Here is a 57,671-nt window from a genome sequence, read left to right as displayed (position 1 = left end):
GCGCGAGACGTTGGGCCAATTCGCGCAGGCCAAGAACTTCGGCTCGCTGATCGTGCCGAAACTGCGCGACCCGGCAGAGACCCTACGGGTGGTCGAAGCGCGGGATTTCGGCTCCGACCTGCTGCTGAAGGACGTGCAGGCGCGCGTTGTGGCCGTGCTGCGCATGGCCGAGGCGCTGTCGCCGAACTATCATGTGGTGGTGGCTAACCCGCCGTATATGGGCAAGAAGGGGATGAACGGCGAACTTCAAAGCTTTGTAAATGAACAATTCCCCAACGAAAAAGGGGATCTCTTTGCGGCGTTTACTCAGCGTTCCGCCTTGCTTTCGCTATCTGATGGCCGGGTTGGCATCATGTGCCCCAGCGTGTGGATGTACCTTTCTTCCTACGAACACCTACGGAACCGTATGGTCTCAGAGTATTCGCTCCGAACGCTGGTCGAACTGCCTCTGTCTGCGTTCAAGGGCGCAACAGTACAAATTTGCGCATTTGTTTTCTTGAAGTGTCGATCACAGGACGCAGAGGCTAAGTTTGTGAAGCTTACAGACTTCCGTGGAGGCGACCCTGAAATGTCCGCACTCACATGCAAGGTAGCAAAAAGGAAAGACACGTCCTACCTTTACTCGAAAAAGCTCTCTGACTTCCTCGTAATTCCTGGCGCTCCATTCGCTTATTGGCTTAGTGCCGGAATACAAGAAATTTATCGTCAAGAACATCCTATCGGTGAGAAAGTTGTGGCCCGTCAGGGGCTGCGCACGGGTGATAATGATCGCTTTATTCGTAGTCATTGGGAAGTTGCAGAACAAGATTTAGCCCTGAATTCCCCATCGGTTGACGAACTATGGCAAACAAGTCTCAAGTGGGTGCCGATGAACCGGGGCGGAGCATTCCGCAGGTGGTATGGAAATGTAGAGGATGTGATTAGGTTTGACCGTAACACGCGAAATGTTCTGAAAGGCATGGGAAACAAACTTCCCTCTGAGCCTTTGTATTTCAAAGAAATGGTGTCTTGGTCAGACATTACCTCTGCTACAAATTCTTTTCGCTTGTATCCAACGGGCTTTATCTTTGATGGAAACGGACATGCGGCGTTTCCAGAGAACCGGCAAGAAGCACAGGTTCTAATTTCCTACCTGAACTCAAATTTAGTGAACAAGATTACGAAGCTCCTCTCTCCGGGGCTCCATTTTGACGTCGGCTACTTTCGACAGATGCCTTATCCCACAGATGTTTTTGAAAGCAAGCACAGCGACAGGTTGGGTTCTTTGGGACACGATCTAATTTGCATCGCTCGCTCAGACTGGGACGCCTACGAAACCTCTTGGGACTTCACCACGTTCCCGCTGCTCTCGCCGGACCATCGCGGCGAGACGCTGGCGGAGAGCTATGCAACGCTCCGCGCCCATTGGCAGTCCATGACGGACGAAATGAAGGCCCTCGAGGAAGAGAACAACCGCATCTTCATCGACGCTTACGGTTTGCAAGACGAGCTGACCCCCGAGGTGCCGCTCAATGAGATCACCCTGACCTGCAACCCCGCCTATCGCTATGGCATCAAGAACGACGCCGAGGCCAACGAGACCCGCCTGCGCGCCGACACAATGGCCGAGTTCCTTAGCTACGCTGTGGGCTGCATGTTCGGCCGCTACAGCCTTGACGCCCCCGGCCTGATCCTCGCCAATCAGGGCGAGACGCTGGAAGACTACCTTGGACGCGTTCCAAACCCGAGCTTCATTCCAGATGACGACAACGTTATCCCCGTGCTGGATGCTGACTGGTTCACCGACGATATCGTAGCGCGATTCCGCAAGTTCCTGCGGGTGACATTTGGTGATGAGTGCTTCCAGGACAATCTGCGCTATGTCGAAGACAGCCTTGGCAAGGATCTTCGGAAATACTTCACCAAGGATTTCTACACCGACCACGTCAAACGCTACAAAAAACGTCCGATCTACTGGATGTTCTCCAGCCCCAAAGGCACGTTCAACGCCCTGATCTACATGCACCGCTATCGCAGCGATACGGTGTCGGTTGTGCTGAATGACTACTTGCGGGAATTCATCAGCAAGCTTGAAGCTGAACGCTCCCGTTTGGAGAAACTCTCCGATGATCCAACCGCTACTCAAGGGCAACGGTCAAAGGCGCTTAAAGACGTCGCCAAGATCGCCAAGCAGATCGACGAGTTGACGGACTGGGAACGTGATGTTGTCTTCCCACTTGCTCAACAGCAGATCCAGATCGATCTGGATGATGGCGTAAAGGCGAACTATCCGAAGTTTGGCCCGGCTCTAAAAAAGATCCCAGGGTTGTCATGAGAGGGCTGAGCTGATGAGTGATCGGGTTGCCGCATCTCTGTCCCGCATGTTCGAGGAGGAACGGCTGGTCTTCTGGTATGACGCGGATCGTGACATGCGAGAGACCTTTGAGGCGCTGGTTCTGGAAGGCGTAGAGAAGGTTGAGATCGACAACAATGAATTCGGTCTCAAATACCGCATTCTGCGCCAAGAGCCGGATCAAAAATTCCTGATCTATAAACATGGTCCAGAGCCAAAGATGCAAGACAACTGGTTGTTGGATGTGCAGCTGGCGACCGCTGTGTTCAAAGCGGATCAGGCAGCCATCTGGGTGCAGGAGCTTGGGATCCCCACGCAATATGATGCGGCAGTGCGCGATCATATGGAATTCTATCGCTCGCAAAAACGATTGGACCGCCTGAAGAAATTTGAAGCAGACAAACCTTCGGCGGGTGTGTCAGAAATTCGTCGCAAGATGTTGGCTGTGTGTGTTGGCGCCGATGGAGATCTCGATACTGTCGTCGAGGCGTTGCTGGAGGATCTTGCGCAAGGAAAAGACGCACATCTGCGTCTAATCGAGCGCTCTGGCTTGACTGAGTTCCTTTGGAAACAGATTGCAAATGCATATGGCTATCAGGCGGATGATCCGGATTTTGAGGATTTCGCCATCGCCTTGTTCCAGTCTGCCTATCATCGCGCACTTGGTGATGCCGGGCAGCTCAATGCTGAAGCACTCCTGACATTCCGGCGCTGGAAGAACAGCCGTCACAATGGAGAGGCGTTTGAAGTCTTGTCGGCGCGTTATCAAGACATCCTGAACGTCCCCGAAGATCTGGAGGAGCGAGACGCCAGAACAGTCGTTGCAATCGATCATTTTGAGGAGATTGATCGCCATGTGATCCGCTCACTTGTGACCGCGATGTCAGAACAAACTGTCAGCAGTGCAGATGTCCTGAATTGGGTGCGTGAACGCCGTCAAAGCCACTGGTATCCGCGGTACAAGCATATCTATCAAGCCATTGCCTGTGCTACAGAATTCCAACAAGCGCTATCAAGCGCAAACCTTGGCATGACCAGCGCAGCCGATGGTCTGAAGCGCTATATCGGCAGTTGGTACAAGTTGGACCAGTTCTACCGCAAGTTCATCTACCACATGCAAGCGAGTGCGCAGCCGTCTCTGCTCTCAAGCCTCTACGACAATATTGAAAACCGCTACAGCAACAGCTTCGTTCTGAAGGTCAATGACCTCTGGCAGGATCAGATCGCCGGACTCGCAGAGTGGCAATTCCCAGGTTACGAGCGGCAGCAGGACTTTTATCTCAATCAGGCCGCTGAGTATCGCCGGCGGGATCAAAAGGTCGTTGTGATCATCTCTGACGCGTTGCGCTATGAAGTGGCTGAGGAATGCTTGCGGGAAATTCGCAAACTGAACCGGTTTGACGCGGACCTCAAACCAATGATCAGCGCCTTGCCCAGCTATACACAGCTCGGAATGGCGTCACTCCTGCCCAACAAGTCTCTCGAAATTCTTGAAAAAGGCAGCGAAGTCACTTCGTTTGGTCAGTCGACCGCAGGAACGGCGAACCGTGCCAAAATCTTGGCCAACGGGCGTGACGGAGACCACACCAAGGCAATGAAAGCCGAAGACTTCATGAATTTAAAGGGAGCTGAAGGGAAAGAGCTCTTCCGGGACAATCATGTCGTTTACATCTACCACAATCGGATTGATGCCGTTGGGGACAAGCTGCAAACAGAAGACCGCCTGCCTGAAGCGACTGAAGATGCCGTCGCCGATCTAATCAAGATGGTCCAAAAACTGACGTCAGCGAATTTCTCAAACATCATGATCACCGCAGACCATGGTTTCCTGTATCAGCACAGGCCGCTGGATGAGAGCAGCTTCTCAGTTGCAGAACCAGCTGGGGAAGAGGTTCTCGTTAAGAACCGCAGGTTTGTCGTTGGGCGCGGCCTTAAAGAAGCGGCCGGTCTGAAGCTTTGGAAAGCAGATCAGCTGGGGCTGCGTGGAAATCTGGATGTTTCCATTCCAAACTCAGTCAATCGACTTCGTGTTAAAGGATCAGGGGCACGCTTTGTGCATGGAGGCGCCAGCTTGCAAGAGATCGTTGTGCCGGTGTTACGGGTTGGCAAACAGCGTGAGGCAGATGTCAGCAAAGTCGATGTTCAGATTGTTGTGGCCGGTAAAAGCCTGATTTCCTCAGGCCAAACAGCGGTCATGCTTTACCAGATCCAACCTGTTTCTGAGAAACAACACGCCCGTCAGTTGACGGCTGGTATTTATGCTTCCGATGAAGAGTTGATTTCAGATTTGCATGACGTGACATTTGACTTCAGCTCTGAGAACGCACGGGAGCGGGAAATGCCTTTGAAATTCCTGCTGTCTCGCGCAGCGGATGAATATAATAATCAGGACGTCTTCCTGAAACTTAAAGAACAGATTGGCAAAACCAGCCACTCTGAAGAAATTGCCAGCCATCGGTTCCAACTGAAACGTGGCATCAAAACTGACTTTGACTTCTAAAGGGCGAACACATGACTGCGCTTGATGACAAGATTAATGAAAAGTTCGCTGGCTTTGTGGTTCGCAAGGACCTCGTCAAGGCGGTCAAAGGCAACGCCATTGTGCCTGGGTATGTGCTTGAATATCTTCTTGGCCAGTATTGCGCGACCGATGATGAAGCCTCTATTGCCACCGGAATTGAAACGGTCAAGGAGATCTTGCGGAAGCACTACGTGCACCGCAATCAGGCAGGCCTGGTGCAATCAGAAATCAAGGAGCGCGGGCGCTTCAAAGTGATTGATCGGGTGATGGTGTCACTCAATGAGAAAACCGATGCTTATGAAGCCGTCTTCGAAAACCTCTCGATCAAGAATGTCGCCATCGATTCAGGCACGATTAAAGCACACCCCAAACTGTTGGTAACCGGTGTTTGGTGCATCAGCGATGTTAGCTACGAGTTTGCCGAAAAGGCAGGCGTGTCTCCCTGGACCGTAGATACCTTAAAGCCTATCCAGGTCGCGGGCGTTGACTTTGAAATGTTCAAAGAGGCGAGGGGCGAGTTCACCACGGATGAGTGGATAGACGTCTTGATGCAAAGCGTCGGCTTCAATCCCGAAGAATTTGGAACCCGCAGCAAACTGCTCCAACTCATGCGCCTCATTCCATTCGTCGAGCGTAACTACAATCTGATTGAGCTTGGCCCCAAGGGGACGGGCAAATCCCACATTTACTCGGAGTTCTCACCGCATGGCCAACTGATTTCAGGGGGTGAGGTGACGGTTCCCAAGCTCTTTGTGAATAACAGCAACGGCAAGATCGGGCTTGTGGGCTACTGGGACGTGGTCGCCTTTGATGAATTCGCCGGTCGCACCAAGAAGCCCCAAAAGGCATTGGTCGACATTATGAAAAACTATATGGCGAACAAAAGCTTCTCCCGCGGTGTATCGACGATGGGAGCTGAGGCCAGTTTCGCGTTTGTGGGTAACACGGCCCACAACGTCCCATATATGCTCAAGAACTCTGACCTCTTTGAAGAGTTGCCGGCAGAGTTCCATGACTCAGCCTTTATTGACCGGATCCATTCCTACCTTCCCGGCTGGGAAGTGGAAGTTATTCGCTCAGAACTCTTCTCCGACGGGTATGGGTTTATCGTCGACTATATCGCCGAAATCCTACGCCATTTGCGCAACGATGACTTTGCATTGGTTTATCAAGACGCGGGCTTCAAACTCGGCAGCCAAATCTCGACACGTGACAGGGACGCGATAAACAAGACCATGTCCGGCTATCTCAAGCTCTTGTTTCCCAATGGGGGTGCGACAGAAGTAGAGATCGAAGGGTTACTCACTCTGGCAATTGAAAGCCGTAAGCGCGTCAAAGATCAGTTGAAGCGTATCGACAGCACGTACCCGGCAACGGATTTTCATTTTGTACGGCCGAACGGAGAGAAGCGCAGCGTTACGACACTGGAAGAAGATCAGTATCCGAAATTCTACAACCGCAATCTTATTCACGATGATGCTGCCGAAGAAGACGAGCCGCTGATTGATATGGAGGACGCAGCTGGCACAGTCGCGACGACGTCAGGCGAAACGTCTGCATCTGAAAAACCTGCCAAAGAACCTACCGAAATGCAGGCGCGCGAAGGGCACATTGTCGTGAAGGAGAATCGGAAAGGGGTGTCTTTCGAAAAAATATTCGGTCCCTGGATTAATGGTGCGAGCAAAATCACTATCACAGATCCCTATATCCGTAAGTTCCACCAGGCACGAATTCTGATGGAGTTCCTCGAACTGGTGATCCGCCAAAAGAACCCGGAGGATCATGTCAGCGTCGAGTTGATCACAGCCCCAAATGAAGGGGAGATTTCCAAGCAACGTGAGTTTCTGGACGAAATTTCTGGATCCTGCGCAGAAGGTGGCATCGATTTCACCTGGAGATTTGATGAAGCTGGCACAGCGCATGCCCGCCACATTATCACAGATACGGGCTGGAAAATTTCACTCGATCGTGGCTTGGATATATTCCAGTATTATGGAAACAGCGCGTTCAGTCTTGCAGGAAGGTTTCAGGAGCATAGAGCGGTGAAGCAGTTCGAAGTGACGTATTTGAGGCTGGATTCTCTTTAGAGATAAGCGTTTATATTCGTGATTTGATTTATTCGGGACGGTGGCGGAATTCTCTAATCATCGACAATGAAGCCGCAGCAAAACGCCCATGTTAGGTGCTACAATTGCACTGTTCGCGTAGAATTGTTGGGGTTGCATACATTGAAACTATAGAGGAGGCGCAGAACCAAGCGAACGCAGGGCTCTGGACTTACAATAACGAACCACCAAGCATGTGCATTGGCGGCATGACACCCGCGACGAATTTGAAAACAGCCGCGCGAATTCTGCGGATGGATCCCGCCAAAATGGGGGATTACCCAATGTTCAGGGGCATGAGTAAGTGACATCAAGCTCTTTAAAGCTGGAACTTGTGACAATCGAGAAACTCCACCCAGGGTACTTGGGCACGATAGGTCCGAGCATACGGATTGTTCTTTAGTTTCTCTTAATACTCGCGCCTTCGACCATTCGGCGGCAACAGTTTGAGACACAAGTTTTCGAATACATAAGCGGCTTCTGTTCGTCGTCTATCTCGTTAGTTGGAAAGCAGGGAAAATCTAAACGATGAAAAATCAGGGAGCAGTTCAGCCGCAAAAGAACTTCTGCAAGAGCTGACAGGTTTCAAGCTTCAGATTCCTCTAATAAGGCTTTTTCGAGCTTAGAAAGAATGACTGAGGAGTATTCCACGGAGAAAATGTCATCTTCTAATAGGCGAAATGGTCCATCCAGAACTGGTGCCAGAGGCAACTCACTTTCGGGCGCAAGTGAAACGAGTGCATAAGCCAGCATCTGTGCGGTTCCATCAGAAAACTTTGCCGGATCGATTTCAGTCAACCGTCTTCCACGATCCGACAGAGTTAGCAACTCAATACCGTCAACAATGGTCCACCGGAACACGTCATTCTTTAGCCCAAGCTCGCTGCATTTTTTGGACGCCCAACCGTACAAACGAAGCTGGAATGCCTCGTGCCAACCGTTTTCCTGCCACCTCGAATCCACCCATGTAAATTCCGTCTCACTCACCATTTCACTCCCGTTTTGGGAGTGAGTGAGTAACTGACTTATGCAGTCATGTCTATACCTTACAAGAAAAGCGCAGGATGGCAGGCACATTACATTCAGTAGAGTACAAACGCTTGGTTGAAGCGCTGGTTGAGGCCAGAAGGTCGATAGGAATTTCTCAGGCGTCACTTGCCGAACGCATTGGCCGTCATCCATCGTTCGTTGCAAAGGTCGAACTGATTGAGCGTCGCATTGATGTGGTTGAGTACTTGATTTGGGCTTCAGCGGTCTCGTCTGATCCGATTGCTCTTCTGAAGGATCACCTCCCTCTATTGCCAACAAAAATACCGCGTTAGCTCACTGCGCAGCATCAGACTGTCTATCATTTGTGAGGAACGCTCCACCTGATTTGGCCAATGTCGCAACTCATAGTATTTATTGGAAGGAACACGATGCCCCTTGATACAAAAAAACGTATCGCGTGAAACCCTTGGATCAGTCCACAGATGTGTTTCTATCACAACGTGTTTGTCGTCGATGATAATTGTGGCGTTTGAGAAGGGAGTGATCCTTGAAAAGGTATTGTGGTAGCAAGGGTTTTCGAACTGACATCTCGCAGTAAGCGAAGAAAATGTTTCCACAGATTCGAGGAATGTGCTTAGCAATTTGCACCCAATTGGATTTGTCGCCAAGTTGCAATGCACCGGATACTATCTCGGCGCTACGATATCAATTGCCGAAAAACTATAATTGATGCGGCGATTTTTTAGTCCATTTAGGGTCGCTTGCGTTTTTATTGCTACAAAACATTGGGTTGCATGGCTTCTATCTACCAATGCGGCGAAAATATATCGTGTAACGACCAAAGCGTTATGAGCGCTCTGCTCTAACCGTTGAGCTACAGGCCCACTGTGCTCTCTCTTACGGGCCCTTGCTAGCAAACTGGTGCGCGGCGTCAAGCGGGGCGTGGACTCTTTGCGGTCCTTAATGTAACCGAAGCGCAGATTTCTTTGGCGCCATTCGGGGGACAGACATGAGCGACGGCAAGAACGGTATCACCTATGCGGATGCGGGCGTTGATATCGACGCGGGCAACGAACTTGTCGAGCGGATCAAGCCTGCCGCCAAACGGACCAACCGTCCCGGTGTTATGGCGGGTCTTGGCGGATTTGGCGCGCTGTTTGACCTGAAAGGGGCGGGCTTCAACGACCCGGTTCTGGTGTCAGCCACCGATGGTGTTGGCACCAAACTGCGGATCGCGATTGATACGGGCAACGTGGACACGATCGGGATTGATCTGGTGGCCATGTGCGTCAATGACCTTGTCTGCCAAGGTGCTGAGCCACTGTTTTTCCTGGACTATTTTGCAACAGGCCACCTGGAAATGGACAAAGCCGCCCGCATCATCGAAGGCATCGCCAAGGGCTGCGAGCTGTCGGGCTGCGCGCTGATCGGGGGCGAAACTGCGGAAATGCCGGGCATGTACGAAGACGGTGATTTCGACCTCGCGGGTTTTTCGGTCGGCGCGATGGAGCGCGGCACCGACTTACCGAAGGGCGTGCAGGAAGGCGACGTGTTGCTGGGGCTCGCGTCAGACGGGGTTCATTCCAACGGCTATTCGCTGGTGCGAAAACTGGTCGAGGTTTCGGGTCTTGGCTGGGACGCGGATTGCCCATGGGACGACAAGATCACATTGGGTGAGGCTTTGTTAGCCCCCACACGCCTTTACGTTCGTCAGGCGCTTGAGGCCGTGCGGGCAGGGGGCGTGAACGCTCTGGCGCACATTACCGGCGGCGGTCTGACCGAAAACCTGCCGCGCGTGCTGCCCGACGGGCTGGGCGCGCTGGTTGATCTGGATGAATGGGACCTGCCACCGGTCTTCAAATGGCTCGCGGCCACGGGTGGAATGGATCAAGCCGAGATGCTGAAGACCTTCAACTCGGGTCAAGGCATGGTGCTTGTCGTAAGCGCGACCGAGGCTGCGGCGATCACCGATCTGTTGACCAAGGCCGGCGAGCGCGTCACTCAGTTGGGCCGTGTTCAAACGGGCGAAGGCGTGCGCTATCTGGGATCACTTCTGTGACATCTACCGGCGGGACGCATAAGCGGGTCGCCGTTCTGATCTCGGGCGGTGGGTCCAACATGGTCACGCTGGTAAACTCAATGACGGGCGATCACCCGGCGCGACCTTGTTTGGTCCTTTCAAACCGCCCGGATGCCGGGGGGCTTAAGAAAGCCGCCGACCTCGGCGTGGCGACTGCCGTGGTGGATCACCGCGATTTTCAGGGCGACCGTGCAGGGTTCGAAGCTGCATTGAACGCCGCACTGAACGGCGCCAATCCCGATATTGTCTGTCTGGCCGGGTTCATGCGGATTTTGACCGAGGGCTTTACAAGCCAATGGGCGGGGCGTTGTCTGAACATTCATCCATCTTTGCTGCCCAAGTATAAAGGTTTGCACACCCATCAACGGGCCATCGATGCAGGCGACACGGACGCGGGCTGTTCAGTCCACGAAGTCACCGCGGAATTGGACGGTGGTCCGATCCTTGGTCAAGCGCGCGTGCCTGTCCATCCCAATGATACCGCAGATAGTCTGGCCGCGCGCGTTCTTGTTCAGGAACATCGCCTTTATCCTGCGGTCCTCAGGCGTTTTGCGGCCGGAGATCGCACTCCGTTACACCTGTCTTGAGGCGCTCAAAAGGCCCAAGGCTTTCCTTTCCACCGCTTTCACCGTAAACCCGATGAAAGGCCCAAAAGCCGCAAGACACGAGCAGGACGATTACATGATCACGATCACGACGACTGAGGCGCTGGAAGAATTCTGTACCCGGGCCGCTTCGCACCCATATGTCACGGTCGATACTGAGTTTCTGCGCGAACGCACCTACTACTCTAAGCTTTGTCTGGTGCAGCTTGCCGTTCCCGGCGATGCAGAAGAAGACGCCGTTTTGGTGGACCCGCTGGTCGATAATCTATCGTTGGACCCGCTTTATGATCTGTTTCGCAACGAAAACGTGGTGAAGGTCTTTCATGCAGCCCGTCAGGACCTTGAGATCTTTTTTGTCGAGGCCAAAGTCTTTCCAAAACCGCTCTTTGACACACAGGTCGCGGCGATGGTCTGTGGCTTTGGCGATCAGGTCGGGTACGAAACCCTGGTGCGCAAAATCACCAAGGCACAAATGGACAAATCCAGCCGCTTTACCGATTGGTCACGGCGCCCGCTGACCGATGCCCAAAAGAACTATGCGATTGGGGACGTGACCCACTTGCGTCAGATTTACGAATATCTTGCAGCAGATCTTAAGTCGTCTGGCCGTGGCGATTGGGTTGAAGAAGAATTGGCGATCCTCACTGATCCTGCCACCTATACAATCCACCCCGAAGACGCTTGGAAGCGTCTGAAAACACGGACTAATTCCTCGCGGTTCCTCGGAATCGCAAAAGAGCTCGCACGGTTTCGCGAAGCCTATGCCCAGTCGCGTAACGTCCCCCGCAATCGGGTTATGAAAGATGATGCGTTGATGGAACTTGCATCGACCAAACCGCGTTCGGTCCAAGACCTTGGCCGTGCGCGGCTCTTGCTGCGCGAAGCCCGCAAAGGCGAGATCGCCGAAGGTATTCTTAAAGCAGTGACCGCTGGGGTCGAGATGCCGCAGGAGGACCTGCCACGGGCCGTCGACAAATCTCGCGACAAGCTGCAAGTAAACCCGGCATTGGCGGATTTGTTGCGCGTGCTTTTGAAAGCGCGTTGCGAGCAAGAGAAGGTGGCGCAAAAGCTCATCGCTTCAGCCGCTGATCTGGACGCGCTTGCGGCAGGTCGGCGCGACGTGCCCGCGCTTAAGGGATGGCGGGCAGACGTGTTTGGCGCTGATGCCGTACGTTTGTGTGACGGTAAACTTGCGCTTGCAGCCAAAGGGCAGCGCGTCGAGGTGTTCGAGGTTTAGAATGCGTTCTAAGTTATTGGAAAGTAACTATTAACGGCTGGATGATCTGCTGTTGTTTGCACCCACCACGCGGATGCTGCGCACGCCTTGCAGCCTCGTGTTTGAGATGAACTGACCCACCAAAACCTCACGTTGTTTTGGACGTCCACTATTGGTGGGATAGGGCGGTTCACTTATGCGGAACATATATGTCAGAACGCCATTTTCCGGGCGCTCAAAGTTCTCTGGCACCAGTTCGGCATCCCAATACCCCAAACGCGGCGGCAGGCCTTTTGCGCGGATGATCGCGCCACCCGGGCTGCGCAGCACCTGCAACTCAACCACTTGCGACACCAGACCGCGATATTCCTGATCCTCAAGAAACCCGCCTTCAGGAATCACCGCCACCTCTTTCACCCCGTCTGAGCGAAACCAGTTGAATGGGTTCAATGTGGTGGTGCCACCACACGCGCTCAGCCCGATTACGAGACCGGTCATCAAGGCGGGCAATGCAAAACGGCGCAGGGTCATGGTCGCTCCTTCTTCTTCCCTCAAAGGGTTAGCCCATGTGAACCGCTTTGAAAAGAGAACACTGTACCCGACAAGGGCTGGACCTTTGTGCCGGTAGATCATAACTGACAAGTGACATGGAAAAAGGGTGATCAGATGGCCAGCACCGCCTTTGAAGAGATCGTCGAGGACTTCGAGTTTCTGGACAATTGGGAAGATCGCTATGCGACAGTGATCGACATGGGCAAAGCTCTGCCAGAGCTTGAGGATGCGCTGAAAGTTCCAGCTACTAAGGTTGAGGGTTGCGCAAGCCAGGTCTGGTTGCACCCCGAAATTGAGGGTCAGACCTTCCATTTCCGTGGCGATAGTGACGCGATGATTGTCAAAGGACTGATCGCGGTTCTGGCGGCGCTTTACAACGGTGTGGATCTGTCAGACGTCGTTCAGATCGACGCGCCCGCCCAGCTGGCCCGGCTTGGCCTGAACGAACACCTGTCCGCCCAACGGTCAAACGGTGTGCGCGCGATGGTCGAACGCATCCGCCAACATGCGGCAGATGCAATCTGATCCCTTATTTTCTTTCTGAAAGTATCCCGGGGTAGGGGCAAACCGCAGGTTTGACCCGCAGGGGCAGCGCCCCTGTGTGGCCACATACCGCCACACTTAGGCCAATGGGGCCAAAGCTGCTGCCAGGTCGCCAAACCCGGTAAATTTCCGTTCGTATTTCAACCCAATTCGTGCAGCGGCCGCTTCGGCCATCCGGTCCAATTCAGGATTGTCCGTCTGCGCCAAGTAAATCAAGCGCGTGTAGTGCCCAAAATACATGTCGCGAAGTTCGGGATGGCGATCCAACCCCAGTGGCTTGATCACAAAGTTCTCAAATCCGCGGGCCAGAAAATCCGTCAGATAAAAGACATCAATCTCGTCTTCTGTTCGCGCGGCAAACGCATCATTGCCCTCAAAAAAACTATAGCAATGTGGCCCGCGAACCATCTCGATCCCCAGCTCTTCGCACAGCGCAGTCAGCTGTCCGCTGGTTCCACAATCAGCATAGGCCAGAAAAATCTGATCGAAGTCTTCCTTGTGCTTCTCGACGACACTCCGCACTGCGCCGGGAATCTTTTCTGGCGTGTTGTGATAAATTGCGGGCAGGCAGGTCAGGCTCATGTGATCCCATTTGTTCAATCGGATCAGCGCCAATATCTCGTTGGCTAAAGCGCCACAGGCAAGGATCAATACCTTGGCCGAGGCGTTGGTTGGCGCCAGCCCGTTTTCCGTTAAGGCCGCATCGCTGAGTTTCATTGGTCGTTCTTTCCCGTCAATCCACGTATCGCGATCGATGCCAGCATCACCAAAGGTAAAATGGCCATTGCCACTTGGCCATCCAGCTTGCCTGACACCGCCGCCAAACCTGCAACCAAAACGGTCAAGCCGCCTGCCAAAATCACCAGTGTGATCAAAAGGACGAATTTTGTTTTACTCATAAGTGCAATTTGGGGGCGCGGGTCTGAAAAGAAAAGGCCCTGCGCCAGAAGAACCGTGGCAGGGCCTTGGATTGTCATGTCAATGGACCTTAACCGGCTGCAAGCTGGTTGTGTTTGCGGGCCATGAAATCTTTGGCCGTCTCGACCGCAACAGCGGCGTCGCGGCAATACCCATCAGCACCGATGGCTTTGCCAAACTCCTCGTTCAGCGGGGCGCCACCGACCAGAACGGTGTAATCGTCGCGGATGCCTTTCTCGACCATCGTGTCGATCACGACCTTCATGTACGGCATGGTCGTCGTCAGCAGGGCGGACATGCCCAGAATGTCGGGTTCTTCTTTCTCCAGCGCTTCCAGATACGCCTCGACTGCATTGTTGATGCCAAGATCAACCACTTCAAAACCTGCGCCTTCCATCATCATCGACACAAGGTTTTTGCCGATGTCATGAATGTCGCCCTTCACGGTGCCGATGACCATCTTGCCCATGCGCGGTGCGCCGGTTTCCGCCAAAAGCGGTTTCAAGATCGCCATGCCGGATTTCATCGCGTTGGCGGCCAGAAGAACTTCAGGCACGAACAGGATGCCATCGCGGAAGTCGTGGCCCACAATGGTCATACCAGCAACAAGTGCTTTGGTCAGAACATCATACGGTTGCCAGCCGCGTTCCAGCAGGATGTTCACACCTTCTACGATCTCTTCTGCGAGGCCGTCATACAGGTCGTCATGCATCTGCTGCACAAGCTCTTCGTCGTTAAGCTCGCTCAGGATGATATCGTCTTCTTGATCGGACATGGCTGTCTTTCCCTAGCTGGAAGTCTTTCTATTATCCCCTCATGCGACGAAATCGCCGGTCGGGTCTGGACCGATTGCGACATTGATTGCTCTGTGACCGACCTAAATGCAAATGAATATTTTGCCATGAGATTGTGAATTTGCTTCATTTGTTCCCTAAATGTTCCTATTGTGTTGTATGGAGTCTGAGCTGGATCGAAAACTACGGGCCGAAGCGCGCCGCGGGCGAGGGGCCATAAGCAACGAAGCTGGCCGGTTCGAGCCTTATCAGCGCGCGGAGGTAGACGATGGCTGGGTTCAAGACCCGCCCGAGGTGTTGCGCACCCATGTCACCATTGAAAACGCTAGGACAATAATCACCCGAAACAAGTCCCCCGATATCTCGTTTGATCGGTCGATCAATCCGTATCGCGGCTGCGAGCACGGGTGTATCTACTGTTTTGCGCGCCCGTCACATGCGTATCTGGGATATTCTGCCGGTTTGGATTTTGAGACCAAGTTGATCGCCCGTCCAAACGCGGCAGAACGATTGGTGCAGGAGCTTTCGCGCAAAAGCTATGCCGCCCGCCCGCTTGCGATTGGGACCAACACCGATCCCTATCAGCCGATCGAGGCGAAGTACCTGATTATGCGGCGTGTTTTGAAGGTTCTGGCGCGGTTTCAGCATCCCGTCACGATCGTTACCAAGGGCACGTTGATTGAGCGTGATATCGACATATTGTCGGACATGGCGGCAGCCGGGTTGGCGCGGGTTGGCATCTCGATCACGACGCTGGACGCGCAAGTATCGCGTCGGATGGAGCCGCGAGTGCCGGGTCCGAAGCGACGGTTGAAGATGATCGAACGGCTCAGTCGCGCGGGTATACCGGTGCGCGCCATGGTTGCCCCGGTTGTGCCCGGGTTGACGGATCATGAGCTGGAGGCGCTCCTGACGGCTTCAAACGAGGCAGGGGCGCAAGCAGCGGGGTACATCCTGCTGCGTCTTCCGGGCGAGATTGCCGACTTGTTTCAGGATTGGCTTGAGGAGCATTTCCCCGATCGCGCAGACCGCGTGATGGGTCGCATGCGTCAGATGAGAGGTGGAGCCGACTATCAAAACGAGTTCGGAACGCGCATGGTTGGACAAGGTCAGTTTGCAAGCTTGCTAAAGCATCGTTACCAAATCACGCTCAAGCGTCTTGGATTGGCGCATGAATTGCCCGATCTACGATGTGACCTGTTTTGTGTACCACCGAAAGCGGGCGACCAGCTGTCGTTGTTTTGACCTGTGTGGGAAATAAAAAAACGAGGGCGCAACACCCTCGTTTTAATGATGATTGTCTCGGATCGCAGACCTCAACCGCGGCGACGGCGTGTTTTTCGTTCGGGCTTCGCTCCGGCGTCATCGCCAGTTCCGTCTGATGCGGATGAAAATCCACCAAGCGCCGTCGCAATTTGGTCGAGGGTCGGGCGATTGTCGCTACGAGGTCGTGTTTCCAAAGCGTCGCGCATGGCGCGTAAATGCTCGGGCGTTGTGCCGCAGCAGCCGCCGATAATCTTGGCGCCACAGTCGCGGGCCAGAACAGCATAATCCCCCATCAAATCTGGTGTGCCGTCATAGTGGATATGGCCGTCTACATACTGCGGAATGCCTGCATTTCCTTTTGCGATAATGGGTCGCTCGCTGCCTTGCGCGGCAAAGCCCAGCACCGTGCGCAGAAGGTCGGCGGCACCAACGCCACAATTTGCGCCAAAGGCCAGCGGCGGTTTGCCCAGTGTCTCGACCATCTTGGCCAGATCAGCCGAGGTCAGACCCATCATGGTTCGACCTGCGGTGTCGAAGCTCATCGTGCCACACCACGGCATGTCTGCTAGTTCGGCGGCTTTCGCGGCGGCCTTGTATTCGTCTGGGGCAGAGATTGTTTCGACCCACAGCACGTCTGCGCCGCCTTCCTTCAGACCTTCGGCTTGTTCGTGGAACATCTCGACCGCGCCGTCGAAGGTCAGGCTGCCCAAGGGTTCCATGATTTCGCCGGTCGGGCCCATTGATCCTGCGACGACGACCTGGCGGCCCGATGCGTCCGCAATCTCGCGACCGATTTCGGCACCCGCGCGGTTCAGTTCCCGCACGCGCGATTGTGCATCATGAAGCTTTAGGCGTGAGGCATTGCCTCCAAATGTGTTGGTCAGGAAAATATCTGACCCAGCATCTACAGCACCTTTGTAGAGCGCGCGGATATTGTCCGTTTTGTCGACGTTCCAAAGCTCGGGCGCGTCGCCCGAGGTCAGACCCATGTTGAACAGAGTGGTGCCGGTTGCGCCATCGGCCATCAGCCAATCGCGTTCTGTCATGAGTTGAGTCAGCGCATCCGTCATTTGGGGCTCCGCAATTAGAGTAAGAGTTCGCGCGCTACCTGCCACGATTTGCAGCCCGGCGCAAACCGATTGCGCTCATGCGGAAGATGAATGCGGTGCATATTTGTAGCGCGTCGTGACAATGTCGGCGAAATTCCGTGATCCGTTAGAACGGCCGATGAATTTCGCGTGTGACATCAATCAGCCCCATGCCAAGCGAAAGCTTGCCGGGGGCCGCCACATAAAGCGTTTCCCAATGCGGCCCGAATGCGGTCTTGAACTGTCGCAGTCCGTCAGCGCCGCGCACGCGCTCTATTATTCTCTGCAGTGGTTGCAATGTGAAGGGCCTGTCCGACATCTCTCTATTTCGCATCTGCATGGGCACTGAAGCGAGCGAAAACCGCGACACTTTCTGCACTTTTGCGGTCGCGATTGCTGTGGTCACAAGGGCCTGCATGGTCCCATCCGGGGCGGATATGTCGGGGCGCATCAGGTCGAGCGAGTGTTCTTTCTGATTGGCGTGCAAGGTCATGAACCCCACAAGCACCCCGCGTTGATAGGCTAGAAATACGCGCGCAAATGGCAGCGTGTCGGGATCCCAGACGCCCATCGAGAACCCCCGTTCCGTGCCCCGGCAATCGGCCCATCGTTGCGCGATCTGTGACATCTCGGCCAACGGAAGATCTGCGCCTGCCTCGTGGATGATGACACCGTGGCGTTCGGCTTGCCGCAATTTGCGGCGCAATTGTCGTTTGTCTGGACCATCCAGCGTGAAAGTCAGAGGGTTTACCCAAGCCTCGCGGGCTACAGGTAGGACGCTCCAGCCATTTGACCGCGCCGTGCAAGCCAGACGCGCGCCAATGCGATACAGGAACGGTGTGCGAAAACTCTGGTGGGAGAGGGTGCTGACAGTGTTCAGAACCGTTGCTGGGTTTGGAGACGGCCCCATCGGGTCTGAAAGCGCGATCAATGTCTGTCCGCTTTCAGCAGCCATTATCCAATCGGCAGATGCGCCCGCGTCGATCAGGCCCAATCTACCATGGCGCAGCAGGCCTGCGTCAGCACGGGATGCTTGCTCCACTGCCTGGGCGACTGATGCAGGCAGAGCTGTGCTGTGAAAACGGATCAGCGCAGGCAAGCGGTCATTTTGGCGCAGATCGCCGGTGGTTCCGCGCATCGTCAGCAAGGCTGCAATGGCTGCTGGCAATGCGTAATATACCGCACGAAAGGCCAAAATTGCGGCCAAAAGCGGTTCTTGTGACATGTTGGGCGAGACAGTGGCGAGGGTGGCCAACAATGTCAGCTCAAAGCTGCCCATGCCGCCGGGTGTGCCTGACAACAGGCCAGCGCCTAATGCGAGCATATAGGCGCAAAGAAGGGGCGCCAACGGGATATCCAGTCCTGCTGGCATCAACACCCAAAGCGCTGCCCCGGCCGCGATCATGTCAATGCTGGCCAAAAACAGAAAAGCGCACATCGCGCGCAGTGGAGGGAGGTTCAGCGCGACAATCCGGGAGGGACGAGTGATAGATGCAGCCGCAATCAGGGCTGCGCACAGAAGAATGGCCCATGCCACCCAATCGGCCCAGTCCGGGCTAAGCGGGATAACGAGCATCGCGAGTGAGGTGATGACAGCCCATGCCGACAAGAAGGATACCGTCACGATGACCGATATTCGCGTTGCTTGCGTCAGGGACACCTCAGGCAGCATTCGCCAACGCACCAACGCTGACGATATGACGCCCATCCCAACTGTTTGCGATAAGGCGATTGCCGTGATGCCAGCGCGTTCAGCTTGTTGGTCTGATATTCCGGTACCAATCAATCGATGGACCACACAATCATAGCGCCCAAGTGCCCAGAACGAGATCATTGTGAATACTATTGCTGCCACCCACTGCCACGCCTTTACCGACGCAAGAGAGGCCTTGATATACGCGATGTCCAAGTGGGCAATCCTGTCCCACAACACCACCACCAAACCGACGAGCAATAGACAAGGCAATGCCTGGCGTATTAGGATCTTGCGTGGCTCCAACCCGTGGGTTGTTCGCATATTCAGCGCCGAGGCCATTCCCCTTCGCCGCTCCGGGGGCGAGGTGTGTTGCCTTTGTATATGCTGACGTTCGACGCTCGTCCCAATTTTGGTATCTTTAAACGTAAGCCTCTCGCGCATGTCGGCACCCCCACTTGTCCCACGACCATTCCCGGCGATCACTATTGCGCGGGGAATGCGAAGACGGCGTTAACAGCTCGAATTTTAAAGATTATGAGCCGGGCACAGTGGGTTCGTGCTCACCGAACTGCCGGTAGCAAAGAAAAAGGCACGCCATATTTGGCGCGCCTTTTCAGCGATTAGTCTGTAAGCGACTTTAGGTCAGGCTTCGTTGACGAGCTCTGCCTTTGCGACGGCCAAAAGCTCAGCGCGTTTTGCACGAACATGATCGGCGCTGACGGTATTCAAATCGCCAGTGACCTTGCGCACGACATCCTCGAACCCGGGCTCTTCGAAATCGGACTTGATCACTTCCAGAGCGTAGGCATCGGCGTCATCGCCGGTCTTGCCCATTTGCTCGGCCGCCCAAAGGCCAAGCTTTTTGTTGGCGCGGGCTTCGGCTTTGAAGGTCATCGCTTCGTCGTGGGCAAACTTGGCCTCGAAGGCGTTTTCGCGGTCGTCAAAAGTGGTCATAGCAATCCCTTGTTCATGGTCGGGTGTCTTGTGCGTGCTGTTCAGCACTGTTCGCTACTGATATGCCAATCGAAAGGGCGCATCGCAACCCCGGTTGGGCCACGATTGCGCGGAAATCGCATATCAAAGGCGATATTCTTGCCCCAGAGAGGGCTTTCACGTATAGGGCGGGCAATGGCGGGAGTCGCGCGGGCAGGGGGCCCGTCAACGGCGTCCATTCGCCCTGACCGACGGAGATCTCATGGCACGGCGCAAGAAACTCTACGAAGGCAAAGCTAAGATCCTTTATGAAGGCACCGAGCCAGGCACGATCGTCCAGTATTTCAAAGACGATGCGACCGCTTTCAACGCCGAAAAGAAGGACGTGATTGACGGCAAGGGCGTGCTGAACAATCGTCTGTCCGAGTTCTTTATGAAGGGGTTGACCCAATTGGGCATCCCAAACCACTTCATCAAACGCCTGAATATGCGCGAACAACTGGTGCGCACAGCCGAGATTGTGCCGCTGGAAGTTATCGTGCGCAACGTGGCCGCCGGTTCAATGGCCAAGCGCCTGGGTATGGAAGAGGGCACGCCGCTACCACGCCCAATTGTTGAATTTTCGTATAAAGACGACAGCCTCGGCGATCCCCTCGTGCCCGAAGAATATATAGCTGCCTTTGGCTGGGCGACCCAGCAAGAGATGGACGAGATCGTGTCGATGGCCTTGCGCGTCAACGACTATCTGTCGGGCGTCATGTACGGGGTCGGTATTAAGCTGATTGATTTCAAGATCGAGATGGGTCGCGTATACGAAGGAGACTTCCCGCGCCTGATCGTTGCCGACGAAATCAGCCCAGATAGCTGCCGCCTTTGGGATATGGAAACTGGCCAGAAGCTTGATAAAGACGTGTTCCGCCAAGACCTTGGAAATCTATCTGATGCCTACACCGAAGTGGCGCGGCGCTTGGGTGTTCTGCCCTCGAACGTGACCCACAATCCGACCAAACCGACCCTGATCAACTAAGGATTTTACCCTATGAAAGTACGTGTTGATGTGATGCTGAAAACCGGCGTTCTGGACCCACAAGGTGAGGCCGTGCGCCATGCGCTTGGCAATCTGGGGTTCGATGGGGTCGAGAAGGTGCGTCAGGGCAAGGTGATTGAGCTGGATGTGGCCCCAGGCACGTCAGAAGAGAAGATCAAGGAGATGTGCGAGAAGCTTCTTGCCAACACCGTGATCGAAAACTACGCCATTCAGGTGCTGTGATGAAGGCGGGGGTTATCGTATTTCCGGGGTCGAACTGCGACCGTGACCTTGCGGTGGCATTCGAGCGTGCGGGCGCCGACGTTCAGATGATCTGGCATAAGGAAACCGAGCTGCCCGCAGACCTTGATATCGTGGGTGTTCCGGGCGGGTTTTCGTTTGGCGATTATCTGCGCTGCGGGGCAATTGCTGCCCAGTCGCCAATCACCCGATCACTGATCAAGCACACCGAGTGTGGCGGATACGCCATTGGCATCTGCAACGGCTTTCAAGTGCTGACCGAGACAGGCATTCTGCCCGGTGCACTGATGCGCAACGCGAACTTGAAGTTCATCTGTAAACCTATTGGTTTAAAAGTGGAAACTACTGATTGTGATTTCCTGTCCCGGTACGACACTGGTCAGGAAATTACGGTACCTGTGGCGCATCACGACGGGAATTACACCGTCACTGATGACAAGCTTTCCCAACTTCGGGGCGAGGGACGCATCGCGTTCACCTATACAGACAATCCCAACGGTTCGACCGGGGACATAGCCGGTGTGATTTCAAAGAACCGCCGCGTTCTTGGTATGATGCCACACCCTGAACGCTGCGTTGACGACATGCATGGTGGGACGGACGGCGTGGCGATGTTCCGCTCGTTGGTGGATAGTGTGGTCGCTGCGTGATTGCGCAGCCCCCACACGCACCCTATCTTTAGGCTATGGCCGACCAGACTACTCGACCAGTGCGGCCCCCGCGCCCCGGGGTCTCTCTTCGTGCGCGCTTCGTCCTTGTGGCGCTCATTTCGCTTGCCGTGGTGGTGGTGTTTTTCTCGAACCGCTGGCTGACCGAGCGTTATACCGAAACGACGCGCAACCGCGCCGAGCTTCGCGTGGCGCTTTATTCCGGTAACCTTCTCAGCGAGTTGCAGCGAAATTCTGTCGTTCCATTGCTGTTGTCGCGCGATCCTGCACTGATCAGCGCTCTGAACTCGGCCGACTACTCGCAAAGCACCGCACGCCTGATTTCGTACCGTGATGAGATCGAGGCCGCATCGCTTATGCTTCTTGATAATGACGGACGTGCTGTGGCGTCGACCAATCGCGAACTGCTTGGGTCGCAACACCGCACCGATCCCTATTTTGTTGATGCGCTGCGCAGCTCTGGCACTGTTTTCACAACCAGCCAGACCGAAGCCGGCGGATATGAGTTTGCCTATTCTCGTAAGGTCGAAGACAAAGACGGCGTGATCGGCGTGATCGTCGTCAACGTGGACCTGCTTAAGTTTGAAGACAGTTGGGCGGGGATTTCCGATGCTGTTTTGGTGACCGACAGCGAAGGCAATGTGATCCTGGCAACCGAGCCCCGCTGGCGCGGCAAGCCCGAGGGCGAGGCGCTGGCGACAGTATCCGCGACAGATGCGATCCGCCGCAGCATCCAAGACGCGGCCAATTGGTCCGGCCTGCCTTCGGACGTTTTGTTCCTGGGCGAAGCCGTGATGCGGCAAGAAAATAGAGTACCGTTTCAGGGATGGCGCATGGCGTCCTTCACCTCTTATGCGTCGGTCCGGGAAAAAGTGAACGCGGTATTGGCATTGGAGATCATGGCGTTCGCGATGGCCCTGTCGCTGCTCTTTTACCTGATCAGTCGCCGTGCGCAGTTTCGGTCAGTTTTGTTCGCACAAGAATCAGCGGACCTTCGGCAGTTGAACGATGCGCTTCAACGCGAGATTGCCGAACGCAAACGTGCTGAAGAGAACCTTCAGGTGGCCGAGCAAACGCTGGCCCAAAGCTCTAAGCTGGCCGCTTTGGGCGAGATGTCGGCCGCCGTTAGCCACGAATTGAACCAGCCCTTGGCCGCGATGAAGACCTATCTGGCCGGTGCGAAGCTTTTGTTACAACGCAAGCGCCCGGACGAGGCAGCATCAAGTTTTCAGCGAATCGATGACCTGATCGAGCGTATGGGGGCCATCACTCGACAGCTCAAAAGCTATGCGCGTAAGGGTGGTGACGCGTTCGAACCAATGGATGTGCGCGACAGCGTATCGGTTGCATTGTCGATGATGGAACCCCAGCTGAAAAGCCGCGAAGTGCGCATAACGCGCAATATTCCGCGCGAACCGGTGATGGTGATGGGCGATCGCTTGCGTCTTGAGCAAGTGTTGATCAATTTGCTTCGAAATGCGCTCGACGCGACAAAAACTGTGGATTTACCGCAGGTTGATATCATCGTCAGCCGTGGAGACTACGTTTTGATCACGGTACGTGACAATGGAGATGGAGTAGACGATCTGGATAACCTGTTTGAGCCCTTCTACACCACCAAAGCCCCCGGCGACGGGGTTGGGCTTGGGCTGGCGATCTCATCCGGGATCGTGACGGATCTGGGGGGGCGGTTGACCGCACGCAATGGTCAAGATGGCGGTGCCGTGTTCGAGGTTGAACTGCCCATCTTGAAAGAAGACGAGTTTGATGTTGAGGCCGCCGAGTAGCGCGGACATTCGGAAATAATGCAGGAGGCTGCGATGGCGCAGGCTATGAAAATCGCAATCGTCGATGACGAACAGGACATGCGGCAATCCATTTCACAATGGTTGTCCCTGTCGGGTTTCGAGACGGAAACTTATCCCTCCGCAGAAGATGCGCTGAAGGTGATTGGGCAGGACTATCCGGGGGTTATCATCTCGGATATTCGCATGCCGGGGATTGATGGGATGGGTTTCTTGAAAAGGCTCATGAGCATCGACAGCTCACTTCCTGTGATCATGATTACGGGTCATGGCGATGTGCCCATGGCGGTCGAAGCGATGCGGGTTGGAGCTTATGATTTCCTTGAAAAGCCATTCAACCCCGATCAACTGACCGATCTGGCCAAAACCGCAACCCATAAACGCAGGCTTGCCATGGATGCGCGCGCGCTTCGACGCGAGCTGAGTGATGGTTCGACCATCATGAAAAAGCTCATCGGGGCGTCGCCTGTGATGTCGCGTTTGCGTGAAGATATCTTGGATATCGGGCAGTCCGATGGGCATGTGTTGATCGACGGTGAAACCGGCACAGGCAAGACACTGGTGGCCCATGCACTTCATGCTGTTGGGGCAAAGGCCGGCAAGAAATTCGTCGTCGCGACATGTGCTGGCCAAGAGGAAGAAGATCTGACCCGTCGCATGTTCGGCCCGATGGAGGATGGCGGCAGCCAACCGCTGGTCGAAGAAGCGCGCGGCGGAACGCTGGTTCTTGAAGACATCGAGGCTATGCCAATGGGCCTTCAGGCGCGGTTGCTGACATGGATGAATGATCAGGGCAGCCCAGCCGAGACACGCGTTGTGGCGATCTCGAACCTACAGGAGCAGGGCAAAACCTGCGAAGATTGCCTGCGCCCCGACTTGTTCTACCGCCTTGCCGCGATGAAAATTACACTGCCGCCGTTGCGCCAGCGTGGCGAAGATATCCTGATGCTGTTCACCGGTTTTGCTGATCAGTTTGCTGATGAATACGGCTGTGCTGCCCCGACCGTGAGCGCACAGGAGGCGGCGCAGCTGCTGCAAGCCCCATGGCCCGGCAATATTCGTCAATTGATTAACATCGCCGAACGCGCCGTTCTTCAGTCGCGACGGGGAACGGGTACGATTTCGTCGCTTCTGATGTCTGATCACGACGAGGTCCAACCGGTTATGACGACCGAAGGTAAGCCGTTGAAAGAATACGTAGAAGCGTTTGAGCGGATGCTGATCGATAACACGATGCGCCGCCACAAGGGCTCGATCGTTGGGGTTATGGACGAACTGTGCCTGCCACGCCGGACCCTTAACGAAAAGATGGCGAAATACGGCCTGCAACGTTCGGATTACCTTCAATAGCATCTCAACCCCGCTGGCTTGATTGGTCGGCGGGGCTGCTCTACGCTCTGGTGGTTGTTCGCAATTGCCCGAGGTCCCGATGAAAGCCCCCCAAAACAAACTCAAACACGCGCTGGCTGCGGGCCAGATGCAAATCGGCATGTGGTTGAACCTTGCCAGTGCCTCGGCTGCTGAACTTGTAGGAGGCGCGGGATACGATTGGGTTTTGGTGGATGGCGAACATGCGCCGTTTGATCCAAGCCGCATTCAAGATCAGCTACGGACCCTTGGACAGTTCGATGTCTCGCCCATTGTGCGGGTGCCAGTGGGCGAGGAGTGGGTGATCAAGCAGGTGATGGACCTTGGGGCGCAAAGCTTGCTGGTTCCGATGGTCGATACAGGTGCGCATGCCCAACAGATGGTGGCCGCCACCCGTTATGCCCCCGAGGGGCGTCGCGGAATGGGTGCGGGGGCCGCTCGGGCGGCGCGTTTTGGACAGGTTGGAGACTACCTTGAAAATGCGAACGACGAGATATGTTTGATTTTGCAGGCGGAAACCCGATTGGCCGTTGAAAACATTGACGAGATTGCGGGCACAGAAGGTGTGGATTGCGTCTTTATTGGTCCCGCGGACCTGTCTGCTGATATGGGCCATCGCGGTGATCCGGGCCATCCAGAAGTGAAAGAGGCCATTGCCCACGCTGTGAGCCGCATTCGCGCTGCAGGAAAGGCCGCTGGATTTCTGCACTTCGACCCATCTGATAGCGCATATTACAAAGAGCTGGGTGTAACCTTCTTGGGTGTCGGATCAGAGGCAGTATTGCTGCGGATGGCATTGGAAAACAACCTGAATGCCTCGCGCCAGGCGCTGAACCTCTAGCGTTGGTTGTTCTCAAATCGGCAACAGTGCGTTTCCTGGGTGCGGCAATCGGACCGCGTTCTTTGACTTTTTTTGGCCGCATACTCGGGCTAAACGGGCCTGTAGACATTTCCAATTTACCTAAAGTTTGCCTTTAGAATTCGCCCGAGGATCGCCAATGGCCAAAGCCCCGTACTTTCCGCCGCCGCCGCCTATCCCTCCTAAGGTCCGTATGTTTCGCCGGATGCCGCCTGCGGTGTTCACGCCGATTATGGGCCTGTTCGGGCTTGGCTTGGCGTGGCGACGCGCGGCAGATACCTTGGTCGCACCGGCGGGGATCGGTGAGATCATCTTGGGGGCCGTAACACTGTTATATCTATTCAGTGTTGTGGCTTACATCATGAAGTTAATCCAAAATACCGACACGTTTGTTGAGGATTTGAAAGTGCTTCCGGGACGCGCTGGCCTGACTGCGATGGTGCTGTCTGGTTATCTTCTTGCCGCAACGTTGGAGCCTTATGCGATCCTTGGGGCTACGTCCTTCCTGTTATTATCGTTCGCGCTTCACGTGTTTTTGGTCGGCCGGGTGATCCACCTTCTTGCCACCGGACCTGCCGAGGCGCGCATCGTCACGCCGGTTTGGCATTTGATGTTTGCAGGCTTCATCCTGATCCCCCTTGCCGCTGTTCCGTTGGGGCTGACCGGCTTTGCGCTTGCGGCCTATTGGGTTGGCATGTTTGCAGCACTTTTTGTCTGGTTCTCCAGCGCCATTCAGTTCCTGCGCAGACGTATCCCGGCCCCGCTTCGCCCGCTTCTGGCCATCCATTTGGCACCGGCCAGTGTGCTTGGCACAGTCTCGTACCTTCTGGGCGAGGTCCAATTGGCAATGGTGTTTTGTGTGACCGCGATTGTGATCTTTGGTATTTTGCTGGGGCGTGTCCGCTGGATCACCAAGGCAGGGTTCAGCCCGCTTTGGGGGGCATTTACCTTCCCGCTTGCGGCATTCTCGGTGCTTCTTCAAATCACTGCCGTCGTCTATGGCAGCAACGCGCTTAAGCTGGTCAGCGGCCTCACTCTTGTGGCCGCTACGCTGATCATCCTGCCCATCGCCTACAAGATCATACAGATGTGGTCAAAGGGCGATCTTGCCGCAAAAACCAATGCCGCACAGGCCTGATTTCCTATCTTGCTTCTAGTCGAACGGTGGCAACGCCATCTGCGCTTTCTTGGTCAAGCTACCCCGTACCAACGCGTAAGAGCGTTGAATGCGATGCGTCAGCTCGTCTTCGCCGGCGTCAAAAGGCAGGTTCACCCATGAGCGGTGAAAGTAGGGGGCTTTAACGCCCACACCGGCCTCGATCAACATTGATGCGGTCTCGGTATCCGGGGTTTTGACCGACACACCGGGGGTCTTGGCGCCCATAGCTGCAAAAATCTTGCCGCCCACTTTCCACACATCGTGTCCGGGCCCAAAGGGTTCTGACCAGTCAGCGCCGGGAAGCGCGCCACATATCTTGTTCACAAGCTCTCGTGTCATGGCGTCACGCTAACAGGCTTGGCAGAGGCGGGGAAGGGTGCTAGCGTGCAGCCCATGAAACGGAACAGCATCATCATTATCTGCTGCATTACCATCTGAGATATTCAGGCGGGCCGTTCTTCTATTCCATACATGTCAGGAACTTGGTAAGCCCGCACGGGATAATTCTGTGGGAACATCTGTGCGCAGACTTGCGAGGACAATATGACGGACATCAAGCTTTACAATACGATGGCGCGGAAGAAGCAGGACTTCATCCCGATCGATGACAAGAACGTCCGCATGTATGTCTGTGGGCCGACGGTCTATGACCGCGCCCATCTGGGCAACGCGCGCCCGGTGGTGGTGTTTGACGTGCTCTATCGTTTGCTGCGCCATGTTTATGGGCCGGATCACGTGACCTATGTGCGCAACTTCACTGACGTGGATGACAAAATCAACGCGACCGCCCTGCAACGCAAAGAGGCTGGGGCCGAAGGCTCGCTGGAAGAACTGGTCCACGAACGCTCGAACGAGACGATCGACTGGTATCTGAACGACATGCGCGCCTTGGGGGCGCTGGACCCGGACCAGATGCCGCGCGCGACAGAATTCATCAAGCCTATGGTGGCAATGATCGAGGATTTGATTGCCAAGGGTCACGCGTATCCTGATGGTGCGGGTCATGTGCTGTTCTCTGTCAAAAGCTACGAGGATTACGGCCAGCTCTCTGGCCGCTCGGTCGATGATATGATCGCGGGCGCACGGGTTGAGGTCGCGGATAACAAACGCGACCCGATGGATTTTGTGCTGTGGAAACCATCCACAGATGATCTGCCCGGCTGGGACAGTCCTTGGGGCCGGGGCCGTCCGGGCTGGCATATCGAATGTTCTGCCATGGCCGACGAAATCCTTATGAAGGACCTGCCAGAAGCCGAAAAACGCTTTGATATCCACGGCGGCGGCAACGATCTGCAGTTCCCGCACCATGAGAACGAGATCGCCCAGTCGAAATGCGCCCACCCCAAAGGTGGCTTTGCCAACTACTGGCTGCACAACGAGATGTTGCAGGTCGAGGGTAAGAAGATGTCCAAGTCCTTGGGCAATTTCTTCACCGTGCGTGATCTGTTGGAGCAAGGCGTGCCGGGCGAGGTGATCCGGTTTGTGTTTCTGGGCACGCATTATCGTAAGCCAATGGATTGGACGCTTGAGAAAAGCATCGAGGCGGAGTTGAATCTTTTTGGTTTCGTGCAAGTGATGGAAGGGTTTGGTGAACCGTCTGTCGATCTTGAAATAGCAAAGAAACAGAACCCGGACGAGGAACTACTGGTCGCCCCATTGAAGGATGACCTTAACACTCACGCGGCACTTGACGGCTTAAAGCGGCTCCGCGACCGAAACGATGCGACGGCATTGGCGCGAGGGTTGGTGTTCTTGGGTATATATTCCTGGGAGCAAATAGAGGAACGAGTGATAGCATTAAAAGACGCTAAGAGAGAAGCCGCTGTTGTTGCAAAACACCTCGATCAAGTTCGAAAAACTGCCATGGAAACTAGAGATTTCTCTGAACTAGACCGGCTTAAGAAAGAACTAGATTACGCAAACTTCTCGGTGCAGATGAGCGCGGAATTCGTGTTCATTGTTCCGCAGTTGGATTTTGATTTGGCGGCTCTGGAGGTGATGGTTCCATGAATCGCAAGGTCGAAACAGACAGCGCACGAGCCTGGGTGGGTGCGAAGCGCCCTCCCGTGGGGAGGGGCGGGCGCTGTCCGGCCTATCGGCCAGACGAAACAGGTGGCGAGGATACGTTATGACCGAACGCCTCTACCTCTACGACACCACCCTGCGCGATGGCCAGCAGACCCAAGGGGTCCAATTCTCTCTCGCGGAAAAGCACCAAATCACAGACGCGCTCGACGAACTGGGCATCGACTATATCGAAGGTGGCTGGCCCGGTGCGAACCCCACAGACAGCGAGTTTTTCGCAAACGCCCCCAAGACCCGCGCGACCTTTACCGCGTTCGGGATGACCAAACGGGCCGGGCGCTCGGCCGAAAACGACGATGTGCTGGCGGGCGTGATGAACGCGGGCACGCCTGCGGTCTGTCTGGTCGGCAAAAGCCACGATTTCCACGTGACCACCGCGCTGGGGATCGAGCTGGACGAGAATGTCGAGAACATCCGCGCCTCGATGGCGCATATGGTCGCCCAAGGCCGTGAAGCGCTGTATGACGCCGAGCATTTCTTTGATGGCTACAAGGCCAATCCGGGCTACGCGCTGGATTGCGCGAAGGCCGCTTACGAGGCTGGCGCGCGCTGGATTGTGCTCTGTGACACCAATGGCGGCACGCTGCCCCACGAGGTGCACGAGATCACCAAAGCCGTGATCGCAGCGGGCCTTCCGGGCGACCATCTGGGCATCCACACCCATGATGACACGGGCAACGCGGTGGCCTGTACGCTGGCGGCCATCGACGCAGGCGCGCGGCAGGTGCAGGGCACATTGAACGGGCTGGGCGAACGCTGTGGCAATGCGAACCTGACCACACTGATCCCGGTTTTGCTGCTGAAAGAACCCTATGCCAGCGCGTATAAGACCGGCGTGAAACGTGAGGCGCTGACAGGCCTCACGCGTCTTTCCCGCCAGCTTGATGATATCCTGAACCGAGTGCCGAATAAGTCGTCGCCCTTCGTCGGCGCCTCGGCTTTTGCGCATAAGGCGGGGCTGCATGCGAGCGCGATCCTGAAAGACCCGACCACATACGAACACATCCCGCCGGAAACGGTTGGCAACGCGCGCATCGTGCCGATGTCCAACCAAGCCGGGCAGTCGAACCTGCGCGCGCGTCTTAACGATGCCGGGATCGAGGTTGCAAAGGGCGACCCGCGTCTTGGTGAAATCCTGAGCCGCGTGAAGGAGCGTGAAGAGCAGGGCTATGCCTATGACGGCGCGCCAGCGTCTTTTGAGTTGATGGCCCGCGAATTACTGGGCCAACTGCCGCAATTTTTCGAGGTGAAGCGCTACAAAGTCACGGTCGAACGGCGCAAGAACAAGCGCAACAAGATGGTCAGCCTGTCGGAAGCGATCGTTGTGGTGAAAATCGGCGATGAAAAGCGGCTGTCCGTGTCTGAAAGCGTGGATGACACTGGCACGGATCGCGGCCCGGTGAACGCGCTCGCCAAGGCGCTGGCCAAGGACCTCGGCCCGTATCAGGACATCATTGATGATCTGCGGCTGGTCGATTTTAAAGTGCGTATCACCCAAGGCGGGACCGAAGCGCAAACCCGCGTCATCATCGACAGCGAAGATCGCGACGGCCATCGCTGGTCGACCGTCGGTGTCAGCCCAAACATAGTGGATGCCTCGTTCGAAGCCCTTTTGGACGCGATCACGTGGAAGCTGCTGCGCGATGGGGCGAAACCTGCATGACGGGCGACGCCGACCCGCGCGACCCGATTGCTGCCTGCGCCGAAATGGTGCAGCAAGGCGACCCGGACCGCTTTTTGGCCACCATGACCGGGCATGTGGAAGAGCGTAAACGGCTTTTCCCGCTTTATGCGTTCAATCTGGAAACCGCCCGCGCGCCATATATGTCGCAAGAGCCGATGGTGGCGATGATCCGGTTGCAGTTCTGGCGTGACCTGATCGAAGCAGCGGTCGAGGGCAAAGAGGCCTCCCGCCACGACGTCGCCACGCCTTTGTCGCAGCTGATCATCTGGGGTGACATCCGACCCGAGCCGCTTTTACGCATGATCGAGGCGCGCGAAAGCGATGCACAGGGAACGCCGCGCAGCTCTGTTGACGATATTCGTGGCTATCTGCGCGAGACCTCAGGCGCGTTGATGCTGGCCGCCGGTCAGGCGACGGGATCAACCGAGTATCTGGGTGATCACGCGACCGACCAAGCGTTGGAAGATCTGGGCGAGGCTTTGGGTATTGCCAATTGGCTTATGGCCCAACCCGCGCTTGTCGCTGCAGGGCGGGGTCATGTTGCGCCCGATACTGTCATGACGCAGGCGTTGGTTGACGGTGGGTTCGAAGCGCTCTCAAATGCGCGCAGTGTGCTGGGAAAGACAGGTAACGCGGTCTTACGATCAGCATGGCGTGTTCCAACGATATTGAAGCATGCTCAGAAAACGCCAAACGCGATTGTCAGCGGTCAGCTGGGTGAGTCGGAATTTGCGCGCCGAGGTCTGCTTTTGTGGAAGAACCTAACCGGGGGTTGGTAGGCACCAAATCCCGTAAGTTTTCCGATGTCACTTGACGTGATTTGCAAATGAGGTGCGAAATGGCCAAAGGCGATCCCTTTGACTGGGTCGCCTCCAATGCGTCACCTCACTCTTAAGGAGCCAACATGAGCAAACACGGATACGAATCCGGCCGGTTAAACCTCCCATTTGTCGGTATCTGTACGTTCGGGAAATATCCCTATGTCGAAGATTGGGATGCGATCGATGCCGAGGTTGCTGTGATGGGCGCGCCCTATGATTTTGGTTGCCAGTGGCGGTCTGGTGCACGGATGGGACCACGCGCGATCCGGGAAGCCTCGACCCTGTTTTCCTTCGGTCATGCCGGGGCATATGACCATGAAGACGATGTGACGTATCTGGACCCCGCCAAGGTGACGATTGTTGATATCGGGGACGCGGATATCGTCCACACGGATACCGAGCAAAGCCACGCAAACATCGAGTTTGGTGTGCGGAAAATCCTGAAATCCGGAGCCATCCCGGTTGTGATGGGGGGTGATCATTCGATCAATATCCCCTGTATCAATGCCTTTGATGATCAAGAGCCGATCCACGTCGTACAAATTGACGCGCATCTGGACTTTGTCGATGAACGGCATGGGGTGCGTTTTGGGCACGGGAATCCGATGCGCCGCGCCGCGGAAAAACCCTACGTCACCGGGCTAAGCCAAATTGGTATTCGCAATGTCTCGTCCACGGCCAAGGATGGATATGTTGATGCACGTGCCATGGGGTCAGATATTCAATCTGTGCGTCACATGCGTGAACTCGGTGTCGACGGGATGCTTGCGCGCATTCCAGACGGCGCACGGTATTATGTGACCATCGATATTGATGCGTTTGACCCTTCCATCGCGCCCGGCACTGGCACCCCCAGCCACGGAGGGTTTCTGTATTACGAAGTGCTGGAACTGCTTGCTGGTCTGACGAAACGTGGAAGCGTAGTTGGGATCGATCTGGTCGAGGTCGCGCCGGATTATGACCAGAGCGGGTCGACTTCGACACTGGCAGCGCAGCTTTTGATGAACCTGATCGGGCGCGTGCTGCATGAAAAGGAAGTTGGAGCTTAGGCCTGGGAATGACCCTCGTGGTACACTGATATGACCCAATCGGCAGGCCTATGTCGTTAGGGGTTTAGGCGCGTTGCTAAGGGTTGCCGAAACGCGGACAGCTTCAATCGGCGCGGGGCATATCGCCTCGTTGCGATATTCCAACAACGGGGCGATATGCATCTTGGTAGTGCGTCGTACGGAGCGCACCCGATCTACTTGCGAATGACTTTGTTCCGCGTTCTTTGACGTACTGTCTCGGCGTGTTTACGCACTCGGTGGCGATGTAACATGTCGTCGTGAGACGGCGATGAGCTGCTGTTGCTCCAGCTGTCTTCCCGTGTTGCTGTTCTTAGGGCTGATGATAGTATGGTGAACATGAGTGATCTCCGTTTGATTTACCTGATGCTATTAAACTAGGGGTTATCGCTGGTTGGTCCCAGTTAATAAGATTAACTATATGAAAGCTGAGGTATCATATGGATTGGAAAGGTATTCCCTCTCTCGCGGCCCTGCGCGCATTTGAAGTTGCTGCGCGTCATCAGAGCTTCAGCAAAGCTGCACGGGAGTTGAACGTCACCCATGCCGCAATCGGTCAACATGTTCGCTCGCTCGAAACGTTCTTTTCTGAAACCCTGATCGTCCGGCAAGGGCGCGGCATCGCGTTAACCGAGGTTGGACGCCAGCTTTCTGGATGTCTGAATGCAGGGTTCACCACGATTGCAGAGGGTGTTGAGGAGGTGATGTCGCGGGGGCGTCAGCGACCGCTGCAAATCTCGGTTACGCCAGCCTTTGCATCGAACTGGCTCATGCCCCGTATAGGAGAGTTTTGGGCGAAACATCCGGGTGTTTCCCTCAACATCAACCCGTCAATGGAGTTGATCGATCTTAGAAAAGACGGTTTCGATCTGGCCATTCGGTACGGGGATGGCGATTGGCCAAATGTGACATCGGAGTTGCTGACCGACGGGGATTTCTTGGTGGTTGCGCCTCCTAAGCTGGTCGATGGGCGGATCGTCAGAACACTTGCCGACCTGCAGGATCTGCCTTGGCTGATAGAAGAGCACATGATGGAACGCAGAAAGATCATCGAACGCGAGGGTCTGTGTCTCGACAGTGTTGATCTGACGATATTGCAGACCAATGCGCTGGTCTTGTCCGCCACGCTTTCCGGACTGGGCGTTACTGTGCAACCCAAATCCCTTGTGGAGCGCGAGATTGCTGCGGGCGCTTTGGTTCGGTTGTTTGAACTGAATCAGTCCGACTTGGGCTACTTCATTGTGACAGTGCCAGATCGGCTGTCACCATCAGCGTTGGTTTTTATCTCGTGGCTACGCAAGAAAGCGCTAGAGGGGTAGGGTGGGAACTGAGCGATATATCACTTGGCCAGCGTCGACGCCGCCCGTGCCAGTTCGGTAATTCCAGCCCAATCGCCCGCTTTCACCAGATCGGTCGGCGCGACCCATGATCCGCCCACGCAAAGCGTGTTGGGCAGGTTCAGGTAGTCCATCGCGTTCTTCACGCTGACGCCGCCCGTCGGGCAGAAACGAATTTGAGGCAGGGGCGAGGCCAAGGATTTCAGGAAGGGTGCGCCGCCTGCGGCCTCGGCAGGGAAGAATTTTTGCACGGTATAGCCGCGTTCGAGCAGACGCATTGATTCAGAGGCTGACGTCGCGCCGGGCAGCAGCGGCAGGTCGTTCGCCTCGCACGCGTCCAGCAGCGTGTCCGTTGCACCGGGTGAGACGCCGAAGGTCGCGCCCGCTTTCTTTGCGGCTTCCACATCAGCAGGGGTCAGCAGCGTTCCCGCGCCGACCACGCCGCCGTCGACTTTTGCCATCTCGGCGATCACTTCCAGCGCGACCGGTGTGCGCAATGTCACCTCAAGCGCGGGCAAACCGCCTGCGACCAAGGCTTCGGCCAAGGGCACCGCATGGGCAACCTCGTTCACCACAAGGACGGGCACAACTGGGGCCAGACGGCAGATTTTTTCAGCGGCAATGCTGGCTTCAGCAGGTGTCATGATGGTCTCCTTCAGGAAATCGAGGATGCGCCTTCGGTGGCCGGACGGGCCGAGCGGCGGAAGTTTTCAAAAAGCTCGCGGCCCATGCCGTCGGTATTATCGCTTAGATCTACCTGCACGGCGGGACGATCTAACGCGCCGTCGGAGAGGACCTCAAGCGTGCCTTTATCTGCGTCGAGCCGCAGGATATCGCCATCCCTGATACGCGCGATGGGACCACCATCGGCCGCTTCGGGTGCCACATGGATGGCGGCGGGCACCTTTCCGGATGCGCCAGACATGCGACCATCGGTGACCAGCGCCACCCGTTGTCCGCGTTGTTGCAAGACGGATAGGGTGGGCGTCAGCCCGTGTAGTTCGGGCATTCCATTGGCACGAGGTCCTTGGAAACGCACGACGATGATCAGGTCGCCCTCAAGCTCTCCGGCTTTGAAGGCCGTTTTGACGCTGTCTTGGTCGTGGAACACGCGGGCGGGGGCTTCGATCACATGGCGGTCTTCATCTACGGCCGAGATCTTGATGACACCTTGGCCAAGGTTGCCGTTCAGTTGCACAAGCCCGCCGGTCTTTTGGAACGGGTCTGACGCTGGGCGCACGATCTTTTCGTTCAGGCTTTCGCGGGGGCCGGGTTCCCAGATCACGCGGTCGCCTGACAGTTTCGGCTCTTGCGTGTAGGCGGCCATATCCCCGGCGATTGTTTTGGCGTCGGGGTGCATCAGGCCAGCGTCCAGCAGCTCTCCGATCAGATACCCCAAGCCACCCGCCGAGTGGAAGTGGTTCACATCCGCCAGCCCGTTGGGATAAACGCGCGCCATCAAGGGCACGATCGCCGAGATATCTGAGAAATCCTCGAGCGTCAGGATAATCCCCGCCGCCCGTGCCATGGCAGGCAGGTGCAGGACAAGGTTGGTCGATCCACCGGTGGCCATCAGGCCAACAAGACCGTTCACAAACGCCTTTTCGTCCAATACGTGCCCAGCCGGTGTAAACCCCTGAGAACCATCTTTGGTAATCGCCAGCGCTCGACGCGTGCCTTCGGCGGTCAACGCTTCGCGCATGTCTGTATGTGGCGGCACGAAAGAGGCACCGGGCAGGTGCAGCCCCATGAACTCCATCAGCATTTGGTTGGTGTTGGCAGTGCCATAGAAGGTGCAGGTGCCGGGGCCGTGATAGGCCGCCATCTCTGCCGCCATCAGCTCTTTGCGGCCAACCTCTCCGGTGGCGAACTGCGTACGCACCTTGGCCTTTTCGTCGTTTGGAAGGCCTGAGGTCATGGGACCTGCGGGAAGGAACACCGTCGGAATATGGCCGAAGCTCGCGGCGGCTATAACCAGACCGGGAACGATCTTATCACAGACACCCAGAAAAAGGGCCGCGTCGAATGTGTTGTGGCTGAGCGCAATCGACGACGCCATGGCAATCACATCACGCGAAAACAGGCTTAACTCCATACCGGTTTCGCCTTGGGTCACCCCGTCACACATGGCCGGGACGCCGCCTGCGACCTGCGCCGTTGCCCCTTCTTCGCGGGCAATGCGCTTGATCAGGTCCGGGAACGTAGCAAAAGGCGCATGAGCCGACAGCATGTCGTTATAGGCGGTCACAATTCCGATATTCGGCGCACGTCCTTCGGCCAAACGGTCCTGATCAGCACCTGCACCCGCATAGGCATGGGCCTGACCCGAGCAACTGAGATGTGCCCGACGTGGGCCGTCCTCTGCCGCACGGGCGATCTTATCCAGATAAGCTTGGCGCGTCTCGCTGGACCGCTTTACGATCCGATCCGTCACACGTTGAAGGTCGCTATTCAATGTCATGGCTGCCGTCCTGTTTCGCATAGCTTGCAGTATTGCACAGATGTTGCGGTTTCGGGCATGTCCTATCAGGAACTGATAGCGCTAACAACGATTAATTCAAGACGCCGGCGATCGAGTTGCCCGCTTTGAGGCTTCCAAACTGGGTAGGCTCAGGCTAGGCAGGGCAAAAGCACCCAACCGGAAGACCGACACAATGGCGGACGCCTCTAAGACCTCTGATCGCGCGACAATTCGACTGATGCCAAAGGCAAACGCACGGGCCATTCGCCACGGCGCGCCTTGGGTGTTCGACAATGAAGTTGTAACGGACCGGCGTACCCGAAACATCGAACCCGGAACCATTGCACGCTTAGAAGACAGCGCCCGCGATCCGATGGGCATTGTGGCAACCAACCCAAAGTCTCGCATATTCGCGCGCATGCTGGACCGTGATCCAGCTGCGGTGATTGACCGAAAATGGCTTGCAGCGCGGTTGTCTGCGGCGCTGGCCCATCGCGAGACTCTGTATGACGAACCGTTCTATCGCCTTGTCCATGCTGAAGCTGACGGGCTACCGGGTGTGATCATTGACCGGTTCGGGGACACCGCCGTCGTCCAGCCCAATGCCGCGTGGGCTGAGGTGCTGATCGACGATCTTGCCGCCGCCTTGGCCGAGGTCACAGGCGTCACCAATATCCTGAAAAACGCCGCCGGGCGCTCGCGCGTGCTAGAAGGTTTGGATGACCAAAACACCGTCCTTCTGGGACAAGCCCCCGAAGTGCCGATTGCCGTGCCGATGAACCGGGCCATCTATATGGCGGACCTGACCGGCGGGCAGAAAACCGGATTGTTCTTTGACCAACGCCCCAATCACGCCTTCGCCGCGAGCTTGTCAAAAGACGCGAGTGTCCTCGACGTTTTCTCGCATGTGGGTGGCTTCTCGCTCGCCGCACTGGCAGCTGGGGCCAAGGACGCAGTTGCAATCGATGGCTCGGCCCCAGCGCTGGCGTTGGCCGAAGAAGGCACTAAGCGGATGGGGGCAGGCGATCGCTTCTCAACCGCGCAAGGCGATGCGTTCGACATGCTGACCGCATTGGCCGAGGAAGGGGCGAAATTTGACGTCGTCGTGTGTGACCCGCCCGCCTTTGCGCCATCCAAAAAGGCGCTTGAGCCCGGTCTGCGCGCCTATGAGCGCATCGCACGTCTGGCGTCAGACCTTGTTGCACCGGGCGGCTACCTTGTGCTGTGTTCGTGCTCTCATGCCGCTACCATCGACAAGTTCCGCTCGTCTTCGGTACGAGGCATCGGACGGGCCGGGCGCAAAAGCCAGCTTATCCATACGGGATACGCCGGGGCCGATCATCCAATGCACCCGCAACTTGCCGAAAGCGGATACCTGAAAGCGCTTTTCTTCCGGCTTCTCCCGTGAAAGTGCTGATCGACGCCTGCGTCCTCTACCCAACCGTCATGCGCGAAATGGTATTGGGTGCGGCGGGCGAGGGGCTTTTCACGCCGCTCTGGTCGCCTCGCATTCTTGAAGAATGGGCGCGCGCCACGATCAAACTCGGACCGGAACAGGAAACCATTGCGCGTGGCGAGATTGCATTGCTCTCTGCCCGTTGGCCAAACTCCAGCATCACACCAAACGAAGGTGATCTGCGCCGCCTGTGGCTACCGGACGAAAATGACATCCACGTGCTCGCCGCCGCCATTGCTGGCGGGGCAGACGTCCTTCTGACAATGAACAACGCCGATTTCCCGCGCCACACGTTGGCCGAAGAAGGCCTGCTGCGCGACACGCCCGACCTGTTCCTGCGGTCTTTTCTGGACAGTGATGCAGAAGCGATGATCCGCGTTGCAACCCGCGTGCTTGACCAAGCCCGCACCCTATCAGGCGAGGATTGGACGATCCGTCGCCTCATGAAAAAAGCCCGGCTTCCCAGGCTGGGTAAAACACTCGAACACGACATCTAGTTTTTTCTTGTCGGAAATATCCTGGGGTGAATGCCGCAGGCAGAGGGGCAACGCCCCTCATTTCACCCATTGGGCTTCATTCTTTTCAATGGCCGCAATCCGTTCTGCCGTCTTGGGATGGCTCATCAACCAGGCTGGAACCACGCCGGCCCGATTTTTGGTCAAGGCGTCCAACTTGCCAAACAGTGTTTTCTGCGCCTCCGCGCCGATCCCTGACTTGATCAACAACGCGGTGGCATAGGCATCAGCTTCGTACTCATCAACCCGGCTCATCCCGGCAGAAACCAGACGTGTCAGCGCTTGGGCGATCAATATGCCGACGCCGGGAATAAGCCGTGACAGAAGCACCGCCAACACGGTGCGCATTGCGTTTTGGCCCGAGAAATCGATCATCCGTTTTCGCGCATGGCCCAATGCAACGTGACCCAACTCATGCGCGATCACGCTGGACATTTCCTCGGCCGAGACCCGCCCCTGTTGGTATTCGTTATAGAACCCACGCGTGATGAAAATTCGCCCGTCCGGTGCGGCCAATCCATTGACCGGTTCAATCTCATAGATATGCACCGGGATATCTGCGATCTCGAGCGATGCTGCCATCCGGTCGGTCAACGCCTTCAGCTTTGGGTCCGCCAACCGCGTCGATTTCGCATCCAACTCGCGATGGGTGCGCCAAACCGACAGGCGGTACATCAACAGCCCATAAAGAACCGGAAGCAAGATCGGAAGAAGCTTAAGCATGGGGTATATATGTGCTCTCTTGGCGCAAATGGAAGGGGGCTAGCGGCCCAGTTCCTTCATGCCCCGCTCGATCCCTTCAAGTGTCATCGGCACCATGCGGCCCTCGAATATCTGGCTGATCATCTGCACCGATTGGGTGTATTTCCAATGGGTCTCGGGCAGGGGATTGATCCACATGTTGTCGGGCCACTGTTCGCGGGCACGTTCCAGCCAGACCTGACCAGCTTCGTCGTTCCAGTGCTCGTTTGCGCCACCGCGATAGACTACCTCATAAGGGCTCATCGAAGCGTCACCGACAAAGATGCACTTATAATCGGAGCCATAGGTGCGCAGCACCTCCCATGTAGGGGTTTGATCATTCCAGCGACGCTGATTGTCGCGCCAGACACCCTCGTAAAGGCAATTGTGGAAATAGTAGTATTCAAGATGTTTGAATTCGGCGCGCGCCGCCGAAAACAACTCCTCGACCACCTTGATGTGTGGGTCCATTGATCCGCCAACATCCAGAAATAACAACACCTTAACGGCGTTCTTACGCTCGGGGCGGGTCTTCACGTCTAAATACCCATTCTCGGCTGTGGCGCGGATCGTACCGTCCAGATCAAGTTCGTCATGTGCACCGTCACGCGCCCAGTTGCGCAGACGTTTCAAAGCAACCTTGATATTGCGCGTGCCTAATTCGACCGTGTCGTCGAGGTTTTTGAAATCGCGTTTGTCCCAGACCTTTACCGCGCGTTGGTGGCGACTTTTGTCCTGTCCAATCCGCACGCCTTCCGGGTTGTAGCCGTACGCTCCGAACGGTGACGTGCCAGCGGTCCCGATCCACTTGTTGCCACCCTGATGGCGGCCCTCTTGGTCTTTCAGACGTTCTTTTAACGTCTCCATCAGCTTGTCGAACCCACCCAGCGCCTCGATCTCGGCCTTTTCTTCGTCAGACAGAAATTTTTCGGCCATCTTTTCAAGCCATTCCTGTGGGACTTGCACGGCCTCCAGCATTTCTTCTGAAGAAACCGCTTCAAGCCCTTCGAAAGTCTGTGAAAACGCGCGGTCAAACTTATCAAGGTTACGTTCGTCTTTCACCATTGCTGTTCGCGCAAGGTAATAGAACCCCTCGATGTCATAGGTGACCAGCCCCACCTTCATCGCCTCTAGAAAGGCCAAAAACTCGCGCAATGACACTGGAACCCGATGGGCGCGTAGGTTTTCAAAGAAGGGCAGGAACATCGCTTATGCCTAGCGGTAGATTATGATCGAGGCAAAAATGGCAATCACACCAAAAATGATAGCATGTACAGCGGCATATTGTGCCTTGTCCAAGCGATTTCCACCGCGATTTCGGGCACGCAACACGCCGAATAAAGCCCCGAAGATAAGCGCTGCGATGATCAGCATATGCGTCTCCACCCTTTTGCAAGGGCACGTCACAACTGGCCCCAATATGTCTAACCTGGCGATATTGCAGCGATTTCACTTAGCCGCGCGCCGACCTGTTCGTTCGAGCCGAAGCCATAGCGCGCCCAGCCCAGACTGTCGAGCCTGACCAGCTGCGCTTCTTGACCGCGTCCCGCAAGGTCAAGAGCCTCGGCTTTGATCATCATCAGCGTTGACAAGAGCGCTGCGTTTTCGGCGCGTTTTACTGGGGGAATATGCGTGTCAGCTATGGATATCGCTTCGTCCGCGCGTCCGGCGGACAGGGCATAAGCCGCCAGTTGAACGCCCATATGTGCCGCGTGAAGCGCCGTTTCCGGACTGGTACGGTAGAGCGCTTCGGCCTCTCGGAAAGCGGCAAATGCACCTTGGCTGTCCTGGCGCATGTGCAGGCGGGCATAGGCGAACAGGCTGAACGCGAGCCGCGTATCGCGCCACCCTTGCGCGCGCGCTAGGCTCACGGCTTCTTGCGCGGCTTGTCGGCGTCTCGCATCTGACGCAGCGCCACCCAAGGCCGTTTGAATTGCCGATTTCCAGCGCGTAGGCGACGTTCCACCGGTGCGGGGGAATCCTTCGCCGCCTGCCGGGTTCAGACGGGCCAATATTCCGGGCAACCGTGCGGCGACATCGGCTTGGCTCATGCCAGATGACAATTCGGGCGCGTAATAAGCGCGTAGAACCAGCATGTCGAACCCGGTCAGCACTGTGTGGAAGTTATCGTCGTTAAACACGCTGTCGTGCAGGCGATACAGGTCATTGACGGGTCCCAGCGCCTGCGCAACCTCTTCGTGTAGGCAATCGCGCAGCTCTTGCGGGCTGACATCGCCCGGCAAGAACACAGCCATTTTTGTTCGAGTACGCAGGCGCGTCCAGTCCAGACGAGCGGACCCGCGTGCGGCCTTGTATTCCGACCAGCTGGAAACGTTCGGGGACACGAAACAGGCGGCATGGGGCACAAGTCGTTGAAGCTGGCGTTTCGGAATCACTTCAAGCGTGATCGAGGCCTCTGAGGTTGCGGGAACCTGTCGGATATCGATCCCGGCCTCGATCCTCAGCCGCGCGGTCAGCCGCGCAAGATCGGCCATCATATAGCTTGGTGCCGGGCCAGTCACGCGCAGCGTCACCGGGCCTTCAAAACGGGACAGAACGGGCAGGGGGCGGCCACTTTCCAGCTGAAAGGAAAGGTCCAGAAAGTCACCGGCAATCAAGCTGTTAGGTCGCGAAGGACGGGTGATCTGTGTGCCGCTGAAGGCTTTCATCGGGGGCAGCGTAGTGGGCAGACCCACGCGCCGCGCCGCGACGTCTTCGCCATCATCTGCGCGCTGCGTGCGCGATCCACCACCCGGTCCGGCACATGCGGCCAGAGACAGGCAAAGTCCGAGTATTCCGACGGGTCTGATCCATCCTTGCATCGTCACGCCCTCCCATACCGGATGAACGGCGTCTTGACGCCAATCCGGTCATAGAGTTTGCGGGCGGTGTGGTTGAAATCCTGCGTCAGCCAATAGACAGACGGTGCGCCCATCTGATCGGCAGCGTCATACACGGCCTCGATCAAAGCGCGCCCGACCCCAAGACCCCGTACCGATGGATCAGCATAGAGGTCTTGCAGGTAACAGACATTTTCGATTTTCCACGCATGGCGATGGAACAGGTAATGCACCAGCCCGACAGGCTGATCCTCCACCAAAGCCACCAGGCCGTGGAACTCGTTCGGATCCTCTGACAGAAGCCGGGCGAAGGTGGTTTCATAGACCTTCGGTTCTACTTCAGTCTCATAGTAGCGCAGGTAGCCTTCCCACAGGCGTGCCCACGCGTCCCTATCAGACGGCATCAATGGCCGAACGGAAATGTGAGTATTGTTTCCCATAACAACACACGACACCCGTATTTATGCCCCCCCAGGCAAGGGCCCGACATTAGGGGGCTAGGAGTCTTTTACCAAGGAAAACCATGGAATCTTCGGCGTACGGTCTAAAATACCGTTAAAGAAAACAATATCTTGTGTGGGGGTCTTCATACACTACCACGCGGTTCGCTTTGGTTCGTGTCAATACGGCGAATCGTTGGTCATAGGCCGATTACGTCATAGTCGGGCGAACCGGACCACGTGACTTCCCATTTCGCGCCGGGCCTGACATTCTGCACAGCGGACGGATCGAAGGCGACCAAACAAGTTCCGCCGGGGTGGCGGACCGAGGGATAGACGAGCCCGCGATGCCCTTCGGTGCGCAGCTGGTTTGCCAGTTCTTGCCCGCGCGGATAGCCAATGGCCGGGTCGTCATGCAGGGCGGGGTGGTCGGGCTGGCTGGTCAGGTCAGGGAAGTCGCCGATAAAGTCGGCCAGAAGCTCGACATAACGGGCTTTGGTCACAAATATGCCGATATATTCAAGCTCTCTTGTTTTGTGAAACGCAACCTCAGCGACCGACGTCATCGCGCTCCAACTGCAATACCACGCGCCGCGGCTTTCATCATTAAAGCGGTTCCCACCAGCACGGCGATAGGTGAAGGCTGCGTTCACATGGGTCAGCCCATAGACGCGTAAATCGGCCTCGCGCCGTGCCCACGCGAGTTCCAACCGGTCGATGCCCAGATCGCGGCCGCGTTCAGCGGTGTGGCGGGCAGAGGTCATCGCCTCAACGTCGGCCAGCAGGGCCATTTCGTCGTCGTCATCCACCAAGCCGCGAAGAGCGGGCGGCTTGTGATAGGTCGCCGGGATCAGCCGCACCAGCGCACGGTCACTGACCGCTCTAAGGGGCATGGACCCCGACAAATCTTGTGTCACATTCCACCCCGCAATGCGTCGACGTAATTGCGCACGCGCAGGAATTGCGGCAGCCCGTCTTCGATCATTGTGTCGATAGGGCGCGCGCCTGCAAAAAGAGGGCCGGCATTGGGTAGCGACATCCAACCGTCCGCGATTTTTTCGTCGAAATAGAGGTGCAAGGATTTGTAAATGCCCACCAGCGCGGACAGTCGCAGCATCTGGTCGCGGGTCAGGTCGCCCTTAAAACCGGGGTTTCGCGCCCGTTTCCAAGTGGAGGTCGACATGTCTGCCAAATCTGCAGCCTCTTCCAACCGAAGCCCCCACGTCTGCACAATGCGGCCATAGGCCTTAAGCGCGACGGCAACGTGATCGGCCGTCGGGCGGGCCGGGGGAGTAGTCAGAGGTTGTGGGGCGGCGTGCATCTTGCATCTCCTGTGCAGGGCTTGCACAAGAAATAGGATCACATGGACCGAATGTCAAGATCAGATGGTCTTATCGACCGCCGCGCGCCATAAAGGCCAGACGTTCAAACAGATGTACATCCTGCTCGTTCTTCAACAATGCGCCGTGCAAAGTCGGAAGCGCGGAAGCCCCGTCACGTTTCAAGGTTTCAGGATCAATGTCTTCGGCCAACAGGAGCTTTAGCCAGTCCAGAACTTCTGAGGTCGACGGCTTCTTCTTTAGACCGGGTTGTTCGCGAATTTCGTAAAACTGCGTCAGAGCTTCGGTCAGAAGACGGGGTTTAATGCCGGGGTGGTGTACCTCGACGATCTTGGCCAGCGTTTTGGCCTCGGGAAAACGGATGTAGTGAAAGAAGCAGCGGCGCAGGAAGGCGTCTGGCAGCTCTTTTTCGTTATTAGAGGTGATGATGATGATCGGGCGGTGCTTGGCGCGGATGGTTTCGCCGGTCTCGTAGACGTGAAATTCCATCTTATCAAGCTCTTGCAACAGGTCGTTGGGGAACTCGATATCCGCCTTGTCGATCTCATCTATCAGCAAGACAACCCGTTCGTCGGCGTCAAATGCCTCCCAAAGCTTGCCACGCTTGATGTAGTTCTTCACGTCGTGCACACGCTCTTCGCCCAATTGGCTGTCGCGCAGGCGGGACACGGCGTCATATTCATACAGACCCTGCTGGGCCTTGGTGGTTGATTTGATATTCCATTCAATCATCCGCGCGCCCAACGCGCCTGCGACCTGCAATGCAAGCTCGGTTTTGCCGGTACCAGGTTCGCCCTTAACCAAAAGGGGGCGCTCAAGCGTCACGGCGGCGTTCACCGCCACTTTCAGGTCGTCAGTCGCCACATAGCTGTCGGTGCCGTCAAAGCGCTTGGTCATCGTGTTGTCCCACTTTTTTCTCTCTTGGTCGTAGGGGCGGGGTAATAGCGCCGGCCTGTTTTGGCAAGTGTGCCGTTGGGTTTCGTCGGGTGCGAATTGAGCCTAGATAGTTTGGGATCGAGGGGTGACGGTCCAGGAACTATTGATTTCTGGGGCTTGGCGGGCTGCGGCCCGAAATCACGCGCCGCGTTTCCCATGCAATTCAGCGGCTTACTCCGGCGCATAGAATTCCTACCTAAGATTGGCCCTTTGGCTAGTGACAATGGTGAAAAGCGGGTGTAAACGAGCGCCAGAAGAAACCGGGTTCTTGTCGATGCCCACGCATCAAATGGTTTCAGCCCGGTATGTGAGGGAGTTGGTATGAAAGCAGAGACTTTCCTGCCCGAGGATTATCGGCCAGCAGAAGACGAACCTTTTATGAACGAGCGCCAGACGGAGTATTTCCGCCGTAAGCTTAACGCATGGAAGGAAGAGTTGCTCGACGAAAGCCGTCATACGATCGAAGGGCTTCAAGACAACACACGGAATATCCCGGATATTGCAGATCGCGCGTCGGAGGAGACAGACCGCGCACTGGAACTGCGCACACGGGATCGGTCACGTAAACTGGTCGGCAAGATTGACCAAGCGCTGCGTCGGATCGACGAAGGCGAATACGGGTATTGTTCCGAAACAGGTGATCCCATTTCGTTGAAACGTTTGGATGCTCGTCCGATTGCGACCATGAGCCTTGAGGCGCAAGAACGCCACGAGCGCCGTGAAAAGGTCCACCGCGACGATTAAGGCGCGGACAAAACAGGGGATGGGCGGTCATGTCGCGTGGCAAGACGTTCTGATCCATGACAGAAGGCGCTGGACACCCCGGCGCCTTTTCTTTTGCCCAGTTGCAAGCAAATATCTGGCACCGCACACAGAAATGGCCCCGCCAAAGGAGAGCAGCCATGATCGCAGGACAGGACATCACCATTCTCGGGGCTGGGATCGGTGGGCTGACCGCCGCGGTGGCACTGGCCAAACGGGGTGCAAATGTCACCGTGTTGGAGCAAGCACCGGCGATCACCGAAGTGGGCGCCGGGCTTCAGATCAGCCCCAATGGGGTTCGTGTGTTGGACGCGCTTGGTTTAGGGGAAGCCGCGCGCGCGCGGTCCATGGCAGGCAAAGGCGTATGGTTGCGTGACGGCGTTTCTGGGCACGGAGTATTGGACTTCGACTTTAGTAAAGTCGCCCCGAGCGCGTCTTTTCTGTTGTTCCACCGGGCCGATCTGATTGATGTTTTGGCCGATGGCGCACGGGCGGCAGGGGTTGATATTAGGTGTGGTGTCAAGGTCGAGGCCGTGTCGCCAAGCATGAGTGCTGCGATGGTGCAGACCGCCGGTGAAGACCCAACAGAAATGGGTTTTGTTATTGGGGCGGATGGGCTGCACTCGGTCGTCGGGGCCGGGCTGAATGGAGCCCGCGCCCCGTTATTCACCGGCCAAGTGGCGTGGCGGGCAACGGTCCCTGCCACCGGGCGCGAGCCGACGGAGGCCACCGTTTTCATGGGGCCGGGGCGTCATATGGTCACCTATCCGCTGCGCGACGGTAAGATCATCAATCTGGTTGCGGTCGAGGAACGACAGGCGTGGGCGGCCGAGGGATGGAACCACCAAGATGATCCCAACAATCTGCGTCATGCTTTCTCGGGGTTCTGCGATGATGCACAAGCTTTGCTGGAACGGGTTGATACGGCTCACCTTTGGGGACTGTTCCGTCACCCGGTCGCTCTGAACTGGCATTATGGCCAATCAGCGCTTCTGGGCGATGCGGCCCATCCGACGCTGCCGTTTATGGCGCAAGGCGCTGTTATGGCGATCGAGGATGCGTGGGTGTTGGCCAAATGCCTCGACACTGCGGGATTTGATGACGGCCCTGCAATGTATCAAGCGCTGCGCCGCCCGCGCTGCGAACGGATTGTTCATGCAGCCAACAAGAACGCGCGCAATTACCACTATGCAAACCCAGTGGCGCGGCGGCTCGGGCATGGGGCATTGCGGATCGCGGGTAAGATGGCCCCGCAGCAAATGTTCAATCGATTTCGCTGGATCTACGACGAGGATGTGACAAGGTTGTAAGAACCCTTGTCATCCACCTTGAATTGAGGAACACTTAAATCTACGTGTTATCAGTATCATAAATCGAAGGCTAATTGTGTAGATGGTGCGGTCTTTCGTCTGTGCAGCGGTATCTTGCACCGCTTCTTTGCTTCCCTTTCAGAGCGTTGCCGAAAGTGTCGCTGCTTATACCCTGACCAACGGACAAGAAGTCGCGCCACTGGAGCAGTTTCAGGAATGCGACCTGTGCCCCGAGATGATCGTAATGCCATTGGGGTCATTTATGATGGGGGCTATCCCCGGAGAGTCTCGCAACCCGTTCGACTTCTACGGCCCGGTTAATGCAAAAGACTTTGTCCCCCGTGTCCGGGGACCTGATGAAATCAACATCATCCCGAATGAACATCCCCGCCATCCAGTCGACATGGATATCCCCTATGCGATGGGTCGCAACGAAGTTACCTATGCGGAATGGATGGTCTGTGTTGAGGCCAGCGCGTGCTCGCATGTTCCAGACCACCGCGTGCTGACGCCATCAGGGTACAAAGAACTGGGTCCCGACCATCCAGTGATCAACGTGTCCTATCTGGATGCGCTGGAGTATACGGCGTGGCTGAATTCGCTGGTTGGCGCTGATGTCTACCGGTTGCCAACAGAAGCAGAATGGGAATACGCCGCCCGCGCCGGAACCGAGACCCGTTTTGCGCAGGGTGACGAGTTGACGGCAGCTCAAGCAAATTTTTCGCGTCGAGCAACAGAGCATTTGCGCGGGCGTGGGGTGAAATTACCTGAACTCAAGAACAGATGGATACCCGTACCTGTCCATGACCTAGATGCTGAGAATGCATGGGGTCTGCGGCACATGTCCGGAAACATTGTTGAGCTCACCATGTCTTGTTGGTCAGATGGGCATTTGGGTTTGTTGGGTGACAGTGCCTACATGGCAGATGCCCAATCAGCGGGTTCTTGTCGGCGAGTTGCGAAAGGCGGTGCGTACACGACCGCGATGGATGCACTCAGGCCAGCCAGACGCCTTCGCCCTACCGAAGACTTCAGGCGGGATTATCTAGGTTTTCGAGTTGTACGAGAATTCTCGATCAACCTCCCCAACTAATCGATGACACCTCGATAGTTCCTCCTCGCGACTACTCCGTTGGGTCGCTCAATAACGCATCTACATCGCTGCCCGACATGCCGGTGCCCAGCATCGAGAAATCTCCTTGATCGAACATCCCATGGGCCGCGTCGCGGATGACGCGATGGGTCACTCGCGCCAACGCAGAGCCCAGCGAGATGCGCGCTACGCCTGCGGTCGCAAAGTCCGCTCGGTTGACCCCAGAAAGTGGACCCGCTGCCAGCGCATTGACTGGCAGGTTGGTCGATGCGCAGACCCGTGCCTGATCGGCCAAGGTGCCGGGTAGAGGAATGTAGAGGCAATCTGCACCTGCGGCGTCATAGCCTTTTAGCCGTGCCAAAGCCTCTTCCAGATCGTATTGGCCGTTCATCACACCATCAGCACGCGCGACCAGCACGAAATCTCCGGGCAGGGTGCGCGCGGCGGAACTGGCGGCTTTGATGCGCTCAATTGCAAATGCCCGCTCATAAGGCGTCGCCGACGGCAGGGCCGTATCCTCGATGGATATGCCCGCCAGCCCAGCTTCGTAGGACAGTTTCACGGTCTCAGCACAGGTGTCTGGGTCATCCCCAAACCCGTTCTCAAAATCCCCAGAAACCGGAATATCGACCGCCGCTACAAGGTCTTGGGCATGTGCCAAAGCCTCGTCGCGGGTGACGTGTCCCATATCAGGGCGCCCAAGGGTAAACGCGTGTGCTGCGGACGATGTCCCAATGGCCTCGGCCCCAAGACCAGCCAACATTTTGGCGCTTCCGATGTCCCACGCATTTGCCAAAATGAACGGATTTCCTTTCTGATGAAGGGCGCGAAATGCGGTGCCTCGGTTCTGGTCGGTCATGGATCGATCCTTTTTCGTAGCGGGACGTTGAAGACGAGTTTCGGCGTGTGCGCCCCCGAATGTCAAACCAGCGATGCGACACGATCCCCGTATTTTCCGCCAAATCGCAGAAACTTGCCCCCAGCCCCTTTCCAAAGCCGCCAACCCATGAGATAGGGACGTGTCAAACGAACCCTCCCGAGGAGAAAGCCCATGGAGATTCGCGAGGCGCTTACCTTTGATGACGTCCTTCTGGTTCCGGCTGCTAGCAACGTGCTGCCGTCGACCGCAGATACAACGACCCGAGTGACCCGCTCGATCGCGTTGAACATCCCACTTTTAAGTTCGGCGATGGACACCGTGACCGAGGCCCGCATGGCCATCGCGATGGCCCAGGCGGGTGGCATGGGTGTGATCCACAAAAACCTTGATGTGGAAGAACAAGCCCAGCAGGTACGTCGCGTGAAGCGGTTTGAAAGCGGGATCGTGTACAACCCGATCACTCTGACCCCTGATCAAACATTGGCGGACGCGAAAGCGTTACAGGCGCGCTATCGTGTGACGGGCTTTCCGGTTGTCGATGGCAGCGGTCGTGTGCTGGGGATCGTCACCAATCGTGATATGCGTTTTGCCGAAGACGACGCGACCCCAGTGAAGGTCATGATGACCTCGAACAATCTGGCGATGTTACAGGAACCCGCTGAGCTGGAAGAAGCAAAAAGCCTAATGAGGGTCCGCCGGATCGAAAAGCTGTTGGTCACCGATGGCGACGGAAAGCTGACAGGTCTTTTGACACTCAAAGACACCGAACAAGCCGTGCTTAACCCGACCGCCTGTAAGGATGACCTTGGCAGGCTGCGCGTGGCAGCGGCCAGTTCGGTCGGTGACAGCGGGTTTGCGCGATCCGAGGCGTTGATTGATGCGGGCGTGGACATCGTCGTCGTGGACACCGCGCACGGCCACTCAGAAGGCGTGATCGAAGCGGTCAAGCGCGTGAAGGCCATGTCAAATTCGGTTCAGGTCATAGCTGGCAATGTCGCAACAGGTGATGCGACACGTGCTTTGATCGATGCCGGCGCGGATGCGGTGAAAGTCGGTATTGGTCCGGGCTCCATCTGTACAACGCGGATGGTGGCGGGTGTTGGTGTGCCCCAACTGACCGCGATCAGCGATTGCTCAGCCGCAGCGGGCGATACGCCGGTAATTGCGGATGGTGGGATTAAGTTCTCTGGCGATTTCGCCAAAGCGATTGCCGCAGGGGCTTCGTGCGCCATGGTTGGGTCGATGATTGCCGGGACCGATGAAAGCCCGGGCGAGGTTATCCTGTATCAAGGCCGCTCATTCAAATCCTACCGTGGCATGGGATCGCTTGGCGCAATGGCACGCGGATCCGCGGATCGGTACTTTCAGAAGGATGCCGCGTCCGACAAGCTGGTGCCCGAAGGGATCGAGGGGCAGGTGCCTTACAAGGGCCCGGCTGGTACGGTCATCCATCAGCTTGTCGGCGGTCTGCGCGCCGCCATGGGTTATACCGGATGCGGAACGGTCGAGGATATGCGGACGAATTGCAAGTTTGTGAAGATCACCGGCGCTGGCCTCAAAGAAAGCCATGTGCATGATGTGCAAATCACGCGAGAATCTCCAAACTATCGGATTGGGTAGGGATATCATGGTCTTGATGGATGATCTTAATGAAGATCGGTCGCAGGAATGACACCTGCGGCACGCGTGGCTGCGGCCATCGAGATTATTGATACCTATCTGGGCGGCGCCGCGGCCGAGCAAGCGCTGAGCGGTTGGGCCAGATCGCACAGATTTGCTGGCTCAAAGGATCGTGCGGCAATCCGCGACCATGTATTTGATGCACTGCGCCGGTTGAAATCCTCGGCAGCACTCGGTGGCGCTCAGACAGGTCGGGCGATCATGATCGGGCTTTTGCGCGGGCAAGGGGCTGATTTGGATGCGATTTTTTCGGGCGTGGGCCATGCCCCGATGCCCCTGAACGACCACGAGCACGCAGCGACGGGCATCATGACGCGGGCGGACCGTTTGGACTGCCCAGAGTGGCTTCTGCCTCTTTTTGACCATAGCCTCGGGGCTGATGCGGACGGTGTTTTGGAGGCATTGCGCCACCGCGCACCGGTGTTCCTACGGGTAAATCTTGCACGCTGCACTCCAGCGGAAGCGCAAGAAGCCCTGCTTAAGGATGGGATCGCGACATGCCCGCATTCCCTCGCGACGGCCGCGTTGGAAGTTACTGAAAATCCAAGGAAAATTAACGCGTCAATGGCATATCAATCTGGCATGGTCGAACTTCAAGACGCGGCCTCACAGGCCGTGGTTGAGGCTTTGGGGATAGAACCGGGTATGCGCGTGCTTGACTACTGCGCCGGGGGCGGTGGAAAATCCTTGGCTCTGGCCGCTCTAGGCGCGGATGTTGTCGCCCATGATATCGCGCCCGCGCGCATGAAGGACCTTCCTGAGCGTGCCGCGCGTGCCGGCTGTCATATTCAGACCGCCACTCCTGCGGAATTGGAGGCGCTTGGTCCGTTTGACCTCGTTTTCGCGGACGCGCCGTGCTCGGGCAGTGGGTCATGGCGGCGCGCGCCTCAAGGTAAGTGGCTTTTGACGCAAGAGCGTCTGGAAGCCGTCCGCGCCACACAAAAGCAGGTGCTGTCGAAACTGGCCCATCATGTAACACAGGCGGGTCAGTTGGCTTACGCAACGTGTTCGGTTTTTGATGTCGAGAACGGCCAGCAAATCCATGTTTTTGTTGGAGAAAACCAGGATTATGTTGTGGATCACGAAATTCAACTGTCTCCTTTGAACGGTGGTGATGGATTTTACCTCGCACGACTTAAGCAAAAGTAAAGCTTGGCAAAAACAATCTAAGGTTGTTAACCTTGTCCCCATTAATTGGCGCTTAACTCCCGCCCTGCAAGAAAGGAGGGTGCCGATTCTGTAAAAGGGGATACTTGTGTCGCAAGCCGAAATGTTGCCCAGCCCGCTGACTGAAACCGCCCTGCGGATGTCCAATCGTGCGGGTTATTTATTGACGATCGCGGTGTTGTGTGTTGGGGCGGCTTGGATCGTTGGCTTTCCTGTTCCCGGACTGGTTCTGCTTTTGGTTGGCCTGACATTTCTGTGTCTCGCGATGACTGTGTTTGGCATTTCCGCGCTGCATGATAGGCAGCAAAAACACTTGTTTAGAACTGTATCAATGTTTGTGGAACAAGACGCCGCAGCGATGTTTGCGACGGACGCTGAAGGTATGGTTCTGTATCAGAACGAAGCGGCAAATCAGGCCTATGGCGATCAAAAGGGCGCCACCTTGGCAGGCGCGATGAAGGGGCTATTTGCTGCACCCGCATCGGTTCTGTTCCGGCTGCAAAACAAAGCGTTGGCCAGAGGCGCGGCACGCGAAGATGTGGTCCTGCGACGTGGTCATATGCGCTTGTCCGTGCATTGCTCGGGGCGTGGCGGGTATCTATGGCGGATTGAGGAAATCGGTGAACGCGGAGCAGGCGGACGCTCGGGCGAAAACATCAGTCTGCCAATGATGACGGCGTCAAAAACCGGAACGATTTTATTCATGAACGAGGCTGCGCGCAGGCTGCTGGGCGGGCGTGAAACGACACTGGACCGCGTGTTTACGGATCTGCCGGTGAAGGCGGGGGCCGTCACGCAGGTCTCCGCGAAGAACGGGCCTATACCTGCATTGGTTTGTGAGTTGGAAATTAGCGCGGGGCGACGCGAACTCTATTTGTTGCCGCCACCATCTGGCCCTGCAATTACAGACCAGGAATGGGCCTTCATTGACCGCCTGCCAGTACCATTGGTGAAACTCGACCTAGATGGCTCTATCACCATGGCCAATCAACGGGCGCGTGGTCTGCTTGGTGATGAAAACGCCATTGGTTTACAATTCGCCGATCTGGTCGAAGGGTTGGGTCGGCCTGTGTCTGAATGGTTGCGCGAAGCACATTCCGGTCGTCATCTAGGCCGATCAGAGATCGTTCGCGCGGTGAAACCAGAAGACGACGTTTTCCTACAGATATCTCTGGGTCAAGTGGCTGATGCCACCGGGACTGCGTTGGTTGCGGTGCTTCAGGACGCGACCGAACTAAAAACGATGGAAGCGCAATTCGTTCAGAGCCAAAAAATGGAGGCGATTGGCCAGCTGGCTGGCGGAGTAGCACATGATTTCAACAACCTTCTAACCGCGATATCGGGCCACTGCGATCTGTTATTGCTCGGTCGCGATGAGCAAGATCCAGAGTTCTCCGACCTTTCACAAATCCACCAGAACGCCAATCGCGCGGCGGCACTTGTGCGTCAGTTGCTCGCATTCTCTCGCAAACAAACACTTTGCCCCGAGAAGCTTGTATTAACTGACTCGGTCTCTGACCTCATGCACCTCTTGAACCGATTGGTCGGCGAAAAGGTAACATTGGATGTCGACCATGACCCTGATTTACAGTCAATACGCGCCGATCGCCGGCAATTGGATCAGGTCATTATGAACCTTGTCGTAAACGCCCGGGACGCCATGGAGGATGGGGGGCAGATACGTGTCCAAACGCGCAATGTATCAATTGCTCAGCCACTAAACCGCGACCGTGCCACCGTGCCTGCCGGGGATTATGTCACCATTCGGGTGATTGATCAGGGGACCGGGATACCGGCCGACAAACAAACCAAGATATTCGAGCCATTCTTTACGACCAAAGGTGCCGGTAAAGGCACCGGATTGGGACTGTCGATGGCCTACGGCATTGTCAAACAGATGGGTGGTTTCATTTTTGTGGACTCGATCCCGGGCACGGGTTCAACTTTCACATTGTATTTTCCGGTATCACTTGAAGCTGAGACCGAAGAGGCCGACCAAACACCCACGCCATGTCCGGACGTATCAAATGAGGTGCAACAGACGCTTGATGCGCTGACGACAGACGACCAACTTTTATTCGGTAAAGATGGGGGCTTATCGGTGAAGTCGAATGGCTTAGACGTTCGCAGGGATACTCAAGACGCCGAATCTCGTGTTGCAAACGGGGGAGAGCTACCTAATCCAACACATCTTACACCGAAGTCAGACGATGGGATTGTATTGCTTGTTGAAGATGAGGCACCTGTGCGTGCCTTCGCATCAAGAGCGTTGCGCATGCGTGGATATACAGTTCTTGAGGCGGAGAATGCCGAAGAAGCGTTGAAAACGCTCGAGGATACGTCCCTGACTGTGGATGTATTCGTGACGGACGTGATCATGCCGGGGATGGACGGCCCAACTTGGGTCGCCGAGGCCTTGAAAGACCGACCGGGCGTAAAGGTGGTGTTTGTCTCGGGATATGCAGAAGATTCGGTGTCCGAACACCAATCGCGCATCCCAAACTCTGTGTTTTTGCCTAAACCGTTCTCGTTGACAGACTTGACGGCGACGGTGCAGCGTCAATTCCACTGAATTGATGTCGTGGAGAGGGTGACCGGTCTCCGTTTCACCTCCTATCTCTTTGTTTTCGAATATTTATGCTTGTCCCTTACTTGCCGGCACAGATCGAAAATGCCTAGCGTGGGAGAGAAAATCTAGGCGGTTAACCATTCGGTTACCATTACTCCTCATTGTTAATATTGACGATATGACTTGAAATGTTCTTATTTTGTACTCATAAGGATTTGAGAACAAGAGCAGAACACGAGCATGATTGCCGCCCGATTGCGGGTGTGGAATAAGGGAATGTAAAAATGGCAACGGCGGATATTTTTGATATGAAGCGAAACGGTGACAAACAAAAGGCGCTGGACAGCGCTTTGGCGCAGATCGAACGTCAATTTGGTAAAGGGTCGATCATGAAACTCGGCGCGGATAATCCGGTTGCTGAGATTGCGTCCACTTCGACTGGCTCATTGGGGTTGGATATCGCGCTTGGAATTGGCGGCCTTCCGAAAGGCCGCATTGTAGAGATTTACGGACCTGAAAGCTCCGGCAAGACCACGCTGACGTTGCACTGCGTTGCGGAGGAGCAAAAGAAGGGTGGTGTGTGTGCATTCGTTGACGCGGAACATGCTCTCGATCCTCAGTACGCAAAGAAGCTGGGCGTCGATCTGGATGAGCTTTTGATCAGCCAACCAGATACCGGTGAGCAGGCGCTTGAGATCGTCGATACATTGGTGCGTTCGGGTGCAGTGAACATGGTTGTTGTTGATTCCGTTGCAGCGCTCACGCCGCGTTCTGAGCTTGAAGGTGATATGGGCGACAGCAATGTTGGTGTTCAAGCGCGTTTGATGAGCCAGGCGATGCGCAAATTAACGGGTTCGATTTCCCGATCCAATTGTATGGTCATCTTTATCAACCAGATCCGGATGAAAATTGGGGTTATGTTTGGTAGCCCGGAAACGACCACAGGCGGCAATGCTTTGAAGTTTTACAGCTCGGTCCGTCTTGATATTCGCCGTATTGGCGCGATCAAGGATCGAGATGAAGTTGTGGGCAACGCGACGCGGGTCAAAGTTGTGAAAAACAAGGTGGCTCCGCCGTTCAAGCAGGTCGAATTCGACATTATGTATGGCGAAGGGATCTCGAAAATGGGCGAGCTGTTGGATCTTGGCGTCAAGGCTGGCGTCGTGGAGAAATCCGGGGCGTGGTTCAGCTATGGGGACGAGCGGATCGGACAGGGGCGAGAGAACGCCAAGACCTATCTGCGCGAGCACAGCCGTACCGCACTTGAGATCGAGGACAAAATCCGTGCGGCGCATGGGTTGGATTTCGATATGCCAGAAGGCGAGAAAGACGACGGTGATGGGCTGGTAGAGGCTTAAAGCAGGTCTGAAGCCCTAATTTGAATAATTCAAAGGCCGGAATCTTTCCGGCCTTTTCTTTTGCAAAACCGTCCTGTGGACAGGGCCGTCAGGCGCAGGTAAACGGGTTTAAACCATAAGAGACGAGAAAAGATGGCCAGCCTTAACGATATTCGTTCAACCTTTTTGAAGTACTTCGAAGATAACGGACACCAAGTGGTGGATAGCTCGCCGCTAGTGCCGCGCAATGATCCCACTCTGATGTTCGTGAACTCGGGCATGGTCCAGTTCAAGAACCTGTTTACCGGGCTGGAAAAACGTGACTACTCCCGAGCGACGACCGCGCAAAAATGTGTTCGTGCTGGCGGTAAGCATAACGATCTGGACAACGTGGGCTACACTGCCCGTCATCACACATTCTTTGAAATGCTGGGTAATTTCAGTTTTGGGGACTATTTCAAAGACGACGCAATTCCGTTTGCGTGGAACCTGATCACCAAGGAATTTGGTATCAACCCCGAACGCCTGTTGACCACCATCTATCATACCGATGACGAAGCGTTTGAGATCTGGAAAAAGGTCGGCGTGCCCGAAGATCGGATCATCCGCATCGCGACCGCCGACAATTTCTGGCAGATGGGGCCAACCGGTCCGTGCGGCCCGTGTACCGAGATTTTCTACGATCACGGTGACCATATTTGGGGCGGCCCTCCTGGTTCGGCCGAAGAAGACGGTGACAGGTTTATCGAGATCTGGAACGTCGTGTTCATGCAAAATGAGCAGTTCGAGGACGGCTCGATGACCGCGCTGGACATGCAATCTATCGACACTGGTATGGGGCTGGAGCGGATCGGTGCTCTGATGCAGGGCAGTCACGACAACTATGACACGGACCTGTTCAAGGCCTTGATCGAGGCGTCGGCACACGCAACCCATGTCGACCCATATGGTGACCAGAATGTGCATCACCGCGTGATCGCCGATCACCTTCGGTCGACTTCTTTCCTGATGGCGGACGGCGTGATGCCGTCCAACGAAGGACGCGGATATGTTCTGCGCCGGATCATGCGGCGCGCAATGCGCCACGCACACCTGTTGGGCGCAAAAGACCCGGTTATGTATCGCCTTGTGCCAGAACTCGTGGCGCAAATGGGTCAGGCCTATCCCGAGCTTGGCCGCGCGCAGAGTATGATTGAAGAGACGTTGCTAAATGAAGAGACGCGCTTCAAAAAGACCCTGGATCGCGGTCTGAAACTTCTGGACGACGAAGTCTCTGGGCTGGCCGAAGGCGCTGATCTGCCCGGTGAGACGGCGTTCAAACTCTATGACACCTACGGCTTCCCGCTGGACCTGACTCAAGATGCGTTGCGCGAAAAGGGGCGTGGTGTAGATCAGGGCGGCTTTGATGCTGCGATGGAAGAACAAAAAGCACGTGCTCGCGCGGCATGGTCTGGATCGGGAGAGGCCGCCGATGCGTCGATCTGGTTCGATTTGGCGGAACAAAATGGCGTCACGGAGTTTTTGGGCTACGACACGGAACACGCCGAGGGGCAGGTGCTGGCTGTCGTGATTGATGGCGCTGCCGCAGACAATGCGAAGGCGGGTGAAGAAGTCCAAATCGTGGTCAATCAAACGCCATTTTATGCTGAAGCAGGTGGTCAAGTGGGTGATACGGGGCTGATCCGAACCGAAACCGGATCCGCGCGCATCACTGACACAAAGAAGGTGGCAGACGTTTATATCCATTTCGCAACAATCGAAGACGGAGAAATTGCGACCGGGCAGGGGGCAGAACTGTCTGTTGACCATCTGCGGCGCGGCGCAATCCGGGCCAATCACTCGGCAACACACCTCTTGCACGAAGCATTGCGCAATGAACTGGGTGATCACGTTGCACAGCGTGGCTCGTTGAATGCGCCAGATCGGCTGCGTTTTGACTTTAGCCACAACAAGGCTGTGTCGCCGGATGAGTTGGGCAATATTGCCCGCGAGGTGAACACCTATATCCGTCAAAATACGCCGGTTGAGACACGCATTATGACGCCCGACGACGCCCGAGAGATGGGCGCGCAGGCGTTGTTTGGCGAAAAATATGGTGATGAAGTTCGCGTGGTCTCGATGGGACATGCGGCAACCGGCAAAGGCACAGATGGCGAGACCTATTCGATCGAGCTGTGTGGCGGGACGCATGTGAAGCAAACCGGTGATATCGGTGTCTGCGTGATCCTTTCAGAAGGCGCAAGTGCTGCGGGGATACGACGTATCGAAGCGCTGACCGGCAAAGCCGCGGTGGCGTATATCGAGGACGAAGCTGCGCGCGCGTCACGGCTTCAAGGCATGTTGAAGGCCAAGCCAGACGAGGTG

The 57,671-nt window shown here is 56.2% G+C and carries 51 protein-coding genes, 1 tRNA gene and 1 pseudogene (2 of these 53 only partly in view); 32 read left to right on the top strand and 21 right to left on the bottom strand.

What is annotated here, in order from left to right:
- The 4 genes and pseudogenes from pglX to V6N04_RS03735 all read left to right on the top strand — a co-directional run.
- Positions 1-2,314, top strand: partial view of a BREX-1 system adenine-specific DNA-methyltransferase PglX gene (gene pglX, locus V6N04_RS03750; RefSeq protein ID WP_371168794.1) — the 3' portion only. The gene continues 1,178 nt to the left of window position 1, outside the view; the window shows 2,314 of its 3,492 coding nt (coding positions 1,179-3,492); its start codon lies beyond the left edge, outside the window; the stop codon is at positions 2,312-2,314.
- 13 nt (positions 2,315-2,327) lie between these two features.
- On the top strand, positions 2,328-4,832 hold the full coding sequence (gene pglZ, locus V6N04_RS03745) for a BREX-1 system phosphatase PglZ type A (RefSeq protein ID WP_371168793.1): 2,505 nt from the start codon (positions 2,328-2,330) through the stop codon (positions 4,830-4,832).
- 11 nt (positions 4,833-4,843) lie between these two features.
- A complete protein-coding gene (gene brxL, locus V6N04_RS03740; RefSeq protein WP_371168792.1) occupies positions 4,844-6,940 on the top strand; it encodes a BREX system Lon protease-like protein BrxL in 2,097 nt (698 codons plus the stop codon).
- Between the two features lie 69 nt (positions 6,941-7,009).
- A pseudogene (locus V6N04_RS03735) lies at positions 7,010-7,200 on the top strand (integrase core domain-containing protein); the annotation flags it as partial.
- A 343-nt stretch (positions 7,201-7,543) separates the two neighbouring features.
- On the opposite strand, the gene V6N04_RS03730 reads toward V6N04_RS03735, so the two are convergent.
- Positions 7,544-7,945 (bottom strand): hypothetical protein, encoded by a 402-nt coding sequence (locus V6N04_RS03730; protein ID WP_371168791.1) that lies wholly within the window; start codon positions 7,943-7,945, stop codon positions 7,544-7,546.
- Positions 7,946-8,022: 77 nt separating this feature from the next.
- Here V6N04_RS03730 and V6N04_RS03725 point away from each other — a divergent pair, with 77 nt between their 5' ends.
- Positions 8,023-8,280: a helix-turn-helix domain-containing protein gene (locus V6N04_RS03725; protein WP_371168790.1), complete on the top strand. Its 258-nt coding sequence runs from the start codon at positions 8,023-8,025 to the stop codon at positions 8,278-8,280.
- A gap of 311 nt (positions 8,281-8,591) precedes the next feature.
- On the opposite strand, the gene V6N04_RS03720 is transcribed toward V6N04_RS03725, so the two are convergent.
- Positions 8,592-8,832 (bottom strand) — tRNA-Met (locus V6N04_RS03720).
- A 125-nt stretch (positions 8,833-8,957) separates the two neighbouring features.
- Between V6N04_RS03720 and purM the strand changes: the two genes are divergently transcribed.
- The 3 genes from purM (at position 8,958) to rnd (ending at position 11,870) form a co-directional block, all read left to right on the top strand.
- Entirely contained in the window at positions 8,958-10,007 is a 1,050-nt protein-coding gene (gene purM, locus V6N04_RS03715) for a phosphoribosylformylglycinamidine cyclo-ligase (protein WP_371168789.1), read from the top strand.
- Positions 10,004-10,615, top strand: coding sequence for a phosphoribosylglycinamide formyltransferase (purN, locus tag V6N04_RS03710; RefSeq protein ID WP_371168787.1), 612 nt, complete (start codon positions 10,004-10,006; stop codon positions 10,613-10,615). Before purM ends, purN begins: the two co-directional genes overlap by 4 nt.
- Before the next feature lie 94 nt (positions 10,616-10,709).
- On the top strand, positions 10,710-11,870 hold the full coding sequence (gene rnd, locus V6N04_RS03705; RefSeq protein WP_371168786.1) for a ribonuclease D: 1,161 nt from the start codon (positions 10,710-10,712) through the stop codon (positions 11,868-11,870).
- Between the two features lie 30 nt (positions 11,871-11,900).
- On the opposite strand, the gene V6N04_RS03700 is transcribed toward rnd, so the two are convergent.
- Entirely contained in the window at positions 11,901-12,380 is a 480-nt protein-coding gene (locus V6N04_RS03700) for a hypothetical protein (protein WP_371168785.1), read from the bottom strand.
- Positions 12,381-12,515: 135 nt separating this feature from the next.
- Here V6N04_RS03700 and V6N04_RS03695 point away from each other — a divergent pair, with 135 nt between their 5' ends.
- Positions 12,516-12,926 (top strand): SufE family protein, encoded by a 411-nt coding sequence (locus V6N04_RS03695; protein ID WP_371168784.1) that lies wholly within the window; start codon positions 12,516-12,518, stop codon positions 12,924-12,926.
- A gap of 96 nt (positions 12,927-13,022) precedes the next feature.
- Here the strand turns inward: V6N04_RS03695 and V6N04_RS03690 are convergent, their stop codons facing one another.
- From V6N04_RS03690 to V6N04_RS03680, 3 genes are read right to left on the bottom strand one after another with little or no spacing between them, the layout of a single operon-like run.
- Positions 13,023-13,661, bottom strand: coding sequence for a DUF1638 domain-containing protein (locus tag V6N04_RS03690; RefSeq protein WP_371168782.1), 639 nt, complete (start codon positions 13,659-13,661; stop codon positions 13,023-13,025).
- Positions 13,658-13,921 carry a hypothetical protein gene (locus tag V6N04_RS03685; RefSeq protein ID WP_371168780.1) on the bottom strand — a complete coding sequence of 88 codons (264 nt, stop codon included), beginning with the start codon at positions 13,919-13,921 and terminating at the stop codon, positions 13,658-13,660. Before V6N04_RS03685 ends, V6N04_RS03690 begins: the two co-directional genes overlap by 4 nt.
- Before the next feature lie 11 nt (positions 13,922-13,932).
- Positions 13,933-14,637, bottom strand: coding sequence for a corrinoid protein (locus tag V6N04_RS03680; RefSeq protein WP_371168779.1), 705 nt, complete (start codon positions 14,635-14,637; stop codon positions 13,933-13,935).
- 178 nt (positions 14,638-14,815) lie between these two features.
- Here V6N04_RS03680 and V6N04_RS03675 point away from each other — a divergent pair, with 178 nt between their 5' ends.
- Positions 14,816-15,901 (top strand): PA0069 family radical SAM protein, encoded by a 1,086-nt coding sequence (locus V6N04_RS03675; RefSeq protein WP_371168778.1) that lies wholly within the window; start codon positions 14,816-14,818, stop codon positions 15,899-15,901.
- A gap of 71 nt (positions 15,902-15,972) precedes the next feature.
- Here the strand turns inward: V6N04_RS03675 and bmt are convergent, their stop codons facing one another.
- From bmt to V6N04_RS03660, 3 genes are all read right to left on the bottom strand, one after another.
- The gene (gene bmt, locus V6N04_RS03670) at positions 15,973-16,992 is read right to left on the bottom strand and encodes a betaine--homocysteine S-methyltransferase (RefSeq protein ID WP_371168777.1); all 1,020 of its coding nucleotides are present in this window, start codon (positions 16,990-16,992) and stop codon (positions 15,973-15,975) included.
- Between the two features lie 145 nt (positions 16,993-17,137).
- On the bottom strand, positions 17,138-19,027 hold the full coding sequence (locus tag V6N04_RS03665) for a phosphatidylglycerol lysyltransferase domain-containing protein (protein WP_371168776.1): 1,890 nt from the start codon (positions 19,025-19,027) through the stop codon (positions 17,138-17,140).
- A gap of 321 nt (positions 19,028-19,348) precedes the next feature.
- Complete coding sequence (locus V6N04_RS03660; protein ID WP_371168775.1) at positions 19,349-19,660, bottom strand: DUF1476 domain-containing protein; 312 nt, start codon at positions 19,658-19,660, stop codon at positions 19,349-19,351.
- 241 nt (positions 19,661-19,901) lie between these two features.
- Between V6N04_RS03660 and purC the strand changes: the two genes are divergently transcribed.
- From purC to V6N04_RS03625, 7 genes are all read left to right on the top strand, one after another.
- Positions 19,902-20,666 (top strand): phosphoribosylaminoimidazolesuccinocarboxamide synthase, encoded by a 765-nt coding sequence (gene purC / locus V6N04_RS03655; protein ID WP_371168774.1) that lies wholly within the window; start codon positions 19,902-19,904, stop codon positions 20,664-20,666.
- Positions 20,667-20,678: 12 nt separating this feature from the next.
- The gene (purS, locus tag V6N04_RS03650; RefSeq protein ID WP_371168773.1) at positions 20,679-20,909 is read left to right on the top strand and encodes a phosphoribosylformylglycinamidine synthase subunit PurS; all 231 of its coding nucleotides are present in this window, start codon (positions 20,679-20,681) and stop codon (positions 20,907-20,909) included.
- Positions 20,909-21,577: a phosphoribosylformylglycinamidine synthase subunit PurQ gene (gene purQ, locus V6N04_RS03645; RefSeq protein WP_371168772.1), complete on the top strand. Its 669-nt coding sequence runs from the start codon at positions 20,909-20,911 to the stop codon at positions 21,575-21,577. The genes purS and purQ overlap by 1 nt, the downstream gene beginning before the upstream one ends.
- A gap of 35 nt (positions 21,578-21,612) precedes the next feature.
- On the top strand, positions 21,613-23,382 hold the full coding sequence (locus V6N04_RS03640; RefSeq protein ID WP_371168771.1) for a sensor histidine kinase: 1,770 nt from the start codon (positions 21,613-21,615) through the stop codon (positions 23,380-23,382).
- A gap of 33 nt (positions 23,383-23,415) precedes the next feature.
- Positions 23,416-24,750 carry a sigma-54-dependent transcriptional regulator gene (locus V6N04_RS03635; RefSeq protein WP_371168770.1) on the top strand — a complete coding sequence of 445 codons (1,335 nt, stop codon included), beginning with the start codon at positions 23,416-23,418 and terminating at the stop codon, positions 24,748-24,750.
- A gap of 79 nt (positions 24,751-24,829) precedes the next feature.
- Entirely contained in the window at positions 24,830-25,609 is a 780-nt protein-coding gene (locus V6N04_RS03630; RefSeq protein ID WP_371168769.1) for an HpcH/HpaI aldolase family protein, read from the top strand.
- Positions 25,610-25,766: 157 nt separating this feature from the next.
- Positions 25,767-26,765: a TDT family transporter gene (locus V6N04_RS03625; protein WP_371168768.1), complete on the top strand. Its 999-nt coding sequence runs from the start codon at positions 25,767-25,769 to the stop codon at positions 26,763-26,765.
- A gap of 15 nt (positions 26,766-26,780) precedes the next feature.
- Here the strand turns inward: V6N04_RS03625 and V6N04_RS03620 are convergent, their stop codons facing one another.
- Positions 26,781-27,125 (bottom strand): MmcQ/YjbR family DNA-binding protein, encoded by a 345-nt coding sequence (locus tag V6N04_RS03620; protein WP_371168767.1) that lies wholly within the window; start codon positions 27,123-27,125, stop codon positions 26,781-26,783.
- A 204-nt stretch (positions 27,126-27,329) separates the two neighbouring features.
- Here V6N04_RS03620 and cysS point away from each other — a divergent pair, with 204 nt between their 5' ends.
- The 5 genes from cysS to V6N04_RS03595 all read left to right on the top strand — a co-directional run bounded on the left by cysS (position 27,330) and on the right by V6N04_RS03595 (position 33,762).
- Positions 27,330-28,796, top strand: coding sequence for a cysteine--tRNA ligase (cysS, locus tag V6N04_RS03615; RefSeq protein WP_371168766.1), 1,467 nt, complete (start codon positions 27,330-27,332; stop codon positions 28,794-28,796).
- Between the two features lie 118 nt (positions 28,797-28,914).
- On the top strand, positions 28,915-30,534 hold the full coding sequence (cimA, locus tag V6N04_RS03610) for a citramalate synthase (RefSeq protein ID WP_371168765.1): 1,620 nt from the start codon (positions 28,915-28,917) through the stop codon (positions 30,532-30,534).
- On the top strand, positions 30,531-31,334 hold the full coding sequence (locus V6N04_RS03605) for a squalene/phytoene synthase family protein (RefSeq protein ID WP_371168763.1): 804 nt from the start codon (positions 30,531-30,533) through the stop codon (positions 31,332-31,334). Before cimA ends, V6N04_RS03605 begins: the two co-directional genes overlap by 4 nt.
- A gap of 125 nt (positions 31,335-31,459) precedes the next feature.
- Positions 31,460-32,425: an agmatinase gene (gene speB / locus V6N04_RS03600; RefSeq protein WP_371168762.1), complete on the top strand. Its 966-nt coding sequence runs from the start codon at positions 31,460-31,462 to the stop codon at positions 32,423-32,425.
- 458 nt (positions 32,426-32,883) lie between these two features.
- Complete coding sequence (locus V6N04_RS03595; RefSeq protein WP_371168761.1) at positions 32,884-33,762, top strand: LysR family transcriptional regulator; 879 nt, start codon at positions 32,884-32,886, stop codon at positions 33,760-33,762.
- A gap of 20 nt (positions 33,763-33,782) precedes the next feature.
- On the opposite strand, the gene eda is transcribed toward V6N04_RS03595, so the two are convergent.
- A complete protein-coding gene (eda, locus tag V6N04_RS03590; RefSeq protein WP_371168760.1) occupies positions 33,783-34,424 on the bottom strand; it encodes a bifunctional 4-hydroxy-2-oxoglutarate aldolase/2-dehydro-3-deoxy-phosphogluconate aldolase in 642 nt (213 codons plus the stop codon).
- A gap of 11 nt (positions 34,425-34,435) precedes the next feature.
- Entirely contained in the window at positions 34,436-36,241 is a 1,806-nt protein-coding gene (gene edd, locus V6N04_RS03585) for a phosphogluconate dehydratase (protein ID WP_371168759.1), read from the bottom strand.
- Positions 36,242-36,434: 193 nt separating this feature from the next.
- On the opposite strand from edd, the gene V6N04_RS03580 reads away from it, so the two are divergent.
- Positions 36,435-37,649 (top strand): RSP_2647 family RNA methyltransferase, encoded by a 1,215-nt coding sequence (locus V6N04_RS03580; RefSeq protein ID WP_371168758.1) that lies wholly within the window; start codon positions 36,435-36,437, stop codon positions 37,647-37,649.
- Positions 37,646-38,194, top strand: a complete 549-nt coding sequence (locus V6N04_RS03575) for an RSP_2648 family PIN domain-containing protein (RefSeq protein WP_371168757.1) — start codon at positions 37,646-37,648, stop codon at positions 38,192-38,194. Before V6N04_RS03580 ends, V6N04_RS03575 begins: the two co-directional genes overlap by 4 nt.
- A 57-nt stretch (positions 38,195-38,251) precedes the next feature.
- Here the strand turns inward: V6N04_RS03575 and V6N04_RS03570 are convergent, their stop codons facing one another.
- From V6N04_RS03570 to V6N04_RS03535, 8 genes are all read right to left on the bottom strand, one after another.
- Positions 38,252-38,935, bottom strand: a complete 684-nt coding sequence (locus V6N04_RS03570; RefSeq protein WP_371168756.1) for a M48 family metallopeptidase — start codon at positions 38,933-38,935, stop codon at positions 38,252-38,254.
- Positions 38,936-38,974: 39 nt separating this feature from the next.
- Positions 38,975-40,159, bottom strand: a complete 1,185-nt coding sequence (locus tag V6N04_RS03565) for a vWA domain-containing protein (RefSeq protein WP_371168755.1) — start codon at positions 40,157-40,159, stop codon at positions 38,975-38,977.
- 9 nt (positions 40,160-40,168) lie between these two features.
- Positions 40,169-40,327 (bottom strand): hypothetical protein, encoded by a 159-nt coding sequence (locus tag V6N04_RS03560; protein WP_371168754.1) that lies wholly within the window; start codon positions 40,325-40,327, stop codon positions 40,169-40,171.
- Positions 40,328-40,377: 50 nt separating this feature from the next.
- Positions 40,378-41,775 carry a DUF2927 domain-containing protein gene (locus V6N04_RS03555; protein WP_371168753.1) on the bottom strand — a complete coding sequence of 466 codons (1,398 nt, stop codon included), beginning with the start codon at positions 41,773-41,775 and terminating at the stop codon, positions 40,378-40,380.
- A 2-nt stretch (positions 41,776-41,777) separates the two neighbouring features.
- Positions 41,778-42,197, bottom strand: a complete 420-nt coding sequence (locus V6N04_RS03550; protein WP_371168752.1) for a GNAT family N-acetyltransferase — start codon at positions 42,195-42,197, stop codon at positions 41,778-41,780.
- A gap of 236 nt (positions 42,198-42,433) precedes the next feature.
- Entirely contained in the window at positions 42,434-43,126 is a 693-nt protein-coding gene (locus tag V6N04_RS03545) for an RES family NAD+ phosphorylase (RefSeq protein WP_371169162.1), read from the bottom strand.
- 20 nt (positions 43,127-43,146) lie between these two features.
- Positions 43,147-43,554, bottom strand: a complete 408-nt coding sequence (locus tag V6N04_RS03540; RefSeq protein ID WP_371168750.1) for an antitoxin Xre-like helix-turn-helix domain-containing protein — start codon at positions 43,552-43,554, stop codon at positions 43,147-43,149.
- 70 nt (positions 43,555-43,624) lie between these two features.
- Positions 43,625-44,470 carry an AAA family ATPase gene (locus tag V6N04_RS03535; protein ID WP_371168749.1) on the bottom strand — a complete coding sequence of 282 codons (846 nt, stop codon included), beginning with the start codon at positions 44,468-44,470 and terminating at the stop codon, positions 43,625-43,627.
- Positions 44,471-44,830: 360 nt separating this feature from the next.
- Between V6N04_RS03535 and dksA the strand changes: the two genes are divergently transcribed.
- From dksA to V6N04_RS03520, 3 genes are all read left to right on the top strand, one after another.
- Positions 44,831-45,253 carry an RNA polymerase-binding protein DksA gene (dksA, locus tag V6N04_RS03530; protein ID WP_371168748.1) on the top strand — a complete coding sequence of 141 codons (423 nt, stop codon included), beginning with the start codon at positions 44,831-44,833 and terminating at the stop codon, positions 45,251-45,253.
- 158 nt (positions 45,254-45,411) lie between these two features.
- Positions 45,412-46,581 carry an FAD-dependent monooxygenase gene (locus tag V6N04_RS03525; protein WP_371168747.1) on the top strand — a complete coding sequence of 390 codons (1,170 nt, stop codon included), beginning with the start codon at positions 45,412-45,414 and terminating at the stop codon, positions 46,579-46,581.
- A 127-nt stretch (positions 46,582-46,708) separates the two neighbouring features.
- On the top strand, positions 46,709-47,674 hold the full coding sequence (locus V6N04_RS03520) for a formylglycine-generating enzyme family protein (protein WP_371168746.1): 966 nt from the start codon (positions 46,709-46,711) through the stop codon (positions 47,672-47,674).
- A 31-nt stretch (positions 47,675-47,705) separates the two neighbouring features.
- Here V6N04_RS03520 and V6N04_RS03515 read toward each other — a convergent pair whose 3' ends face one another.
- On the bottom strand, positions 47,706-48,533 hold the full coding sequence (locus tag V6N04_RS03515; RefSeq protein ID WP_371168745.1) for an isocitrate lyase/PEP mutase family protein: 828 nt from the start codon (positions 48,531-48,533) through the stop codon (positions 47,706-47,708).
- A gap of 192 nt (positions 48,534-48,725) precedes the next feature.
- Here V6N04_RS03515 and guaB point away from each other — a divergent pair, with 192 nt between their 5' ends.
- From guaB to alaS, 5 genes are all read left to right on the top strand, one after another.
- Entirely contained in the window at positions 48,726-50,174 is a 1,449-nt protein-coding gene (gene guaB, locus V6N04_RS03510) for an IMP dehydrogenase (RefSeq protein WP_371168744.1), read from the top strand.
- 48 nt (positions 50,175-50,222) lie between these two features.
- Complete coding sequence (locus V6N04_RS03505; RefSeq protein ID WP_371168743.1) at positions 50,223-51,383, top strand: RsmB/NOP family class I SAM-dependent RNA methyltransferase; 1,161 nt, start codon at positions 50,223-50,225, stop codon at positions 51,381-51,383.
- 106 nt (positions 51,384-51,489) lie between these two features.
- Positions 51,490-53,973 (top strand): ATP-binding protein, encoded by a 2,484-nt coding sequence (locus V6N04_RS03500; protein ID WP_371168742.1) that lies wholly within the window; start codon positions 51,490-51,492, stop codon positions 53,971-53,973.
- A 281-nt stretch (positions 53,974-54,254) separates the two neighbouring features.
- Positions 54,255-55,328, top strand: a complete 1,074-nt coding sequence (gene recA, locus V6N04_RS03495) for a recombinase RecA (RefSeq protein WP_371168741.1) — start codon at positions 54,255-54,257, stop codon at positions 55,326-55,328.
- A 132-nt stretch (positions 55,329-55,460) separates the two neighbouring features.
- On the top strand, positions 55,461-57,671 hold the 5' portion of the coding sequence (alaS, locus tag V6N04_RS03490) for an alanine--tRNA ligase (protein ID WP_371168740.1). It continues 435 nt past the right edge of the window; 2,211 of the gene's 2,646 nt are visible here — the first part of the coding sequence; the start codon lies at positions 55,461-55,463; its stop codon lies off the right edge, out of view.

The organism is Aliiroseovarius conchicola, assembly GCF_041403445.1.
In the GTDB taxonomy this organism is placed as follows: Bacteria; Pseudomonadota; Alphaproteobacteria; order Rhodobacterales; family Rhodobacteraceae; genus Aliiroseovarius; species Aliiroseovarius conchicola.
The sequence above is the reverse complement of the archived record's forward strand: the minus strand, read 5'-3'. Positions and strand labels throughout refer to the sequence as shown.

Bases quoted from the DNA above. Each gene is read 5' to 3' on its own strand.
- pglZ (WP_371168793.1), top strand. From the start codon at position 2,328: ATGAGTGATCGGGTTGCCGCATCTCTGTCCCGCATGTTCGAGGAGGAA.
- brxL (WP_371168792.1), top strand. From the start codon at position 4,844: ATGACTGCGCTTGATGACAAGATTAATGAAAAGTTCGCTGGCTTTGTG.
- V6N04_RS03725 (WP_371168790.1), top strand. From the start codon at position 8,023: ATGGCAGGCACATTACATTCAGTAGAGTACAAACGCTTGGTTGAAGCG.
- purM (WP_371168789.1), top strand. From the start codon at position 8,958: ATGAGCGACGGCAAGAACGGTATCACCTATGCGGATGCGGGCGTTGAT.
- rnd (WP_371168786.1), top strand. From the start codon at position 10,710: ATGATCACGATCACGACGACTGAGGCGCTGGAAGAATTCTGTACCCGG.
- V6N04_RS03700 (WP_371168785.1), bottom strand. From the start codon at position 12,380: ATGACCCTGCGCCGTTTTGCATTGCCCGCCTTGATGACCGGTCTCGTA.
- V6N04_RS03695 (WP_371168784.1), top strand. From the start codon at position 12,516: ATGGCCAGCACCGCCTTTGAAGAGATCGTCGAGGACTTCGAGTTTCTG.
- V6N04_RS03690 (WP_371168782.1), bottom strand. From the start codon at position 13,661: ATGAAACTCAGCGATGCGGCCTTAACGGAAAACGGGCTGGCGCCAACC.
- V6N04_RS03685 (WP_371168780.1), bottom strand. From the start codon at position 13,921: ATGACAATCCAAGGCCCTGCCACGGTTCTTCTGGCGCAGGGCCTTTTC.
- V6N04_RS03680 (WP_371168779.1), bottom strand. From the start codon at position 14,637: ATGTCCGATCAAGAAGACGATATCATCCTGAGCGAGCTTAACGACGAA.
- V6N04_RS03675 (WP_371168778.1), top strand. From the start codon at position 14,816: ATGGAGTCTGAGCTGGATCGAAAACTACGGGCCGAAGCGCGCCGCGGG.
- bmt (WP_371168777.1), bottom strand. From the start codon at position 16,992: ATGACGGATGCGCTGACTCAACTCATGACAGAACGCGATTGGCTGATG.
- V6N04_RS03665 (WP_371168776.1), bottom strand. From the start codon at position 19,027: ATGCGAACAACCCACGGGTTGGAGCCACGCAAGATCCTAATACGCCAG.
- V6N04_RS03660 (WP_371168775.1), bottom strand. From the start codon at position 19,660: ATGACCACTTTTGACGACCGCGAAAACGCCTTCGAGGCCAAGTTTGCC.
- purC (WP_371168774.1), top strand. From the start codon at position 19,902: ATGGCACGGCGCAAGAAACTCTACGAAGGCAAAGCTAAGATCCTTTAT.
- purS (WP_371168773.1), top strand. From the start codon at position 20,679: ATGAAAGTACGTGTTGATGTGATGCTGAAAACCGGCGTTCTGGACCCA.
- purQ (WP_371168772.1), top strand. From the start codon at position 20,909: ATGAAGGCGGGGGTTATCGTATTTCCGGGGTCGAACTGCGACCGTGAC.
- V6N04_RS03640 (WP_371168771.1), top strand. From the start codon at position 21,613: ATGGCCGACCAGACTACTCGACCAGTGCGGCCCCCGCGCCCCGGGGTC.
- V6N04_RS03635 (WP_371168770.1), top strand. From the start codon at position 23,416: ATGGCGCAGGCTATGAAAATCGCAATCGTCGATGACGAACAGGACATG.
- V6N04_RS03630 (WP_371168769.1), top strand. From the start codon at position 24,830: ATGAAAGCCCCCCAAAACAAACTCAAACACGCGCTGGCTGCGGGCCAG.
- V6N04_RS03625 (WP_371168768.1), top strand. From the start codon at position 25,767: ATGGCCAAAGCCCCGTACTTTCCGCCGCCGCCGCCTATCCCTCCTAAG.
- V6N04_RS03620 (WP_371168767.1), bottom strand. From the start codon at position 27,125: ATGACACGAGAGCTTGTGAACAAGATATGTGGCGCGCTTCCCGGCGCT.
- cysS (WP_371168766.1), top strand. From the start codon at position 27,330: ATGACGGACATCAAGCTTTACAATACGATGGCGCGGAAGAAGCAGGAC.
- cimA (WP_371168765.1), top strand. From the start codon at position 28,915: ATGACCGAACGCCTCTACCTCTACGACACCACCCTGCGCGATGGCCAG.
- V6N04_RS03605 (WP_371168763.1), top strand. From the start codon at position 30,531: ATGACGGGCGACGCCGACCCGCGCGACCCGATTGCTGCCTGCGCCGAA.
- speB (WP_371168762.1), top strand. From the start codon at position 31,460: ATGAGCAAACACGGATACGAATCCGGCCGGTTAAACCTCCCATTTGTC.
- V6N04_RS03595 (WP_371168761.1), top strand. From the start codon at position 32,884: ATGGATTGGAAAGGTATTCCCTCTCTCGCGGCCCTGCGCGCATTTGAA.
- eda (WP_371168760.1), bottom strand. From the start codon at position 34,424: ATGACACCTGCTGAAGCCAGCATTGCCGCTGAAAAAATCTGCCGTCTG.
- edd (WP_371168759.1), bottom strand. From the start codon at position 36,241: ATGACATTGAATAGCGACCTTCAACGTGTGACGGATCGGATCGTAAAG.
- V6N04_RS03580 (WP_371168758.1), top strand. From the start codon at position 36,435: ATGGCGGACGCCTCTAAGACCTCTGATCGCGCGACAATTCGACTGATG.
- V6N04_RS03570 (WP_371168756.1), bottom strand. From the start codon at position 38,935: ATGCTTAAGCTTCTTCCGATCTTGCTTCCGGTTCTTTATGGGCTGTTG.
- V6N04_RS03565 (WP_371168755.1), bottom strand. From the start codon at position 40,159: ATGTTCCTGCCCTTCTTTGAAAACCTACGCGCCCATCGGGTTCCAGTG.
- V6N04_RS03560 (WP_371168754.1), bottom strand. From the start codon at position 40,327: ATGCTGATCATCGCAGCGCTTATCTTCGGGGCTTTATTCGGCGTGTTG.
- V6N04_RS03555 (WP_371168753.1), bottom strand. From the start codon at position 41,775: ATGCAAGGATGGATCAGACCCGTCGGAATACTCGGACTTTGCCTGTCT.
- V6N04_RS03550 (WP_371168752.1), bottom strand. From the start codon at position 42,197: ATGCCGTCTGATAGGGACGCGTGGGCACGCCTGTGGGAAGGCTACCTG.
- V6N04_RS03545 (WP_371169162.1), bottom strand. From the start codon at position 43,126: ATGCCCCTTAGAGCGGTCAGTGACCGTGCGCTGGTGCGGCTGATCCCG.
- V6N04_RS03540 (WP_371168750.1), bottom strand. From the start codon at position 43,554: ATGCACGCCGCCCCACAACCTCTGACTACTCCCCCGGCCCGCCCGACG.
- V6N04_RS03535 (WP_371168749.1), bottom strand. From the start codon at position 44,470: ATGACCAAGCGCTTTGACGGCACCGACAGCTATGTGGCGACTGACGAC.
- dksA (WP_371168748.1), top strand. From the start codon at position 44,831: ATGAAAGCAGAGACTTTCCTGCCCGAGGATTATCGGCCAGCAGAAGAC.
- V6N04_RS03525 (WP_371168747.1), top strand. From the start codon at position 45,412: ATGATCGCAGGACAGGACATCACCATTCTCGGGGCTGGGATCGGTGGG.
- V6N04_RS03515 (WP_371168745.1), bottom strand. From the start codon at position 48,533: ATGACCGACCAGAACCGAGGCACCGCATTTCGCGCCCTTCATCAGAAA.
- guaB (WP_371168744.1), top strand. From the start codon at position 48,726: ATGGAGATTCGCGAGGCGCTTACCTTTGATGACGTCCTTCTGGTTCCG.
- V6N04_RS03505 (WP_371168743.1), top strand. From the start codon at position 50,223: ATGACACCTGCGGCACGCGTGGCTGCGGCCATCGAGATTATTGATACC.
- recA (WP_371168741.1), top strand. From the start codon at position 54,255: ATGGCAACGGCGGATATTTTTGATATGAAGCGAAACGGTGACAAACAA.